This is a genomic window from Stenotrophomonas rhizophila (assembly GCF_020857975.1).
GTDB classification, from domain to species: Bacteria; Pseudomonadota; Gammaproteobacteria; order Xanthomonadales; family Xanthomonadaceae; genus Stenotrophomonas; species Stenotrophomonas rhizophila_C.
The window spans coordinates 1-42,804 of record NZ_JACWUO010000024.1 but is presented as its reverse complement, the minus strand read 5'-3'; the positions used below and the strand labels follow the sequence as shown (position 1 = coordinate 42,804).

General features: G+C 66.4%; 48 protein-coding genes, 3 tRNA genes and 1 pseudogene. 38 read left to right on the top strand and 14 right to left on the bottom strand.

Annotated features, from left to right (window positions below):
* The first annotated feature begins 1 nt into the window (after window position 1).
* The 4 genes from IC535_RS17255 (at window position 2) to IC535_RS17240 (ending at window position 1,369) form a co-directional block, all read left to right on the top strand.
* Window positions 2-77: transfer RNA gene (locus tag IC535_RS17255), tRNA-Gly, on the top strand.
* Between the two features lie 74 nt (window positions 78-151).
* Window positions 152-225 (top strand) — tRNA-Cys (locus tag IC535_RS17250).
* A gap of 153 nt (window positions 226-378) precedes the next feature.
* Window positions 379-828, top strand: a complete 450-nt coding sequence (locus IC535_RS17245) for a BLUF domain-containing protein (RefSeq protein WP_228887214.1) — start codon at window positions 379-381, stop codon at window positions 826-828.
* A 304-nt stretch (window positions 829-1,132) separates the two neighbouring features.
* Complete coding sequence (locus IC535_RS17240; protein WP_228887215.1) at window positions 1,133-1,369, top strand: hypothetical protein; 237 nt, start codon at window positions 1,133-1,135, stop codon at window positions 1,367-1,369.
* A 56-nt stretch (window positions 1,370-1,425) separates the two neighbouring features.
* On the opposite strand, the gene IC535_RS17235 is transcribed toward IC535_RS17240, so the two are convergent.
* Window positions 1,426-2,505, bottom strand: coding sequence for a 4Fe-4S dicluster domain-containing protein (locus IC535_RS17235; protein WP_429000403.1), 1,080 nt, complete (start codon window positions 2,503-2,505; stop codon window positions 1,426-1,428).
* Window positions 2,506-2,507: 2 nt separating this feature from the next.
* On the bottom strand, window positions 2,508-2,804 hold the full coding sequence (locus IC535_RS17230) for a hypothetical protein (RefSeq protein WP_228887216.1): 297 nt from the start codon (window positions 2,802-2,804) through the stop codon (window positions 2,508-2,510).
* 184 nt (window positions 2,805-2,988) lie between these two features.
* Between IC535_RS17230 and IC535_RS17225 the strand changes: the two genes are divergently transcribed.
* From IC535_RS17225 to IC535_RS17200, 6 genes and pseudogenes are all read left to right on the top strand, one after another.
* Window positions 2,989-3,426: a group III truncated hemoglobin gene (locus IC535_RS17225; RefSeq protein ID WP_228887217.1), complete on the top strand. Its 438-nt coding sequence runs from the start codon at window positions 2,989-2,991 to the stop codon at window positions 3,424-3,426.
* A gap of 44 nt (window positions 3,427-3,470) precedes the next feature.
* Window positions 3,471-4,880 (top strand): oxygen-independent coproporphyrinogen III oxidase, encoded by a 1,410-nt coding sequence (gene hemN / locus IC535_RS17220; RefSeq protein WP_228887218.1) that lies wholly within the window; start codon window positions 3,471-3,473, stop codon window positions 4,878-4,880.
* Window positions 4,881-4,940: 60 nt separating this feature from the next.
* Window positions 4,941-5,027 (top strand) — tRNA-Leu (locus tag IC535_RS17215).
* Window positions 5,028-5,913: 886 nt separating this feature from the next.
* Window positions 5,914-6,999 carry an STAS-like domain-containing protein gene (locus tag IC535_RS17210; RefSeq protein WP_228887219.1) on the top strand — a complete coding sequence of 362 codons (1,086 nt, stop codon included), beginning with the start codon at window positions 5,914-5,916 and terminating at the stop codon, window positions 6,997-6,999.
* 186 nt (window positions 7,000-7,185) lie between these two features.
* Entirely contained in the window at window positions 7,186-7,332 is a 147-nt protein-coding gene (locus IC535_RS17205) for a hypothetical protein (protein ID WP_228887220.1), read from the top strand.
* A 177-nt stretch (window positions 7,333-7,509) separates the two neighbouring features.
* Window positions 7,510-7,794: pseudogene (locus IC535_RS17200) on the top strand (lysozyme); the annotation flags it as partial.
* Window positions 7,795-7,913: 119 nt separating this feature from the next.
* On the opposite strand, the gene IC535_RS17195 reads toward IC535_RS17200, so the two are convergent.
* A complete protein-coding gene (locus IC535_RS17195) occupies window positions 7,914-8,951 on the bottom strand; it encodes an N-acetylmuramoyl-L-alanine amidase family protein (RefSeq protein ID WP_228887221.1) in 1,038 nt (345 codons plus the stop codon).
* A gap of 97 nt (window positions 8,952-9,048) precedes the next feature.
* Window positions 9,049-9,555: a hypothetical protein gene (locus IC535_RS17190; protein WP_228887222.1), complete on the bottom strand. Its 507-nt coding sequence runs from the start codon at window positions 9,553-9,555 to the stop codon at window positions 9,049-9,051.
* A gap of 114 nt (window positions 9,556-9,669) precedes the next feature.
* Here IC535_RS17190 and IC535_RS18825 point away from each other — a divergent pair, with 114 nt between their 5' ends.
* Entirely contained in the window at window positions 9,670-10,314 is a 645-nt protein-coding gene (locus tag IC535_RS18825; RefSeq protein ID WP_324250485.1) for a DUF4224 domain-containing protein, read from the top strand.
* 1 nt (window position 10,315) lies between these two features.
* Window positions 10,316-10,537 (top strand): DUF4224 domain-containing protein, encoded by a 222-nt coding sequence (locus tag IC535_RS17180; protein ID WP_228887224.1) that lies wholly within the window; start codon window positions 10,316-10,318, stop codon window positions 10,535-10,537.
* A gap of 109 nt (window positions 10,538-10,646) precedes the next feature.
* On the opposite strand, the gene IC535_RS17175 is transcribed toward IC535_RS17180, so the two are convergent.
* On the bottom strand, window positions 10,647-11,045 hold the full coding sequence (locus IC535_RS17175; protein WP_228887225.1) for a hypothetical protein: 399 nt from the start codon (window positions 11,043-11,045) through the stop codon (window positions 10,647-10,649).
* Window positions 11,046-11,299: 254 nt separating this feature from the next.
* Between IC535_RS17175 and IC535_RS17170 the strand changes: the two genes are divergently transcribed.
* The 3 genes from IC535_RS17170 (at window position 11,300) to IC535_RS17160 (ending at window position 14,031) form a co-directional block, all read left to right on the top strand.
* Window positions 11,300-11,812, top strand: coding sequence for a hypothetical protein (locus IC535_RS17170; RefSeq protein WP_228887226.1), 513 nt, complete (start codon window positions 11,300-11,302; stop codon window positions 11,810-11,812).
* On the top strand, window positions 11,809-13,248 hold the full coding sequence (locus IC535_RS17165) for an XVIPCD domain-containing protein (protein WP_228887227.1): 1,440 nt from the start codon (window positions 11,809-11,811) through the stop codon (window positions 13,246-13,248). The genes IC535_RS17170 and IC535_RS17165 overlap by 4 nt, the downstream gene beginning before the upstream one ends.
* A gap of 90 nt (window positions 13,249-13,338) precedes the next feature.
* Complete coding sequence (locus tag IC535_RS17160) at window positions 13,339-14,031, top strand: glutathione S-transferase family protein (RefSeq protein ID WP_228887228.1); 693 nt, start codon at window positions 13,339-13,341, stop codon at window positions 14,029-14,031.
* A gap of 14 nt (window positions 14,032-14,045) precedes the next feature.
* Here IC535_RS17160 and IC535_RS17155 read toward each other — a convergent pair whose 3' ends face one another.
* Window positions 14,046-14,447 carry an HD domain-containing protein gene (locus tag IC535_RS17155; RefSeq protein ID WP_267473061.1) on the bottom strand — a complete coding sequence of 134 codons (402 nt, stop codon included), beginning with the start codon at window positions 14,445-14,447 and terminating at the stop codon, window positions 14,046-14,048.
* Between the two features lie 195 nt (window positions 14,448-14,642).
* Between IC535_RS17155 and IC535_RS17145 the strand changes: the two genes are divergently transcribed.
* From IC535_RS17145 to IC535_RS17125, 5 genes are all read left to right on the top strand, one after another.
* Window positions 14,643-15,614 (top strand): TraB/GumN family protein, encoded by a 972-nt coding sequence (locus IC535_RS17145; RefSeq protein WP_228887230.1) that lies wholly within the window; start codon window positions 14,643-14,645, stop codon window positions 15,612-15,614.
* A gap of 96 nt (window positions 15,615-15,710) precedes the next feature.
* A complete protein-coding gene (locus IC535_RS17140) occupies window positions 15,711-16,166 on the top strand; it encodes a BLUF domain-containing protein (RefSeq protein WP_228887231.1) in 456 nt (151 codons plus the stop codon).
* Between the two features lie 299 nt (window positions 16,167-16,465).
* Window positions 16,466-17,752, top strand: coding sequence for a nucleotide sugar dehydrogenase (locus IC535_RS17135; protein WP_228887232.1), 1,287 nt, complete (start codon window positions 16,466-16,468; stop codon window positions 17,750-17,752).
* Between the two features lie 31 nt (window positions 17,753-17,783).
* Window positions 17,784-19,406, top strand: a complete 1,623-nt coding sequence (locus IC535_RS17130; protein ID WP_228887233.1) for an FMN-binding glutamate synthase family protein — start codon at window positions 17,784-17,786, stop codon at window positions 19,404-19,406.
* Window positions 19,406-19,915: a GNAT family N-acetyltransferase gene (locus IC535_RS17125; RefSeq protein WP_228887234.1), complete on the top strand. Its 510-nt coding sequence runs from the start codon at window positions 19,406-19,408 to the stop codon at window positions 19,913-19,915. Before IC535_RS17130 ends, IC535_RS17125 begins: the two co-directional genes overlap by 1 nt.
* 111 nt (window positions 19,916-20,026) lie before the next feature.
* Here IC535_RS17125 and IC535_RS17120 read toward each other — a convergent pair whose 3' ends face one another.
* Both IC535_RS17120 and IC535_RS17115 read right to left on the bottom strand, forming a co-directional pair.
* Window positions 20,027-21,286, bottom strand: coding sequence for a TIGR03862 family flavoprotein (locus tag IC535_RS17120; RefSeq protein WP_228887235.1), 1,260 nt, complete (start codon window positions 21,284-21,286; stop codon window positions 20,027-20,029).
* A 9-nt stretch (window positions 21,287-21,295) separates the two neighbouring features.
* Complete coding sequence (locus tag IC535_RS17115) at window positions 21,296-21,736, bottom strand: FKBP-type peptidyl-prolyl cis-trans isomerase (protein ID WP_228887236.1); 441 nt, start codon at window positions 21,734-21,736, stop codon at window positions 21,296-21,298.
* Between the two features lie 65 nt (window positions 21,737-21,801).
* Between IC535_RS17115 and IC535_RS17110 the strand changes: the two genes are divergently transcribed.
* The 4 genes from IC535_RS17110 (at window position 21,802) to IC535_RS17095 (ending at window position 24,825) form a co-directional block, all read left to right on the top strand.
* On the top strand, window positions 21,802-22,167 hold the full coding sequence (locus tag IC535_RS17110; protein WP_228887237.1) for a DUF6164 family protein: 366 nt from the start codon (window positions 21,802-21,804) through the stop codon (window positions 22,165-22,167).
* Between the two features lie 48 nt (window positions 22,168-22,215).
* Window positions 22,216-22,971, top strand: a complete 756-nt coding sequence (locus tag IC535_RS17105; RefSeq protein ID WP_228887238.1) for a sulfurtransferase — start codon at window positions 22,216-22,218, stop codon at window positions 22,969-22,971.
* 153 nt (window positions 22,972-23,124) lie between these two features.
* Complete coding sequence (locus IC535_RS17100) at window positions 23,125-24,111, top strand: LLM class flavin-dependent oxidoreductase (protein WP_228887239.1); 987 nt, start codon at window positions 23,125-23,127, stop codon at window positions 24,109-24,111.
* A gap of 204 nt (window positions 24,112-24,315) precedes the next feature.
* Window positions 24,316-24,825, top strand: a complete 510-nt coding sequence (locus IC535_RS17095; RefSeq protein WP_228887240.1) for a pyridoxamine 5'-phosphate oxidase family protein — start codon at window positions 24,316-24,318, stop codon at window positions 24,823-24,825.
* An 86-nt stretch (window positions 24,826-24,911) separates the two neighbouring features.
* Here IC535_RS17095 and IC535_RS17090 read toward each other — a convergent pair whose 3' ends face one another.
* Both IC535_RS17090 and IC535_RS17085 read right to left on the bottom strand, forming a co-directional pair.
* The gene (locus IC535_RS17090) at window positions 24,912-25,568 is read right to left on the bottom strand and encodes an exopolysaccharide biosynthesis protein (protein ID WP_228887241.1); all 657 of its coding nucleotides are present in this window, start codon (window positions 25,566-25,568) and stop codon (window positions 24,912-24,914) included.
* A complete protein-coding gene (locus tag IC535_RS17085) occupies window positions 25,552-26,862 on the bottom strand; it encodes a hemolysin family protein (RefSeq protein ID WP_228887242.1) in 1,311 nt (436 codons plus the stop codon). The genes IC535_RS17090 and IC535_RS17085 overlap by 17 nt, the downstream gene beginning before the upstream one ends.
* A 282-nt stretch (window positions 26,863-27,144) precedes the next feature.
* Here IC535_RS17085 and IC535_RS17080 point away from each other — a divergent pair, with 282 nt between their 5' ends.
* Together IC535_RS17080 and IC535_RS17075 are read left to right on the top strand one after the other, a co-directional pair.
* A complete protein-coding gene (locus tag IC535_RS17080) occupies window positions 27,145-27,771 on the top strand; it encodes a DUF47 domain-containing protein (RefSeq protein WP_228887243.1) in 627 nt (208 codons plus the stop codon).
* An 11-nt stretch (window positions 27,772-27,782) separates the two neighbouring features.
* Window positions 27,783-28,904 carry an inorganic phosphate transporter gene (locus tag IC535_RS17075; RefSeq protein ID WP_228887244.1) on the top strand — a complete coding sequence of 374 codons (1,122 nt, stop codon included), beginning with the start codon at window positions 27,783-27,785 and terminating at the stop codon, window positions 28,902-28,904.
* Window positions 28,905-29,090: 186 nt separating this feature from the next.
* Here the strand turns inward: IC535_RS17075 and IC535_RS17070 are convergent, their stop codons facing one another.
* From IC535_RS17070 to parE, 3 genes are all read right to left on the bottom strand, one after another.
* Window positions 29,091-29,642: a GNAT family N-acetyltransferase gene (locus IC535_RS17070; protein WP_228887245.1), complete on the bottom strand. Its 552-nt coding sequence runs from the start codon at window positions 29,640-29,642 to the stop codon at window positions 29,091-29,093.
* Between the two features lie 14 nt (window positions 29,643-29,656).
* A complete protein-coding gene (locus tag IC535_RS17065; RefSeq protein ID WP_228887246.1) occupies window positions 29,657-30,115 on the bottom strand; it encodes a GNAT family N-acetyltransferase in 459 nt (152 codons plus the stop codon).
* 129 nt (window positions 30,116-30,244) lie between these two features.
* On the bottom strand, window positions 30,245-32,134 hold the full coding sequence (gene parE / locus IC535_RS17060; protein ID WP_228887247.1) for a DNA topoisomerase IV subunit B: 1,890 nt from the start codon (window positions 32,132-32,134) through the stop codon (window positions 30,245-30,247).
* Window positions 32,135-32,298: 164 nt separating this feature from the next.
* Between parE and IC535_RS17055 the strand changes: the two genes are divergently transcribed.
* From IC535_RS17055 to truD, 8 genes are all read left to right on the top strand, one after another.
* The gene (locus IC535_RS17055) at window positions 32,299-32,538 is read left to right on the top strand and encodes a hypothetical protein (protein WP_228887248.1); all 240 of its coding nucleotides are present in this window, start codon (window positions 32,299-32,301) and stop codon (window positions 32,536-32,538) included.
* A 379-nt stretch (window positions 32,539-32,917) separates the two neighbouring features.
* Window positions 32,918-34,582 (top strand): CTP synthase, encoded by a 1,665-nt coding sequence (locus IC535_RS17050; RefSeq protein WP_228887249.1) that lies wholly within the window; start codon window positions 32,918-32,920, stop codon window positions 34,580-34,582.
* A gap of 44 nt (window positions 34,583-34,626) precedes the next feature.
* Window positions 34,627-34,965, top strand: coding sequence for a hypothetical protein (locus IC535_RS17045; RefSeq protein WP_228887250.1), 339 nt, complete (start codon window positions 34,627-34,629; stop codon window positions 34,963-34,965).
* A 64-nt stretch (window positions 34,966-35,029) separates the two neighbouring features.
* Complete coding sequence (gene eno / locus IC535_RS17040; protein WP_228887251.1) at window positions 35,030-36,316, top strand: phosphopyruvate hydratase; 1,287 nt, start codon at window positions 35,030-35,032, stop codon at window positions 36,314-36,316.
* A gap of 4 nt (window positions 36,317-36,320) precedes the next feature.
* Window positions 36,321-36,671 carry a cell division protein FtsB gene (ftsB, locus tag IC535_RS17035; RefSeq protein WP_228887252.1) on the top strand — a complete coding sequence of 117 codons (351 nt, stop codon included), beginning with the start codon at window positions 36,321-36,323 and terminating at the stop codon, window positions 36,669-36,671.
* Window positions 36,668-37,366: a 2-C-methyl-D-erythritol 4-phosphate cytidylyltransferase gene (ispD, locus tag IC535_RS17030; RefSeq protein WP_228887261.1), complete on the top strand. Its 699-nt coding sequence runs from the start codon at window positions 36,668-36,670 to the stop codon at window positions 37,364-37,366. The genes ftsB and ispD overlap by 4 nt, the downstream gene beginning before the upstream one ends.
* 35 nt (window positions 37,367-37,401) lie before the next feature.
* Window positions 37,402-37,899 carry a 2-C-methyl-D-erythritol 2,4-cyclodiphosphate synthase gene (ispF, locus tag IC535_RS17025; protein WP_228887253.1) on the top strand — a complete coding sequence of 166 codons (498 nt, stop codon included), beginning with the start codon at window positions 37,402-37,404 and terminating at the stop codon, window positions 37,897-37,899.
* Window positions 37,896-38,939: a tRNA pseudouridine(13) synthase TruD gene (gene truD / locus IC535_RS17020; protein ID WP_228887254.1), complete on the top strand. Its 1,044-nt coding sequence runs from the start codon at window positions 37,896-37,898 to the stop codon at window positions 38,937-38,939. Before ispF ends, truD begins: the two co-directional genes overlap by 4 nt.
* 71 nt (window positions 38,940-39,010) lie before the next feature.
* On the opposite strand, the gene IC535_RS17015 is transcribed toward truD, so the two are convergent.
* Window positions 39,011-39,550 (bottom strand): Smr/MutS family protein, encoded by a 540-nt coding sequence (locus IC535_RS17015; RefSeq protein WP_228887255.1) that lies wholly within the window; start codon window positions 39,548-39,550, stop codon window positions 39,011-39,013.
* A gap of 187 nt (window positions 39,551-39,737) precedes the next feature.
* On the opposite strand from IC535_RS17015, the gene surE reads away from it, so the two are divergent.
* From surE to IC535_RS16995, 4 genes are read left to right on the top strand one after another with little or no spacing between them, the layout of a single operon-like run.
* Entirely contained in the window at window positions 39,738-40,517 is a 780-nt protein-coding gene (gene surE, locus IC535_RS17010; protein ID WP_228887256.1) for a 5'/3'-nucleotidase SurE, read from the top strand.
* Window positions 40,514-41,191 carry a protein-L-isoaspartate(D-aspartate) O-methyltransferase gene (locus tag IC535_RS17005; RefSeq protein WP_228887257.1) on the top strand — a complete coding sequence of 226 codons (678 nt, stop codon included), beginning with the start codon at window positions 40,514-40,516 and terminating at the stop codon, window positions 41,189-41,191. The genes surE and IC535_RS17005 overlap by 4 nt, the downstream gene beginning before the upstream one ends.
* 19 nt (window positions 41,192-41,210) lie before the next feature.
* Complete coding sequence (locus IC535_RS17000) at window positions 41,211-41,825, top strand: YqaA family protein (protein WP_228887258.1); 615 nt, start codon at window positions 41,211-41,213, stop codon at window positions 41,823-41,825.
* A complete protein-coding gene (locus IC535_RS16995) occupies window positions 41,822-42,598 on the top strand; it encodes a peptidoglycan DD-metalloendopeptidase family protein (protein WP_228887259.1) in 777 nt (258 codons plus the stop codon). The genes IC535_RS17000 and IC535_RS16995 overlap by 4 nt, the downstream gene beginning before the upstream one ends.
* Window positions 42,599-42,804 lie beyond the last annotated feature (206 nt).

Here is a 42,804-nt window from a genome sequence, read left to right as displayed (position 1 = left end):
TGCGGGAATAGCTCAGTTGGTAGAGCGCAACCTTGCCAAGGTTGAGGTCGCGAGTTCGAGTCTCGTTTCCCGCTCCAAATCCTGACCAGGCCCCGTTCTCGGGGTCTTGTTTTATCGGGTAGCGATTACCTCGATGATCGGTAGGGTCACCGGCCTGGTGGCAGAGTGGTTATGCACCGGACTGCAAATCCGTTTAGATGGGTTCGATTCCCGTCCAGGCCTCCAGATATACGCAAAAAGCCCGCGAAAGCGGGCTTTTTGCGTTTGGTCCAGCAAGACAGGTCGCCGGCGCTTCGCCTTTGTGTGAACGCTTCAGCCGGCATCTTTATTTAGGTATCTGAAAGTGCCAGCATAGGCACTCCCCTGGAGACACCGCCCATGCCCCTTCGCGCCATCGCCTATGTCAGCGATGCATTGGCCGACCTGTCCAATGCCGGTCTGGATGCGCTGGTGGAAGATGCCGTGCGCTTCAATGCGGTGGCCGGCGTCACCGGTGTGCTGCTGTTCGACGGTGGGCGCTTCCTGCAGTACTTCGAGGGCCCCGAGGACGGCGTACACGCAGTGTACGAACGCATCGTGCAGGCGCGCAGCCACCACCAGATCCGTGAGCTCAACCGCGGGCGCGTGCCGCAACGCTTCTTCCCCTACTGGAGCATGCGCTGGCTGGGGGTTGAGCCGGCGCTGACCCAGCGCTTGATCAACGGCGAGTGGGCGGGCTTTGTGCATGCGGTGAACGGTGGGCCGGCGGTGGAAAGCGCCCTGGGCCAGCTGACCGACCTGGTAGTGCACCGGATGGAGCCATTCGGCGAGCTGCCGGCTGCTCGCTGAGGCGTCGCGGGCCGACCTTCTGGCCCGGCGCTGTGCCGACGCATCGAGGGTGGGGGCGGCAAGGGCAAAGCTGCCATGAAGGTGCTACAGGACCGGCGCATGCTGTTCCAAGCGCACGGGCATGCATGAACCGTTCAGCGGTGTGTGAGCCGCTGGGGCGCTGATGGTTGACTTGGGGCGAAGACCGTGCAAGTTTCCGGTGAACCGCAGGTGAATTCTTTGCAGTATGTGATGGTCTTTTGCGTGATGCTCAAAACAGGGTGGTTGCTCGTCTCCGATGCAGGGCAAGTCCAAGGGAGGTCGTATGCATTACGACGTACATGACTTGGCTGATGGCGTACGCACCGAGCTGGAAGCCAGTTACAGCAAACACGGCTGCGGCCCGGAATTCTGGACCACATATCAACAGGTGCTGGAACGGTTGGTGCCCAAGGGGCGCAGCCGTACCCAGGTCACCAACGAGCTGGCGTTGATCATCGAACAGCTGGGCATTGTCCGGCGTGCGCAGATGGTGCCGCCACGCAGTACGCGTACGCGCTGAAAGCGGCCGGGAAGGCAGCGCCCCCGGGGGAGTGGCAGGCGGGATACGCGATGGGGCTACAGCCGATACAGACCAATACCCAGCAGCACCAGCAGGGTGCCCATTGCTGCCAGCGTGCGTGGCCGCAGCCAGCGGGTGGGCTGTTGCTGCATGGCCCGGGGGCTGGCACGGGCGATCAGTCCGGCCGGGAAGTGCCAGCGACGCATCTGCGTATCGCAGGCGTCCACGCAGGCGCCGCAGGCGATGCAGTCCGGGTGCGGGCCGCTGCGGATATCCAGCGCCATCGGGCAGATGTCCACGCAGGCACGGCAGTCCAGGCAATCGCCGAGGCGGTCGGACGCAAAGCGTGGCAGCGGACCGGCCAGGGCCGGGTGCGCGGCGCGGAAGCTGTAGTCGCTGGCACTGACCGCATCGAGCAGGCCGCGGCCGCGGTCGGCCACGCCGCCCTGTCCAGGCGGGCGCGGCCCGCGCGGTTCGCCGCGGCGGGCCAGGTAGTGCATCTGCGGGGTATCGGCGTCGCACAGGCTGGGGCAGACCCGTGCGAACGGGCACAGGTCAAGGCATACCTGCTCGCGCAGGAAGCCGGCATTGCCCCAGGTGGCCAGTGCGTAGAACAGCACCCAGAAGGTTTCCCAGCCGCTCCACGCCGGCCCGCCCTGGCTGCCGACCAGGGCCTGGATCGGGCTGAACAAGCCGACGAAGGTGATCCCGGTCCACAGCGCCACCCCTGCCCACAGCAGGTGCCTGGCCGCCGCTGCCAGGGCCGGCCGGCGCAACCGCCGCGCGGTGGCCCGCTCGATCCAGCCGAACAGGCCGCTCCACAGCGTCTGCGGGCAGGCATGCCCGCACCAGACCCGACCGGCCAGTTGGGTGAGCAGTACCAGCGCCGTGGCCAGCACGGCCAGCAGCCCCAGCAGTACGCCCAGGTCCTGCGGCCACAGGGTCAGGCCGAACAGGTCGAAGCGACGTGCCGGCAGGTCGAACAGCAGCGCCTGGCGCCCATCCCAGCGCAGCCACGGCAGCAGGTAGAACGCGCCCAGTAGCGCGCACGACAGCGCCATGCGCCAGCGCAGCGGCGCCCGCGCGGCGCGGCGCGGCGGTGGTTCCACCAGGCGCAGGTGCGAGGGCGGCGGCATGCTCACCCCAGTGGCAGTTCGTCGTCGTCGCGCGGCAGCGGGCGCAACAGGTACCAGGTGATGCTGCTGGCCGCGGCCGTCACCGCCCAGAACATGAAGAAGCCCAACGTGTAGCCCAGCTCGCGGCTCAGCGCATGCTGCGGGAAGCTGATATCGCGCAGCCGCAGCGGGTCGACAAAGGCGAAGAAGACCATGCTGGCCAGGCCGGCGGCGACGAAGCTGGGCCACAGGATCGCGCCCCATTGCTGGATCAGCAGCCGCCGGCGGTGGGTGTCGGGCGGGAAGTGCGGGTCGGTCATTGCAGCCACGCTCAGGAGGTAAGGGCAGGGCGCGGCTATACTTCGCGCCGACCGTGGGCCGGGTACGCGCATCCTGTCGAGAGTTACAGACTAGGGCGCAGGATCGGCCGCGACATTGATCCTGATCAAGGCAGCGCGGCGTGCCGGCGCCGATGCTGCGCGTCATCGCCGGTAGAGGTAATCCATGTCCGATCCGCTTTCCCCGCCATTGCCGACGCCGTCGCTGGACCTGTGCAGCGAGCAGGAGGTGACCCGGATGGTCCACGATTTCTACGCCCGGGTCCGGCTGGAGCCGCGGCTGGCACCGGTGTTCGCCGCACGCGTGGAAGACTGGGATGCGCACCTGGCCCAGCTGGTCGATTTCTGGTCGGCGATGCTGCGCGGTACGCGCCGTTTCAGCGGGGCGCCGATGCCCAAGCACATGGCCATGGATGAGCTCGACCGCGACCTGTTCGACCGGTGGCTGGCGCTGTTCCGGCAGACCACCGCCGAGTGCGGCAACGCGCCGATGCAGCGCCTGGCCGACGATGTGGCCACGCGCATCGCCGATACCTTCTGGCGCCGTTTCCAGATGCTGCGCTGGCCGGCGTTGCCGATCGTCGGGCCGTCGCGGCTGGATTGATCTGGCGCAATGCAGGCCGGCGCGCCGGCGCGCACGCTGGCGGCATGGATACCCTCCCGTCTGCCGCCGCCAGCCTTGCCTGGCACTTCGACCCGGAGCTGCTGCGTCGCCACGACCGCCCCGGCCCGCGCTACACCTCCTATCCGGCTGCGCCGCACTTCCACGACGGTTTCGGCGAAGCGCAGCTGCGCGCAGCGCTGGCGGCCAGCAACCACCGCGCGCGGCCGCTGTCGCTGTACGTGCACGTGCCCTACTGCAGCAGCCCGTGCTTCTACTGCGGCTGCAACCGGGTGATCACCCGCGACCACAGCAAGGGCGCGGCCTACGTGGCGCGCGTGCTGCGCGAGGCGGACCGGATCGCGCCGCTGCTGGACGTCTCGCGTGAGGTGATCCAGCTGCACCTGGGCGGCGGCACGCCGAACTTCCTGGCCGCCGCGCAGCTGCGCGAGCTGGTCGACGGGCTGGGCCGGCGCTTCAGCTTCAGCAGTGCCGCCAGCCGCGATTTCTCCATCGAGCTGGACCCGCGGTTTGTCGGTCGCGACGATATCGCCGGGCTGGCCGCGCTGGGCTTCAACCGCGCCAGCCTGGGCATCCAGGATTTCGATCCGGTGGTGCAACGTGCGATCAACCGCGAGCAGGGCGTCGAACAGACCCTGGATATCCTGCGCGCGTGCCGCGAGCATGGGCTGCGCTCGGTCAACGTGGACCTGATCTACGGCCTGCCGCACCAGACCCCGGTTGGCTTCGCGCAGACCCTGGAAACGGTGTTGCGCGAGCGTCCCGATCGCCTGGCGATCTATGGCTATGCGCACCTGCCGCACCTGTTCAAGGCGCAGCGGCAGATCCCCGAAGCGGCGCTGCCCGGCCCCGAGCAGAAGCTGGCCCTGCTCGGGCTGGCGGTGCGGCGGCTGTCGCTGGCCGGTTACCAGTACATCGGCATGGATCACTTCGCGCTGCCCGATGAAGACCTGTCCCAGGCCCAGCGTGCCGGCCAGCTGCACCGCAACTTCATGGGCTATACCACCCACGCCGATACCGACCTGATCGGGCTGGGGGCCAGTGCGATCAGCCATGTCGGTGATAGCTACAGCCAGAATCCGCGCGACCTGCCCGGCTGGGAAGCCGCGGTGGATGCCGGCCGCCTGCCGGTGTGGCGGGGCCTGCAGCTGGACGCCGACGACAGCCTGCGCGCCGACCTGATCGGCCAGCTGATGTGCCAGGGCGGGGTGGACGGGCGTACGCTGGCGGCGCGGCATGGCGTGGACTTCGATGTCTATTTCGCCGACGCGCTGCAGGCCTTGCAGGCGCTGCAGGCCGACGGGCTGGCCGAGTACGAACACGGCGTGGTGCGCAGCACCGCGCGCGGCCGCCCGTTGTTGCGCCTGCTGGCGATGTGCTTCGACCGTTACCTGGCCCGCCCTGACCAGCCGGTGCGTTACTCGCGCGCGATCTGAGCGGCGCGGCGCCGGCAGATTCCCAAACCGGGCCCGATCAGGCACCCTATGCGCGGCGTGGCCCGGATGGCGAAATTGGTAGACGCATCGGACTTAAAATCCGCCGGGGGCAACCCCATGCCGGTTCGATTCCGGCTCCGGGCACCAACGACCATTTTTCAACGGATCCGTGTTCGCTCCGGATTCCCACGAAATGCCCGGATTTCAATGGTTTACCGGGTGTTCGCCTGTCGGTGATGCCCGGGTTCACCACGATGCGCCCGAGAGCACTCCCCAAAAATTCCCCATAAGATGCCTCCATGGCGAGCATCCAACGATCGGGAAACAAGTGACGCGTGCAGGTCTTTGTGGCCGGTGTCCGTAACTCCACCACCTTGCCGACAAAGCAAGAGGCAGCGAAGTGGGCACTGGAGCGTGAAGCGGAAATGCGGGGTCCCGCATCTGCTGCATACAGTCCTCCGCCTCTCCCAAAAGCGCGAGCAATCCGAGCCCCAGGCCGTCCACGTCAGCCTGGCCCATCGGCGAGTAGACAAACAGGTCAAGGGAATGGCGTTTATGGAGGCTCGGCGCGCATGAGGAACCTCTCGTTGGCTCAGGCCGCCCGCGATGCGGTGTACCTGTGTGTAGCATGCGGCGCGGACGGCGTAGTGCGTACAACTGTGACACGAGACAGTGTCCGTCGGCGGTCCAACGTGGCTGCCGCGATATGGGCATGGATTGGGAGTGAGTCCAAGGCGAAGCTGGTGGTGCGCCAGCTTCACCGTCAGTGGGGGTCGCGCTTCGTGCGTGGAGAGGGGTACAGGTTCGACTACGGGGCCCAAGGTTCTGCGTTCCGAGACTAGCTGAACGTTGCGTTCATAAGTGCGGTGGGGATTCTGCCTGTCTGGGAGAAGCTCGGACCCCCCTAGGCAGCCGATAAATTCGACATCTAGCCGTCACAAGGCATCCCGGCGGACGGGGGAGGGGGGGGCTTAACTAGCAAATGTGGCGCCTTTTACTAGCAAGTTGATGGCTTTAACTTTACAATCGGCGGATGGCCAGACCTACCCGTGCTCCAGAGATCCAAATTTCCCTTCTTCGGGCGGCTCCGTTGTTCCCGGAGAAGCTCGTTAAGGTCGTGTCCGCGCAGCTAGGGCTTTCTCGTGCCCGAATCTCTGCAGAGGTTCGGGCATTAGTGGAAGAGGGGTACCTCGTTAAGATCGGCACGACTCGACCAACATACGAGCTGGGGCCAAATCGACGCTTCATCCGAACCTACAAAGCAGACGGACTATCGGAGGATCGGGTATGGTCTTTCGAGCTTGCTCCGCTGCTTGACAACTTGCCGCGCAACGTACTGGACATTGCGAACTATGGCGTTACAGAGATGATTAACAACGCCTTGGACCACTCTGAGTCCAAAAGCGTGTTCGTCTACATGAATCTTAGCGAAAGGCTTCTTTCCATAGCGGTCGCAGACGAGGGCATTGGGATCTTCCGAAAGATCTCCACCGCACTGAATCTTCCCGACGAGCGATTAGCGCTTTTGGAGCTGTCGAAGGGAAAACTGACTACGGCGCCATCCCGCCACTCTGGCGAAGGAATTTTCTTTACGTCGCGCGTGTTCGACCGCTTTCACATTCGTTCCAAGGGTCTGGTGTTCGATCATCTCGATGGGAAGGAGCTGGATATGCTTCAGGAAATCGAGGACCTCGACGACGCAGACGCGCGCAACGGAACGTTCGTGTACATGGATATCGAAAGAAACAGCCCTCGGCTGATGAAAGATGTATTCGATGAATTTTCTAGTGGGCCCGACGACTACAACTTCGCTAAGACGATCGTGCCTGTTCGGCTCACAAAGGTTGGTGATGAGAACTTGGTATCTAGGTCACAAGCAAAGCGGCTTATGCAGCGGGTGGACCGATTCCGGAGCGTTGTCTTGGATTTCTCTGGGGTTGGCGGGATTGGTCAGGCTTTTGCAGACGAGATTTTTAGGGTTTTTGCGAACCTGCACCCCGAAGTAGAGATTGCACACGTCAACGCAACACCGGAAGTACAGCAGATGATTCGCCGCGCTGAAGTCTTGAGGGACGAGCAAGGGGGGCAGTTGCCGCTGCTGGGAAGCGTTGAGCGGTAGTCGACCCAGGTCTCAACGCGTGGCGAGTACTTGACCATTGCCAACGCCGTGGTGCAGTTCTAGGCAAGATGGGGAGACTTCCATCCAGACGGCTCGCCAATCGGCGGGCCGTTTTGGTATGGCTCCTACTGTTCGCGGCTAGACTGGGGGGGCGGCAGGATCGCCGCTTAATCACAGGGGTAGAAGATGTCCGCTTCGAACGAAGAGGTTGCACGCGATATCGTCGTGGCAACCATCAATAATCGCAGCATTCCGCTCAACGGTCCCGAACTGGCGGCTTTGTACGCCGTAGTACTCGCGGGCGTTCGCAAGGCTGTGAATACCAAGGCGTAAGACCAAGTATTGGGCACACGCGCTAAGCAAGTGTCTTAACTCCGCTGATGTCTGAGTTTTCCTAGAAGCCCCGGCCGAAAGCCGGGGCTTCTGCGTTGAGGCCCGTGAAACGATCGCAGCAAGGGCAGGCACGGGCCATGCCGGCTGCGCCAACGCGAATGTGCTATGGAGAAAGCTGTGGCACATATCACTCCCCAACAGGCTGGCGGCGTGAACGTCGTGGCCTTCCTCGACATGCTGGCGTGGTCCGAAGGAACCGACAATGACCGGCAGCCGACCAAGGATCGCGGCTATGACGTGATTGTCGGGGGCAGGCTGTTCACCGGCTACGCAGACCATCCGCGCGTGCTGGTGAACCTGCCGAAGCTAGGCATTCAGTCCACGGCCGCCGGCCGCTACCAGTTGCTTCGCCGCTACTACGACGCCTACCGCAAGAGCCTTCGGCTGGCTAGGCTGAGGCCGTGCGCGCTGTGCCGCAGCAACTAGGGACGGAAGGTCTTGGAGGTAGCGAATTCTCTGCGGCAGTAAAGCCGGTCTTGGCATAAGGCTCCAAGACCGGCCGAAGGACCTACGTGGATTGCTTACGGCTGCTTCTGGAATGATACCGTTGCGGTTGCCGATGTCTTCTTATCAGCCGACCTTGAGGCAATAGCACCGCTTGGGGGGCTACAAACGACGGTGTGCGCAACGGGTGCGGCTCTGACGCCGTCATCATCGATGATGACCGTCTCTAGCTGGAACGTTGACACGCCAGGATTCTCTGACCCGCTTACATTGCAGTCCCATGTCAGGTGAAGCGGCGAAGCTGTGTCGCTATAGACGTTCTTCGTAAACTGCGAGCACGTCCACCCAGAAGGGCATGTCTTGAACACACCAACGACCTTCAAGGGGAACTGGGGGTGCCCTTCAAAGTGCACGGTCCAATCCGCCTGCACGTTCTGCGTGACCTGAAGAGGCGGGATACTCGTGATCTTAAGCGGCTCGCAGCCCACGCCTTGGGAGTTCAAGTGCCATCCTTTGGCGATACCGTTGACTGCTGCTTCTCGGAAGTAGTCGTTCTGAAGAGCGAGAGCATCCTCGGCATTAGTGTGGAAGCCGAGTTCCACGATAATCGAGGGGACCTGAGCGTGAGTATTCTCGCCTTTGTTAGTGACGCCGACGGGAGTGCCTGCTACTGACCAGTTGGAATAGTTGCCAACTGATTGAATTGCTTCCTTCATGTAGCAGAGAACATTGCTGGCTAGTTCCTGATCCGCGACTCGGCCGGTGTGATAGTAGACCCGTGTGCCTCGAGTTGTGGGGGATGTGGATGCGTCGGTGTGAAGGTTAATTGCGGCGGCTGCGCCCACATAGTTCGCAAACTTCGGACGACTCCTGATGTCTTCGTCTGCCTCGCGCAATGAATGCGTGGCGCCTGGGAGCGAGTGCCAGATGTCAGGTTCCTGGGGCAGCGTCTGCTGCAGCCAGTATCTTGCAGAGACCTGCCACCACTGCCGTCCGCTGGGAGCGTGGATTGCAACGTCATTGGTTCGTGCCTTTGCGACAGAGGCCCAGCCTTCATCTATGAGCTTCGCCGACAGGTCTCTTGCAAAGTAGGGGGTCACGAAATCCTCAGTCATGCCGTTACTGGGGTCTCGCTGTGCCCGCCAGTCGTTGTACTCATAGTTGAAATAGATGCCGTGTCCGCCTGCTACTGCGACTATAGGAAGCGGTGTATCAAGCGTGGTCCCTATTTTTTTTTTGCTTCGACGGCGAGGGCGGGGGCGCATCCTCGGGGAAATAGGCGCTGATTGGACGCCCATCGTAAAGGTACTCGATGGTTGCAATTTCAAGGGCGGGGTCGATGATCTCGAGCGCCGCACTACTCAACTGGGACTGAAGATCCTCAAGCTCTGAGCCATTGACCTTCGGCACATAGCCGCGGCTCAACGAAATTGTGAGCTGCCGCTTGGCGGGATCCACCTTGGCACGGACGTTGACGAGCTTGCTCTGTCCATCGATCCGGGGCTGTTTGTCCACAATTTGCTGAAGTTCAGCGGTAACAAGGGAGTCAATTTCCACCCATTTCGTCTTTGACTGCGTGGTCGCCTGAGTGGTTTCCGATGCCGGGGACGCTACGGAAACCTGTGAAACTACGGCGGCTGTCAAGATCGTTGCCGCGATGCCTTGCTTGATTATCAGGCCAAATCGGGCCGTTAGCCCAATTGCATGCACATGCTTCATCTGCACATCCTCGTGATTGTGAATTAATCCATTTCAAAGTGACGGGTAGTCCTATCCATTCCGTCATCATCAGAATATAGCGCAAAATAAAGATGTGAAAATGTGAACTTGATCATGCGGTGCTTGCGGGCTCGGTCGCGCTGTGCCAGCTCTTTGACGTTCGCGAGAGGGGTTGGCGCAGGGCCAAAGCACACCGCCGAGAGCTGTTGCTGGACCTGTGGACTGGGCTCACCGGCAACAACCGGCACCAGGCGCCGCGGGCGTGAACTGCAGTTAGGATGGAAGCCCGCGATCTCGCAAGGCCAGACCCTATGCCAACCAGGCCAAGTGCCCGACCAGTGGAAGATCAGAAGCACCTACTGCCCGAGCAACTGCAGATGTGGTGGGCTGAGCTTCTCCTTGCGCGACGCGCCGCCAGAGAATCCAGCAGCGCCGATGTGGCGGGGCAGCTGTTGCAGCGAGGCCTGGGGTTCATCGCCGCCCTCTACCTGTCTGAACGGATTCCCATCACTGCCCGGGATGATCTCCGAGAAGCGCTGCTCGCGTCGTAAGGTTGGGGGGGGGGGGGCGTCGCGTGCTGAGGTTGAGGAAATCAGTAGAACTCCGATTAGGGCGAGACAGCTGGCCTTCTTATGCCGGAATGGGATCCCACATCACGTCGACGAGTACAACAGGGTCATCGTCCTGCGTAAGGCGGTTGGGGCATCAGTGACGCCAGACTCGCCCAGGATGGCATGGCGATCCAATAAGGCGGTATGAAATGTCAGAAAAGCTCTGCCTGACTCGTGACGAGATCAAGGCGTTGGCGCGCACGCCCCTGAAGGCGCGCCAACTGGCCTTCCTGCGCCAGAACGGGATCAGACACTACATCGATGGGCAGGGCTGGCCGGTGGTCCTTCGAGCGGCGGTGGGGCCCGATCCCATCCCTAGCCCAAATATCGCCAAATGGTGGCCGAACAAGGCCGGTCCGCGACCGCGTTGATGTCCGCCCCACATCGACTGAGCAGAATTTCCCCAGGTTTTCTCGAAATCGTTGCGCCACAAGGGGGGGCTGATTCCGGCTCCGGGCACCACCACCGCATGCTGCGCCATCATTGTGGCCAGCTGTCGACGCGGAAGTAGTAAGCGTGGACAGTATCTGCTTCGGTGAATTCGTACCGGTCGCAACGGCCGGCTTTGCGCTCGGGCTCGGGGCTGCATAGGACCAGGTTGCGGCCGACGAACGTGTACCGCTCTGGGACGTTGGCCGACAACCAGTTCTTTTGCAGGTCGACTCTGTACTTGAGGTCCTGGACGGTGAGCGGCCTGCCTTCAACGCTGATGACGATCGGGTCCGTCTCGCTGGCTGCTGCTTCGGAATAGACGAATCGGGGCGCCTGGTCGACACCATCCTCGACGACTGAGAAAGATGCGAACACCTTTCCTTCCTCTGCCATTGCCGGGGCGCCGAGCGCGAAGAGGAAGAACAGGTTGTGCAGGCGACTTGCCATCGAGCGGGCTTCCTTTGCGCTGTTATGGGATGAGGATAGCGTCCTCTTCCCTCGCGTCGGACCGCCTGGCCGATCCCGCCAGGCACTTTTGCACTGCAGCGTGCGACCGTCTAGGCTTTCCACAGTTCACCCGAGGACGCACCATGGACCGGCTTCGCTTCCTGCCAGTAGTGTTGGCTCTTGTCGCAGTGGCGATGCTGCCTACGGCCTGTGCCCGTGCACCTGCTCCCCAGCCTGTTGGGAGTGAGCCTCCCGTGGCATTGATGACGCTGGCCGAGCTGCAAAAGCGTACAGTGGCTTACGCGGACTCGGTCAAATCGATGAAAGACGTGAATCCGGCGACCTTCTCAGCTGCCATCGGCATGCGTCTTGAACCTATCGAAACCGGTGCGGAAAGCCTCAAGTCGGGAGGCCTGCCACTGGCCGCCGGGTACCAGTTCTTCGCGAATTATGTACCCTACGGCGCAAAGAATGAGCTTCCGATCCACAAGGTGGCCTTCCTTCCGGCCAGCGGGATATCGTTTACCGAAGACCCCAAGGCCGAGTGCGTGTGGGACGCGGCCGCTGCCGGTAGCGAGCTTGAGGCCGTCGGATTCCAGCGCGGTGCCGAGCGCCCGTTCCAGCGCGGTAGTCTGCAGCGGTATTGGCGGGATTTGGCCGAGGAGAACATGGTCTTTGACGCCTCCCTCATGACCTATACAACGTCGACCAATGCAGGCGAAAGAACCTGTGTGTACGCCGTCCGATATTCCGGGGGCGAAAAGTGAAGGTCGTCGATGCGCGGATTGAGCCGCTTCTGAATCAGTTGACGCTGGACGCGCAGCTTCCCAAAGGCGCTGAGAGCGACATTCGATCCGCCATCTCTGGGTCTCCGCTGCTTTCCAATCTTCTCGCCCAGGCTGCCACTGACGGCCATATCGGGCGTGTGGCGGTATCGTACGGCCAACACAATGCGGGACATTTCGAGGCCGGCAAGAATGGACGACCTGGGATCCTTTTCGTCAGTGCTTCCAATTTCACGGACTGGCCGTCGGGCGCGCGCATCGACCTGCTGACCGAGGTCATGGGGCATGAGACCATGCATGGCGTGCTGACCAGCAACCGACAGGCAGCTCTTAAGGAGTTCTCTGACTCTTACAAGGCAGCGATGCAGGATGCGTACGACACGCGCGAATCCGCTTTGGACCTTACCGATCACGTGCGCAAGTATCTGGACTATGGCCGTAGGGACGAGGCACTTGCCGAGGTGGCAGGCTTGCGCGCCCTTAACAGTCGCCTGAAGCAGCAGAACCCAGATGCTTCAGATGCCCAGATCGAATCCCTGCTCGCAGAAAGATCAACCTCACGCTGCGCCGTGGTCAAGGATGGCAATACAGTGCTGGCCGACGGCATCTCCTACCAGGACCTCGCCAAAGGGCCCTACCAGGACGGACAGGCGCTTACCGGTGCGGTTGAGAAATGCTACTACGACGGTAAAGGAACGCTGGGGAAACACGGTGACTCGGATTACCGCAACTACTATGGGGTTGATCCGATTGCGCAGATTGCAAGAGACAGCGGCTTCCTGGCCGAAGCACGAAGGCCGCCGGAAGTCCGGATCAGACTCGCCGAGCTTGGCCTGGAGCCGAGGCAACTCGAGCGCAATGGCCTGGACCTGGGTAAGGCGCAGAGCATCCAGATTGTGGATCTCGGCCGGAACGGCTTTGGTGATGTACAACTCAGACACACCGCCCAGGCAACGGACCCTTCCAATCGCTCCCCAAACCGTGCTGCCCCCGATTCCGAATCCACCCAGGCCGTCCAGCTCGGCCAAGCCGATCGCGCGTTGCTGGATCAGATCCGCGGCAAGGTGAGCGAGCTGGACAAGACCAACGGCCGCACCTTCGACGAAACCAGTGAGCGCATATCCGCCAGCCTGCTGGCGATCGCCAAGGACGCCGGTCTGACCCGGGTGGACCACGTCCTTCTCAGCAACAAGACCGCCACCCTGCCAGCCGCGCACAACATATTCGTCGTTCAGGGCGACCCGGCCAATCCGGCGTCCGTTCGGGCCCACCTGCCTACGCTGGAAGCTGCGCAAAGGCCGGTGCAGGAAAGCCTGGATCAGGTCGCGGTCATTGGTCAACGTCAGGCACAGGAGCAGGCGACAGAGCGCCAGCTGGATCAGGAGCGCCAGCAGCGTGGGAGCGGGCCTTCCCTTTAGTCGGCCTTTACATGGATCGAGGATGGACAGCACCGGATGCCGGGCCATTGCCGGTAGCATGGGAACTCCCGTCCTGCCGGCGCCGTCGCCATGCTCACGCTCCATATCGGCAACAAGAACTACTCGTCCTGGTCGATGCGGCCGTGGGTGCTGATGACCCAGGCCGGCATCGCGTTCGAGGAGGTGCTGCTGCGCTTTGACAGCTTCGATCCCGACTCGCAGTTCAAGCGCCAGGCCACCGCGTTGTCGCCGTCGGCCACGGTGCGGGTGCTGGTCGATGGCGAGCTGGTGGTGTGGGATACGCTTGCCATTGCCGAGTACCTGGCCGAGCGTTTCCCGGACAAGGCGCTGTGGCCGCAGGCGGTGGCCGAGCGCGCGCGGGCGCGCAGCGTCTGCGCGCAGATGCACAGCGGCTTCGGTGCGCTGCGCCAGCACTTCCCGATGAACATCGAAGCGAGCCTGGCCGAGGTCGGCGCACGCGTGCTGCGCGAGCAGGCGGCGGTAGCCGAGGATCTGCAGCGGCTGCAGTCGCTGTGGCAGGACCTGCTGGTAAGCCATGACGGCCCGTTGTTGTTCGAGCGTTTCAGCATTGCCGATGCGTTCTTCGCGCCGGTGGTGATGCGGCTGCAGACCTACGCGTTGCCGGTCGCCCCGCGCGTGCGGCAATACATGGACGCGGTGCTGGCCCTGCCGGGCGTGCAGCAGTGGGTGGCCGCTGCGTTGGCCGAGCACGATTTCCGTCCGTTCGAGGAGCCCTACCGGCAGGCACCGACGCCGCGCTGAGCCGGCGCCGGCGCTCAGGCGGGCACCACGCCCAGCGCCTGCAGGGCGTGCGCATACTTGTCGGCCAGCCGCTGCGCCTGGTCGGCCGGCAGGTATTGCAGCCGTGCCGGGTCGCTGTTGTCGGCGATATCGGCCAGCTTGACCTTCAATGCCAGCGGGTTGGCGCGGATGGCGGCGTAGTAGGCGGCCGGTGCGACCTCGGCGCGGCGGGTCAGGCAGGCTACCGCAGTGCGAATATGCGCCGGGAACGTGCTGACCTCGGCGGCGAACTCCGGGCAATCCTCGACCACGTCATGCAGCCAGGCCACCGCCTGCGCGTCGGCGTCGCCCTCTACGCGGGCGGCGACCCGGGCGACGTGGCCGATGTAGGGCCGGCCGGCCTTGTCGCGTTGGCTGGCGTGGGCGCGGCGGGCCAGGGCTTCGGCGTTGTGCAGGGTATCGATGCGTTGTGCTCCCTCATGTCGACGCCGCCATTATGCGCGCGCCGCCCCGTGCCGAGCTGCCAGGCCAACGCAAACTTTACGCGGCCGCGCGCGCGTCCCCGTAGGCTGCGCACCAATCCACGACAGGCAGGCAGCATGGCAGGCGCAGCACGGGCAGGGAGGGCAGTGATGTTGGGGGCGATGCTGTGGGCGGGCAATGCGATGGCGCAGCTGACGCCCCCGCAGGTGGTTGACCTGGCGCCGGTGGTGGTGTCCGGTGTGCAGCCTGGGCCGGGCCTATGGCAGGTCACCGCGGCCGACGGCCATACGCTGTGGATCCTGGGTACGGTTTCGCCGTTGCCGGCCAAGCTGGAGTGGCGTGCCGACGAGGTGCAGGCGGTGATCGCCAGTGCCGGCCAAGTGCTCGGCCCGCCGGGCTGGACGGTGGATGCGGACGTGGGCTTCTTCAAGGGGCTGACCCTGTTGCCCTCGGCGTTGAAGGCTGCCCATGACCCGCAGGGGCGGCGGTTGGAAGAGATCCTGCCGGCGCCGCTGTACGCGCGCTGGCTGCCGCTGAAACAACGCTACCTGGGCCGCGACCGCGGCGTGGAAAAGGACCGCCCGCTGGTGGCGGCCACGCGGCTGTATTCGGCGGCGCTGAAGTCGGTCGGGCTCGGCGGCGGCAGCCCGGTCACGTCGGTATTGAACGCGGCCTACAAGACACGCGGGCTGACCCCGGTGGTGACCCGGGTGGTGGTCAAGGTCGACGACCCGCGCCAAGCCCTCAAGGAGGTGCGCGGCAGCACGCTGCAGGACCAGGAGTGCTTCGAGCAGACCCTGGCGGTAGTTGAGCAGGAGCTGCCGCAGCTGGTCGAACGCGCCAACGCCTGGTCGATGGGCGACGTGGATGCGCTGCAGCGGCTGGCGGTGGAAGGGCAGTACCAGGCCTGCCTGGGGGCGGTGGCGGGCAGCGCGTTCGGGCGGCGCCGCGGGCTGCACGACGTGGACGATCAAGCGGCACGGAAATGGCTGGCGGCCGCGCGTGCGGCGCTGGCCCGCAATGCGGTGACCTTTGCGGTGGTGCCGGTGCATTCGCTGGTCGAACCCGGTGGTTTCCTGAGCCAACTGGAGCAGGCCGGGTACTCCGTGCGGTCGCCCTGAGCGCGGCTGCCGAAGGACGCGTGCGCGGCGTTTCCGGCCTATCTACATCAGTGCGGTTCATGGCATAGTCAGCGTAGTTCACAGGGGACTACCGGCATGCCGTTGCGTGCGATCGCCTATGTCAGCGACGCCATCGAAGGGATTCAAGCATCGGATATCGATCGCATCCTGGTCGCGGCGTCCAGCTTCAACAAGGTGGCCGGCGTTACCGGCGTGCTGATGTTCGACGGCGCACGTTTCCTGCAGTATTTCGAAGGGCCCGAAGACGGCGTCGATTCGGTCTACCAGCGCGTGCTCAATGCACGCAGCCACCGGCACCTGCATGAGCTGGCGCGCGGGCCGGTTGCGACACGGCACTTCCCGCGCTGGACCATGGCCTCGGCGGCAGTGGACGCCGACGTGCTCGATGGGATGACTGCCACGCCGTGGGAGGGCTTCGTTGCCGCCGCGCCGGTCGATGGCCAGCGCCGTATCGGCTTTGCGCGCCTGCTGGAAGTGTGGACGGGCGTGACCGGCGAACTGGAACCGGCGGCAGTAACGCTGGGCTCGTAACGCAAAGGTTGCAACCCCGTAACACAATGCTCACGACGCACTGCCTAGTATGTATCTACCAGCTGTGATCAGTCTTGTGGGGGCTACTCTCCGGACTGGCTGAAAGGGTAGTAACCGCAGCTGGACCACTTTATTGGCCGTCGTCCGTACTCTCCACGGGCGGCGGCTTTGTTCTTTGTGGTGCGGGCACCGCCGTCGCGTTAGGCTTATGCCATCGATATTCCGGCGCCGCCCTACATGATGCCTCCTTCCCCGTTGCGCTCGTCCTGCTGCCCCCGCGTGCCGGGGAGGACGGGCTGATGGCGGCCGCGATCGGCGCCGCCCTCGATGCCCGCATCTGCGTGATCGGCCTGGGCTATGTCGGCCTGCCCCTGACCGTGGCGTTCGGCTGCCGCCAGCCCACCCTGGGCTATGACATCGACCACGCGCGCGTGGCCGAACTGCAGCAGGGCCTGGACCATACCCTTGAGCTGGACGCGGCGGAACTGGCCCAGGCCGTGCACGCGCGCTACAGCGCCGATCCGGCCGAGCTGGCCGGCTGCAACGTCTACATCGTGACCGTGCCGACCCCGATCGATGCGTTCGAGCAGCCCGACTTGGGGCCGCTGCGCAATGCCTCCAGCCTGATTGCCGGCGTGCTCAAGCCCGGCGACCTGGTGATCTACGAATCCACCGTCTACCCGGGCACCACCGAAGAGGTCTGCGTGCCGCTGCTGGAGGCCGGCTCGGGGCTGGCGTTCAACGTCGATTTCTACTGCGGCTACAGCCCCGAGCGGATCAACCCGGGCGACCGCCAGCGGCGCCTGGCCGATATCCGCAAGATCACCTCCGGCTCCACCCCCGAGGTGGCCACGCTGGTCGATGCGCTGTATGCGGCGATCATCACCGCCGGCACCTGGCCGGCGCCGTCGATCCGCGTTGCCGAGGCGGCCAAGGTGATCGAGAACATCCAGCGCGACGTCAACATCGCCCTGGTCAACGAACTGGCGCTGATCTTCGACAAGCTCGGCATCGATACCCAGGACGTGCTCGATGCGGCCGGCAGCAAGTGGAACTTCCTGCCGTTCCGCCCCGGCCTGGTCGGCGGCCACTGCATCGGCGTGGACCCGTACTACCTGCTGCACAAGTCCGAAAGCGTGGGCTACCACCCGGACCTGATCCACACCGCGCGGCAGGTCAACAACCGGGTTGGCGCGCATGTGGCGCAGCGGGTGCTGGCGCTGCTGGAAGGGCGGGGCAAGGCGGCGGGCCAGTCGCGCATCCTGGTGCTGGGGGTGACCTTCAAGGAGAACTGCCCGGACCTGCGCAACAGCCGCGCGCTGGAGCTGGCCCAGGTGCTGCAGGAACAGGGCGCACGGGTGGAGGTGCGCGACCCGTGGGTGGGCCCGGCGGCGCTGGCCGACAGTGGCGTGCACTGGGTCCAGGCCGCCGATGCCGGCGGCTACGATGCGGTGGTGCTGGCGGTGGCGCACGATGAATTCCGCGCGCTGGATGCGCCGGGCATCCGCGCGCTGCTCAAGCCTGGCGGCGTGGTGTACGACGTCAAATCGGTGTGGCCGCGCGACGTGGTGGACGACCGGTTGTAGACTCCAGCGTGTTCCAGGATTTAGGAAAGCCATGCACCGGTATCTGGTCTACCTGCTCGCCATCGCGCTGTTCCCGGTCTGCCTGTGGCTGGCCACGATCTGGCCGGCCTGGTACTGGGGCGTGGGCGTGACCGCCGCGCTGGCGGTGCTGGGCAGCTGGGACCTGCTGCAGAAGCGCAGCACGCTGCGCCGCAACTACCCGGTGATGGCGCATTTCCGCTATGGGCTGGAATCGATCGGCCCGGAGATCCGCCAGTACTTCGTGCAGAGCGACCTGGAGGATGTGCCGTTCTCGCGCCAGCAGCGCGCGTTGATCTACCAGCGTTCCAAGAACGAGATGGACGTGGTGCCGTTCGGCACGCTGCGCAGCACCTACGCGGTGGACTATGAGTGGATCAACCATTCGCTGGCCCCGACCGAGATCGGCCACCACGATTTCCGCATCCTGATCGGGCCCAACTGCGCCAAGCCTTATTCGGCCAGCGTGTTCAATATTTCGGCGATGAGCTTCGGCTCGCTGTCGGCCAACGCGATCCGCGCGCTCAACGAAGGTGCGCGCCGCGGCGGGTTCTACCACGACACCGGCGAAGGCTCGATCTCGCCCTACCACCGCGAAATGGGCGGCGACCTGGTCTGGGAAATCGGTTCGGGCTACTTCGGCTGTCGCGACGACAACGGCGGTTTCAGCGAGGAACGGTTCGTTGCCAATGCCGGCCACGACCAGGTAAAGATGATCGAGATCAAGCTGTCGCAGGGCGCCAAGCCCGGCCACGGCGGGGTGCTGCCGGCGGCCAAGGTCAGCGCGGAAATCTCGGTCACCCGCGGCGTGCCGATGGACGTGGACTGCGTATCGCCCTCCAGGCACTCGGCGTTCAGCACGCCGGTGGAGCTGCTGCAGTTCGTGGCGCGGCTGCGCGAGCTGTCCGGCGGCAAGCCGGTCGGCTTCAAGCTGGCCATCGGCCATCCCTGGGAGTGGTTCGGCATCGCCAAGGCCATGCTGGAAACCGGCCTGCTGCCGGACTTCATCGTGGTCGACGGCGCCGAGGGCGGTACCGGTGCGGCGCCATCGGAGTTCATCGACCATGTCGGGGTGCCGATGCACGAGGCGCTGCTGCTGGTACACAACACCCTGGTCGGGCTGGACCTGCGCGATCGCATCCGCATCGGCGCGGCCGGCAAGGTCAGCAGCGCCTTCGAGATCGCACGCACCATCGCGCTCGGCGCGGACTGGTGCAATGCCGGGCGCGGCTTCATGTTCGCGCTGGGCTGCATCCAGTCGCTGAGCTGCCACAGCGACAAATGCCCGACCGGCATCGCCACCCAGAATCCGCACCGCTGGCGCCACCTGGATGCCGCCGACAAGGCCACCCGGGTGCACAGCTACCACCAGAACACCGTGCGCGCGCTGCGCGACCTGCTGTGCGCAGCCGGCCTGAACGATCCCTCCGAGCTGGGCCCGGAACACATCCTGCGCCGGGTCTCGCCGGTGGAAATCCGCTCGCTGGCCTCGCTGTACCGCTACCTGGCGCCGGGCGAACTGCTGCGCCAGGTGCCCGACCATGCGGTGTTCCATGATTACTGGGCCGATGCGCGCAGCGATTCGTTCCAGCCGCCGGCGCGGATCCAGGCGCTGCGCGCGAGCAAGTCGCGCTGATGGCCGGCGTCGGGGCGCCAGATGCGGACATCATCGGGCAGGGTCCGGTGCTGCGCAGTGGGCGCGCCGATGAGGCCGATACGCTGTGGGCGCTGCGCACCCGTTGCGTGCGCGAGCTGTGCAGCGCGGCCTATCCGCCCGACGTGATCGCGCCCTGGGCGGCCTCGCCAGCGCCGATGCATTACCCGGCGCTGATCGCGCAGGGCGGTTGCCTCATCGCCGAGGACGCGCGCGGTGCGCTGCTCGGCTACGGCGTGATCGACCGGGTCGGCAATGAAATCGATGCATTGTTCGTCGATCCCGATTGCGGTGGGCGCGGCATCGGCAAGCTGCTGATGGACGCGCTGGTGGCGCTGGCCGATCCGGCGCGGCCGCTGGTGTTGTCGGCCTCGCTCAACGCGGTACCGTTCTACCTGCGCTGCGGTTTCGTGGCGTTGCGCGAAGAAACCTACCCGCACCCCAGCGGTGTGGCCCTGGCCTCGGTGCGGATGCAACGCCCGCTACCGTAGTGCCGGCCGCTGGCCGGCTCCATGCACATCCCTGGGCATCACGGGGAGCCGGCCAGCGGCCGGCACTACCTTTCAACCTGGGCGCTGTGAGGAGCCGGCCAGCGGCCGGCACTACCGAGCAGCGGCTGGGGTTTGCAGGTACTCGATTACTCCACGCCCGGCGCGCAGGCCGCTGGCGTAGCAGGCGGTCAGCAGGTAGCCCCCGGTGGGCGCTTCCCAGTCCAGCATTTCGCCGGCGCAGAAGCTGCCGGGCATCTGGCGCAGCATCAGTTGCGCATCCAGCGCTTCCAGGCGTACGCCGCCGGCGGTGCTGATCACCTCGGCGAGCGGACGCGGGCGCAGCGGCGACAGCGGCAGGCGCTTGAGCGTGGCGGCGATCTGCGCCGGCGGCAACTGCCCGGCATCCTTGCCCAGCACTTCGAACAACAGCGCCGACTTGACCCCGCCCAGGCCCAGCTGGCGCCGCAGGTGTTCGCCGAAACTGCGCCCCTGGCGCGGCCGCAGCAGCTTGTCCAGCACCTGGGCTTCGGTCTGGCCGGGCAACAGGTCCAGTTGCAGCAGCACCTGGCCATCGCGGGCGAGGGCATCGCGCAGGTCCGCAGCCAGTGCATAGACCAGGCTGCCTTCGATGCCGTTGGCGGTGATCACGCACTCGCCCTGCTGCGCGCGCGGCTGCCCGTGCAGGTCGGTCCAATGGGCGATCACCGGCTTGAGCGGTGCCCCGGCCTGGCGCTCGCTGAACCAGCTGGTCCAGGCCAGATCGAAACCGCAGTTGGCCGGCTGCAGCGGCGCGATATCCACGCCGTGGGCGGCCATCGGCGCCACCCAGGCGCCATCGGAGCCCAGCTCCGGCCAGCTGCCGCCACCCAGCGCGAACACCACCGCATCGGCCAGCACCGCGACCGGGCCGGCGCTGCTGTCCAGGCGCAGGCTGCCATCGGCATTCCAGCCCGTCCAGCGGTGCTGGACATGGAAGCGCACGCCCTGTTCCTTCAGCCGCCGCACCCAGCCGCGCAGCAGCGGGGCGGCCTTGCGGTCGATCGGGAACACCCGGCCGGAACTGCCAACATAGGTTTCCACGCCAAATCCACGCGCCCAGGCACGCAGCGCCTCGGCGTCGAAATCGGCCAGCCAGGCGCCCACTTGCGCGGCCCGCTCGCGGTAACGGGTGACGAACAGCGCCGGCGGATCGGAGTGGGTCAGGTTCAGCCCGCCCTTGCCGGCGATCAGGAACTTGCGCCCGGGCGAGCCCTTGGCCTCGTACACGTCGACCTGGTGGCCGGCCGCGCGCACGGTTTCGGCGGCCATCAGCCCGGCCGGGCCGCCGCCGATCACCGCTACCCGGCGCGCGCTGCTGCGTTCAATGCTCATGCCCGGCGCTCAGCGCGGGGCGACGTCGAGCAGTTCGACATCGAACACCAGCGAGGAATTGGGGCGGATCGGGCCGGCGCCACGGTCGCCATAGCCGTACTCGGCCGGGATCATCAAGGTGCGCTTGCCGCCCACTTTCATGCCGGCAAAGCCCTCGTCCCAGCCCTTGATGACCCGGCCCTGGCCGAGCTCGAAGCTGAAGGGTTCGCCGCGGTCCAGCGAGCTGTCGAACTTGTCGCCGTGCTTGTCGGCGGCGCGCTCGTCGTAGATCCAGCCGGTGTAATGCACGGTGACCTTGCTGCCCGGGACCGCTTCGGCACCGGTGCCGGGCCGGGTGTCGATCTTCTCGAAGGTGGCGATGCTGCCCCCCGGCGGCGGGCCGGGCGGGGTGCAGCCGGCCAGCGCCAGCGATAGCAGGGAAGCGAGCAGGTAAATCGGCAGACGACGCATGGCGGCTCCGGATCGGAAAAACGGGGACGCAAGGGTAGCGCATCGCCGGGCGCTATCATGGGCGCATGTCGAAACTGCTGCTCAACCTGCGCAACGTCGCAGACGATGAAATCCAGGACGTGACCGCCCTGCTGGACCAGGCGGGCATCGCCCATTACCGCACCGAGCCCAGCCCGTGGGGCATCTCCTGGGGCGGGATCTGGATCCGCGAGGACGACGACCTGGCCCGTGCCAGGGCATTGATGGGCCCCTACCAGCAGGCCCGCGGCGAGCGCATGCGCGCCCAGCGGCAGGCCGCGCTGCGCGACGGCACCGCCGAGACCTTCGCCAGCCTGCTGCAGCGTCGGCCGCTGTTCGTGGTGGCGGTGCTGCTGGGCATGGCCGCTGCCGCCGCGCTGGTGCTGCTGCCGTTCGTGCTGCTGCGCGGCTGATTCAGCGGCGCCCGGGCGGATTGCCGCGGCAGGGGATAAAATGCGCCGATGATAGTCAATACCGCCGCCTACCATTTCACCCCCGTCGCCGACCCGGACGCGCTGTGCGCGACCCTGCTGGAGCGCGCCGGCGCGGCAGCCCTGCGCGGCACGATCCTGGTGGCCGCAGAGGGCATCAACCTGTTCCTGGCCGGCGGCCAGGCCGGCATCGAGGGCTTCTATGCCGCGCTGCATGCCGACCCGCGTTTTGCCGACATGCCGGTCAAGACCAGCCACAGCCGGATGCAGCCGTTCGCCCGGCTCAAGGCCAAGGTCAAGCCGGAAATCATCAGCTTCCGCATCGACGACGCCCAGCCGCTGGACCACCCGCGCGCGCCCACGGTCGACCCGGCCACGCTGCAGCGCTGGCTGCGCCAGGGTCACGACGATGCCGGCAAGCCGGTGGTGATGCTCGATACGCGCAACACCCAGGAAATCGACTACGGCACCTTCCACAATGCGCTGGTGCTGCCGATCACCAAGTTCACCGACCTGCCGCAGGCGCTGGCGCCACACCGCGATGCCCTGCGCGACAGCACCGTGGTCAGCTTCTGCACCGGCGGCATCCGCTGCGAAAAGGCCGCGCTGTGGATGCGCAACGACGGCATGGACAACGTGCTGCAGCTGGACGGCGGCATCCTGGGCTACTTCCAGGCCGTGGGTGGGGAGGGCTATGACGGCCGCTGCTTCGTGTTCGACGAGCGGGTGGCGCTGGATGCCGCGCTCAGGCCGCTGGTGGACCAACCGGGGACCGAGGCACCCTGAGTGCGTCCTGCCGGGCATGGCCCTGCACCACGGTAGGCCGGCCAGCGGCAGCCTCACGAACCCGAACCGCAGGAATCAGCATTCCGCCACCGGCACTGGCGGTGGGCCATGGCCAGCCCCATCTCAGGGGCATGTCTTCTGGATGGAACGTGCATGCAACTGTCGATTCTTGATCTGGCCCCGGTCTGCGAAGGCAGCGATACCACCCAGGCCTTCGCCAACATGCTGGACCTGGCCCAGCACGCCGAGGGCTGGGGCTACCACCGCTACTGGCTGGCCGAGCACCACAACATGCCCGGCATCGCCAGCGCCGCCACCGCGGTGCTGATCGGCCACGTGGCCGGTGGTACCCAGCGCATCCGGGTGGGCGCCGGCGGCATCATGCTGCCCAACCACTCGCCGCTGCAGGTGGCCGAGCAGTTCGGCACGCTGGCCTCGCTGTACCCGGACCGCATCGACCTGGGCCTGGGCCGCGCGCCCGGCACCGACCAGCCGACCGCGCGCGCCCTGCGCCGCTATTTCGACAGTGCCGACCAGTTCCCGCAGGACGTGCGCGAACTGCTGCACTATTTCGAGCCGGCGCAGGCCGGCCAGGCGGTGCGCGCGGTGCCCGGGGCCGGCATTGCGGTACCGGTGTGGCTGCTCGGCTCCAGCCTGTTCAGTGCGCGCCTGGCCGCGGCGATGGGCCTGCCGTTCGCGTTTGCTTCGCATTTCGCCCCCGATGCGATGGACCAGGCGCTGGCGGTGTACCGCCGCGAGTTCCGCGCCTCGGCCTACCTGCAGGCGCCGTATGCGGTGCTGGGCCTGAACGTGGTGGCCGCCGAATCGGAGGCCGAAGCCAAGCGGCTGTTCACCACCCAGCAGCAGAGTTTCGTCAACCTGCGCCGCGGCAAGCCCGGCCTGATTCCACCGCCGATCGAGGACATCGAGGCGTTCTGGCAGCCACATGAAAAGGCCGGCGTGCAGAACGCGCTGGCCTGCGCGGTGGTCGGCGACGTGCGCCAGGTGGGCGAGGGGCTGGCCGCGTTCGTGGCCCGGCACAAGCCGGACGAAGTGCTGGTGACCGCCAACATCTACGACCATGCCGCACGCAAGCGTTCGTTCGGGTTGGCGATGCAGGCGTGGAAGTCCAACGCATAGGCATTCGGGGTAGGTCCGAGCCATGCTCGGACATCCTGCTGCTCGAACATCGTGGTGCCCGGACATCGCGGTGCCGGAACGGAGCGCATCCGACCATGGGTCGGTGCTACCGGGCAGGCGGCGCGAAGGTCGCGTGACCGCGCGGTTCACGCCACCGTGGACGCCGATCGGGTGTGATGGGGGCTCCCGCAACAGGAGTTCCCCATGGCAGAGCAGGACCGCCAGCAGCACATAAAACAACTGGCCGGCATGATCGCCGATGTCGAGATCGCCATGTTCACCACCGTCGGCGTCGACGGCCGGTTGTACAGTCGCCCGCTGGGCACCCAGCAGGTGGAGTTCGACGGCGACCTGTGGTTCGCCACCGCCGCCGACAGCCCCAAGGTGGCCGAGATCGCGCTCAACCCGCAGGTCAACGTGTCCTACTCCTCGCCGTCGGGCAACACCTATGTCTCGGTGGCTGGCACGGCGCGCATCGTCGACGATCGCGCCAGGATCGACGAATTGTGGTCGCCGGCCATGAAGCTGTTCTTCCCCGGCGGCAAGGACGACCCCAACCTGCGCCTGATCCATGTCCGCGCCGAATCGGCCGAGTACTGGGATGGCCCGGGCGGCCTGCTGGGCAGCGCGCTGTCGTTCGTGCTGTCGGCGGTGACCGACAACCCGGGCGCCTTGTCCGACACCGGCACCGTGGACCTCAAGCCTGGCGCGTAGGCACCGACCGTTGGTCGGTAATTCAGCGCCAGGCACCGACCGTTGGTCGATGCGTCAGCGGTAGGTACCGACCGTGGGTCGGTACTTCAGAACCAGCGCTGGAACTGCTCCAGCGTATAGCTCACCAGCTGCCCGGAACTGAGACCGAAGAACAGCACCGCGGCGATCGCCCCGATCCAGTTCAACAGCATCAGCACGCCGTCGCGCTCGAGCAGGGCCAGCGAGAACAACAGCAGCTGGAAGCCGAACAGGTAGTTGGTGAACGGAATCGGCAGCGACAGCAGCAGCGCGGTCAGGATCAGCAGCAGGCCGGTGAAGGCATGCGCCGGCCAGGGCGCCAGCAGGCCCGGCAGGCGCGGCTTGAGCAGGCGGTCCAGGCGCCGCAGCGGGCCGTCGATACGGGCCAGGAAGCGGTGCATGGTGCCGCGCTTGGGCCCGCGCCTGGCAACGAACCCGGGCAGCCACGGCCGGCGCATCCCGAACAGCATCTGCGCGCCGATCAGCAGGATCAGCGGCCCGCTGACCGCGCCGGCCACGCCGGGAAGGGGGATGAAGGCCGGCAGGATCGCCACGAACAGGAACACCCCGAACGCGCTCTGCTGCAGATCGCGCAGGATGTCGCCCAGCAGCAGGCGCGCTTCCGGATCGCCCTGGTCGAACATCGCCAGCAGGGTACGGATGCCTTCGTTGCGGTATTCCGGCGGGCCCGGCTCCGGTGCGGGGCGCTCAGCCGGTGAGTTCATCGGTCTGCTCTTCGGACAGCGTGCGCATCAGCAGCTTGTCCACGCGCGCACCGTCCAGGTCGACGATCTCGATGCGCCAGCCGGCCCAGTCGAAGTACTCGCCGGCGTGCGGGATCCGCCCGAAGTAGTGGATGCACATGCCGGCCAGGGTGTAGTAGTCGCCGTCTTCGCCATCGGGCAGTTCGGCGTTGCCCATCAGCTCGCGCAGGTCGTCGATCGACAGCGAACCATCGACCAGGTAGGAGCCGTCTTCGCGGGTCACCACCAGGGCGTCCTCGTCCACGTTCTCCACCGACTGCAGGCGGCCGACCACCGCGCCCATCAGGTCGCTGATGGTGACCAGGCCCTGGATCTCGCCGTACTCGTCCACCACCAGCGCCATCGACTGCTGTTCCTCGCGGAAGATCTCCAGCAGCTTCATCGCATGGGTGGATTCGGACACATACAGCGGCTCGCGCAGGTTCTGGAACAGCGAGTGGTCGTCGCGCACCAGGCGGGTGACCAGGCTCTTGACCTCCAGCACGCCGACGATGTCCTGGTCGTTGCCGCGGTACACCGGGTACCGCGAGAACTCGTTCTCGCGCATGGTGCCGAGGTTCTTCTCCGGGTCGGCCAGGGTGTCCAGCCAGGCGATCCGGTTGCGCGGTGTCATCAGGCTGTCGGCGGTGCGGTCGCCCAAGCGCATGACCCGGTTCATCATGTCGCGCTCGTGCGCGTCGATCACGCCGGCCTCGTGGCTTTCGGCCACCAGCATGCGGATCTCTTCTTCGGTCACCGATGCCGATTCGTCCTTGCCCAGGCCCAGCAGGCGCAACACCAGCCGGGTGGTGTGGGACAGCAGCCAGACGAACGGGAAGGCGATCCTGGCCAGCCAGCCCATCGGCAGCGCGACCAGGCCGGCGATATCCTCCGAGCGGGTCAGCGCCAGCCGTTTGGGTACCAGTTCGCCGAAGATCAGCGTCAGGAAGGTGATCAGGGCCACCGCCAGCGCCTTGCCCACGCCGTCGGCATAGGTGAAGGCCGGGAACAACCCCTGCAGCCAGGCGGCAATGGCCAGGCCGATCGCCTCGCCGCCGAATACGCCGGTCAGGATGCCGATCAGGGTGATCCCGATCTGCACGGTGGACAGGAAGCTTTCCGGCTTTTCGGCCAGCTCCAGCGCGCGTTCGGCGCGTTTGCTGGTGGAGGCCATCTGCTTGAGCCGGCTCTTGCGCGAGGTCATGACCGACATCTCGGACATGGCGAAGAAGCCGTTGAGCAGGATCAGGGCCAGGACGATGATCAGTTCAAACACGGGCGCGGTCCCCGGTTGGTGGCAGGGAGGGCGTGTTCAAGCAGTTGCGGCTACCGGAGGGCGCGTGAGCGCGGCGGTGCGGCGGAGGGTAGGGGTCGTCTTCCATAGGGTGCACCCGAAGGTGCCTGCGCATCTTAACAAAACGCCGGGGCGAGGAGGCAACCAGAGTCGTTCAGGCGGGGCGGTTGGGGCGTGAAGATCGGGGGGAGTACCCGGATCGGACATCAAACCGTCATAATTCCGCCCGGTGCCGTCCTTCCTCGACGGCGAATAGGTTTCTCAATGTTCTCTCTGCAGACCATTTTCGGCTCCGGCAAACAGTTCTATACCCTGCTGGACGAGGCTGCCCAGGCCGCCCAGGACAGCGCCAAGGCGCTGCACGCGATGCTGCGCGAGGCCGACCGCCAGCCGGCGCTGGACGCCTTCAAGCTGGCCCGCCTGCGCGAACGCGCCGCCTCGGACAAGATCAGCCAGGCGCTGGTGGACAGCTTCATGACCCCGATCGAGCGCGAGGACATCGAAGCGCTGGGTTCGGCGCTGTACAAGATCCCCAAGCAGGTGGAGAAGTTCGCCGACCGCTACTCGCTGGCCACCAAGCACCTGGAGCACATCGATTTCGCGCCGCGCGCGGCGATGCTCGAACAGGCCGCCAGCGTGGTGGTGGACATGGTCGGCGACCTGCGCCACATGAACCTGGACCGGATGACCGCGCTCAACGAGAAGCTGCGCTCGCTGGAGAACGAGGCCGACCGGCTGATGCTCGAGCTGTACCGCGACATCTACTCCGGGCGCCTGGACAACCTGCAGATGTTCCTGCTCAAGGAATTCTTCGAGATCCTGGAAAAGGCCATCGACCGTTGCCGCGAGGCCGGCGTGGTGGCGTACCAGATCGTCCTGAAGAACAGCTGACGGCCGCCCGCATGCTGACCCTTGTCCTGGTGGTGATCCTGGCCGCGCTCGTCTTCGAGTTCATCAACGGTTTCCACGACACCGCCAACTCCATCGCCACCGTGGTGGCGACCAAAGTACTCTCGCCCGGCTGGGCGGTGATGCTCGCTGCCTTCATGAACCTCATCGGCGCCCTGACCGGCACCGCCGTGGCGCTGACCATCGCCTCGGGCCTGCTCAACACCAACGTGGTCGATGTCACCCCGCAGGTGATCCTGTGCGCGCTGCTGGGCGGCATCATCTGGAATCTGATCACCTGGTGGAAGGGCCTGCCGTCCTCGTCCTCGCACGCCCTGATCGGCGGCCTGTGCGGTGCCGGCCTGGCGGCGGCGCACAACAACTGGGATGCACTGATCTGGTCCGAACGGATCGGCACCTGGGCCCAGAACAAGGGCCTGCTGTGGAAAGTGTTCCTGCCGATGATCACCTCGCCGGTGGCCGGTTTCCTGCTCGGCATCGTGGTGATGCTGCTGCTGTGGGCGATCATCGCCGGGATGGCCAAGGCCGGTGGCTGGCTGGGCCGGATGGCCCGCCCGCGCATCGTCAATGCGTTCTTCGGCAAGGCGCAGATCGTGTCGGCGGCCTACATGGGCTTTGCCCACGGCCACAACGACGCGCAGAAGACCATGGGCATCATCGCCATGACCCTGATCGGTGCCGAGGCGACCGGTGCACTGAACGACCTGCCGTCCTGGCTGGCCTTCATGCACCCGCAGGCCAGTGCCGGTGACGGCATCGCGATGTGGATCGTGCTGACCTGCGCGGTGGTGATGGCCGCCGGTACCGCCTCGGGCGGCTGGAAGATCATCAAGACCCTGGGCCACAAGATGGTCAAGCTGCACCCGATCCACGGCTTCGCCGCGGAGACCAGCTCGGCCACCATCCTCACCCTGGCCGCGCACTTCGGCATGCCGGTGTCGACCACGCACAGCATCTCCACCGCGATCATGGGCGTGGGCTACGCCAAGAACCCGCGGTCGCTGCGCTTCGGCGTGATCGAGCGCATCGTCTGGGCCTGGATCCTGACCATCCCGGCCGCCGGCGGCTGCGCCTACCTGATCCTGCGCCTGTTCGAACTGTTCGGCTGGACGTAGATCCGAGCCATGCTCGGATGCAACGCTTGGATGCAAGCAAAAAGCCCGCCGCAAGGCGGGCTTTTCGTAGGCGCTGATATTGCATGCCGGCGGTAGGGTCGCGCCCCTGCCGACTGCCATGAAGCCAGCTGCCGCGATGTCGGCATGGACACGATCGGGGGCGGCTGCAGCCATTGCGATGGGCGCTCAGCCGGTCCGTTCGCGCGCCAGCAGGCCGTACAGCGCCGAATCGGACAGCTCACCGCCCACGCACCAGCGTTCGCGCAGCAGCCCTTCGCGCTGAAAGCCGATCCGCTCCAGCACCCTGGCCGACGGCACATTGCGCGGGTCGATCTCCGCCTCCAGCCGGCGCAGCCCGCGCTGATCGAACAGGTGGTCGGCAAAACACTGCAGAGCCTCGCCCATGTAGCCCTTGCCCTGGGCCTGCGGGGCCAGGTTGTAGCCGATCTCGGCGCGCCCGGAACCGGCATCGATGGCGAACACCACGCAGATGCCCAACAGCGCGGCATCGGCATGCTCGCGGATGCCCAGCTTGAGCTGGGTGCCGTCACGCATCGCGGCCAAGTCGTCGAGGATCTGCGCGTAGGCCTGCTGGGGGTCGGTCCAGGCCGGGTGGTTCCAGTAGCGCATCACTTCCGGATCGGATTGGATGGCGAACAATGCGGGGCCGTCGGCGGCCCGGATCGGGCTGAGCACCAGGCGCGCGCTGCGCAGTTGCAGGGTGGGGTCGAAATACATAGTGGGCGGCTCGATCACGAAGGGGAAGTGGTGGTGCCGGGCAGCGCCATATGCAGCAGCGGATAGGGTTGGCCCTGGCCATCCAGCGGCGAGCGCCCGGTGATCACAAAGCCCTGGTGGCGGTAGAAACCCACGGCTTGCGGGTTCTGTTCGTTGACATCCAGTGCGGTCGCGCCGAGTACGTCGATGGCGTGTCGTAACAGGCGTTTGCCGATGCCGCTGCCGCGCAGGTGCGGATCGACGAACAGCATTTCCACGCGCCGCTCGGCGACGCCGACGAAACCGCCAATGCGCCCGGCGGCGTCGCGGTACACGTGCAGGTCCACGGCAGCCAGATAAACCTCGCGGATCAGCGGTCGCAACGCCTGGATCGCAGGATCCGGCAGAAAGTCGTGGGTGGCCCGGACCGAGGCTTCCCACACCTCGGTGATGCGGTCGTAGTCGCTGGGCAGGGCGGTGTGGATGGCGTTCATCGGGGTGCATGGGCGTGGAATCGGGCTTGATTATCGCCGTTTCCGATGCACGTCCACTCTGACGCCGACGCCGTGCATGAAAAAGCCCGCCGGAAGGCGGGCTTTCCCCGGTGCGGCCTGGTGCTGCAATCAGACTTCCAGCGAAGCCAGGTCGCCCTTGTTTTCCAGCCACTGCTTGCGGTCGCCGGCGCGCTTCTTGGCCAGCAGCATGTCCATCAGCGAATGGGTCTGCTCGCCATCGTCGATGGTCAACTGCACCAGGCGGCGCGTGTCGGGATGGATGGTCGATTCGCGCAGCTGCTGCGGATTCATCTCGCCCAGGCCCTTGAACCGGGTCACGCTGACCTGGCCCTTGATCTTCTCGCGCTCGATCTTGTCCAGCAGCGAACGCTTTTCCTCTTCGTCCAGCGCATAGAACACCTGCTTGCCCACGTCCACGCGGAACAGCGGCGGCATCGCCACGAACACATGGCCGGCATCGACCAGTGCCGGGAAGTGCTTGAGGAACAGCGCGGTCAGCAGGGTGGCGATGTGCAGGCCATCGGAGTCGGCATCGGCCAGGATCACCACCTTGCCGTAGCGCAGGCCGCCGATGTCCTGCTTGCCCGGGTCGCAGCCGATCGCGATGGCCAGGTTGTGCACTTCCTCCGAGGCCAGCACGCTGCCCGAGGACACTTCCCAGGTGTTGAGGATCTTGCCGCGCAGCGGCAGGATCGCCTGGAAATCCTTGTCGCGGGCCTGCTTGGCGCTGCCGCCGGCCGAGTCGCCCTCGACCAGGAACAGCTCGGTGCGCGACAGGTCCTGGCTGATGCAGTCGGCCAGCTTGCCGGGCAGGGCCGGGCCCTGGGTGACCTTCTTGCGGGTCACCAGCTTTTCGGTCTTCAGCCGCGCGCTGGCGCGTTCGATCGCCAGCTGGGCGATCTTTTCGCCCATCTCCACGTTCTGGTTGAGCAGCAGGCTGAACGCATCGTGCGCGGCGCCCTCGACGAAGCCGGCGGCCTGGCGCGAGGACAGCCGCTCCTTGGTCTGGCCGCTGAACTGCGGGTCGGTCATCTTCAGCGACAGCACGAAGGACACCCGGTCCCAGACGTCTTCCGGGGCCAGCTTGACGCCGCGCGGCAGCAGGTTGCGGAAGTCGCAGAACTCGCGCAGCGCCTCGGTCAGGCCGGTACGCAGGCCATTGGCGTGGGTGCCGTGCTGGGCGGTCGGGATCAGGTTGACGTAGCTTTCCTGGACCAGCTCGCCATCGGTCACCCAGGCCAGGGCCCAGTCCACGATCTCGTTTTCCTTCTTCAGGTGGCCCACGAACAGATCGGCCGGCAGCATCTCGCGCTCGCCCAGCTCGGCCTTGAGGTAATCGCTCAGGCCGTCTTCGTAGTACCAGCTGTCCTGCTCGTCGGTGGCCTCATCGCGCAGCTTGACGGTCAGGCCCGGGCACAGCACCGCCTTGGCGCGCAGCAGGTGGCGCAGCGCGCGCAGGTTGTACTTGGGCGTGTCGAAGTACTTCGGGTCGGCCCAGAAGCGCACGCGGGTACCGGTGTTCTTCTTGCCGACGCTGCCGACCACTTCCAGCGGGCTGGCGCGGTCGCCGTTTCGGAAGGTGATGCGGTGCTCGCTGCCGTCGCGCCGGATATGCACTTCGACCAGGGTCGACAGCGCATTGACCACGCTGACGCCGACGCCATGCAGGCCGCCGGAGAAGGTGTAGTTCTTGTTGTTGAACTTGCCGCCGGCATGCAGCCGGGTCAGGATCAGTTCGACGCCGGGGATCTTTTCCTCGGGGTGGATGTCCACCGGCATGCCGCGCCCGTCATCGGTGACCTCGCAGCTGCCATCCTTGTACAGGGTGACCTCGACGGTACGGGCATGCCCGGCCAGGGCTTCGTCGACGGCGTTGTCGATGACTTCCTGGGCCAGATGGTTCGGGCGCGCGGTGTCGGTGTACATGCCTGGGCGGCGCTTGACCGGGTCCAGGCCGGACAGGACTTCAATATCGGCGGCGTTATAACGGGCGTTCATCTGTCTTCATATAGCGCAAAGCGACGGCGAAGTTTGCGGTCTGGGCGGTTTTTTTGCACGCCACACGTTCAGGGGGCGGCCGACCGGGCCGCGATAGACTGTGCAGGGTGGAAAACCGGAAGCCCGGTTACCCCCGTCCCAAGCCGCCATTGCGAGGAGTCCCCATGAAGAAGTTGCTGACCATCGTTGCCATTGCCGCCGCCGTTGTGGCCGTGCCGCTGGCACTGGCGCAGAACGCCGGACAGGGCCAGCCCGCGCCGCAGCAGGGTGAACAGGCCGACAAGGCCCAGTCCGAGGCCGACGCCAAGGCCAAGCGCCGCGCCGCGGCCAACGCCGAAATGAAGGCCGGCGGCCAGCAGGCCCCGCAGAAGGAAGAAGAAGAGGAAGCCAAGAAGAAGCGCTGACCCTTCTGTTGCCGCCAAAGGCGCCCCGGCCCTGCCGGGGCGTCTTTTTTTGTGAAGAGCGCAAACCAGCCCTTGGGCTTGTGGCCTCCAATCTGTAAACTATGGCTTTCCGGGAGCAGTGCGTGTCATCCATCAGCGAATGGACTGGCCTGATCGTGCGCGATCGCCAGCAGGGTAGGCAGCAGGTGACGGTCCCGACGGCGGCCGGCACGGCCACCCCGACCTCGCCGACCGGCTCCCACACCGCTTCCCCCAACCTGGTCCCGGCGCGTGCGTTTCCCGCAGCCAACGGCCCGGTCAGCCCCGATTTCCCCTTCACCTCGCCTGTCGCCCCCCGCGCCGGCGTCGTTTCCCCCTTCCTGACAGGACACCCCCAGCCATGACTCCCTTGATCTTCGTAACCGGTGGCGTAGTGTCCTCGCTCGGCAAAGGCATTGCCGCCGCGTCGCTCGCCGCCATCCTTGAAGCCCGTGGCCTGAAGGTCACGATGATGAAGCTGGACCCGTACATCAACGTCGACCCGGGCACCATGAGCCCGTTCCAGCACGGCGAGGTGTACGTCACCGACGACGGCGCCGAGACCGACCTGGACCTGGGCCACTACGAGCGGTTCGTGCGTACCCGCCTGAGCCGCAAGAATTCGGTCACCACCGGCCGCATCTACGAGAACGTGATCCGCAAGGAGCGCCGCGGCGACTACCTGGGCGCCACCGTGCAGGTCATCCCGCACATCACCGACGAAATCCGCCGCTGCATGGACGAAGCCACCGAAGGCTTCGACGTGGCCCTGGTGGAGATCGGCGGTACCGTGGGCGACATCGAATCGCTGCCGTTCCTGGAAGCGATCCGCCAGGTGCGCACCGAGCGCGGCCCGGAAAAGGCGTTGTTCATGCACCTCACCCTGGTGCCGTACATCGCCGCGGCCGGTGAACTCAAGACCAAGCCGACCCAGCATTCGGTCAAGGAACTGCGCTCGATCGGCATCCAGCCGGACGTGCTGCTGTGCCGTTCCGAGCAGGTGGTGCCCGATTCGGAGCGCCGCAAGATCGCCCAGTTCACCAGCGTTTCCGAGCGCGCGGTGATCAGCGTGCCGGACGTGGACGTGCTCTACCGCATCCCGATGGGCCTGCACGCACAGGGCCTGGACGAGATCGTGATCAATCAGTTCAAGCTCGGCGACAAGGCCGGCCCGGCCGACCTGTCCGAGTGGGAAGCGGCGGTGGATGCCACCCTGCATCCGCTCGATACGGTCACCATCGCCGTGGTCGGCAAGTACGTGGACCACCAGGACGCCTACAAGTCGGTGGGCGAGGCGCTCAAGCACGGCGGCCTGCGCCAGCGCACCAAGGTCACCTTGAAGTGGCTCGAAGCGCAGGACCTGGAAGGCACCGACATGAGCGCGCTGAACGATGTCGACGGCATCCTGGTGCCCGGCGGCTTCGGCGACCGCGGCTTCGAAGGCAAGGTGCTGACCTCGCAGTTCGCCCGCGAGCAGAACGTGCCGTATTTCGGCATCTGCTACGGCATGCAGGCGGCGGTGGTCGATTTCGCCCGCCACGTGGCCGGGCTGGAAGGCGCCAACAGTACCGAGAACGACCGCCAGTCGCCCAATCCGGTGATCGGCCTGATCACCGAATGGCGCACCGCCACCGGCGATGTCGAAAAGCGCGACGACAAGAGCGACCTGGGCGGCACCATGCGCCTGGGCCTGCAGGAACAGCGCCTCAAGCCGGGCACCCTGGCCCGCGAGCTGTACGGCAAGGACGTGGTGTCCGAGCGTCACCGCCACCGTTATGAGTTCAACAACCGCTACCGCACCCAGCTGGAAGACGCCGGCCTGGTGATCGCCGGCAAGTCGATGGACGACACCCTGGTGGAAGTCATCGAGCTGCCGCGCGACCAGCATCCGTGGTTCCTGGCCTGCCAGGCGCACCCGGAATTCCTCTCCACCCCGCGTGATGGCCACCCGCTGTTCATCGGCTTCATCCGCGCCGCGCGCGAGCGCAAGGCCGCTGGCGCGCCGCTGCAGGAGGCGCGCGCCTGAGCCGGCACTGGCGCGCCTGGCCCTGGGGCTGGGCCGCGCTCGGCTTGTCGATCGGTGCCTGGGGCTGCCTGTTCATGCTGGTCATCGTGGTGATGGGCAGCATGGGCATGCCCGGCGACGGCGACCATGGGATGCGGGCGGCCGCGCCCTATCTGTATGCCACCCTGGCCCTGTCGGCGCTGGTGCTGCTGGGCTGCCTGGTCTCCAGCGCGCTGGCCATCGCGCTGCGCCGCCAGCGCGCCGGCGGGGTGGTGGCCGTGGCCCTGCTGGGCGTGCTGGCCGTGGTGGTCCTCCTGCCGATGTGGGCTTCGCGCAGCCACTCCCTGGTGTTTGCTCCCGGCGCCAGCGCGCCGATTTGGCAAGCGGCAGGCGTGCAGGGATAATCACGCGGCATGTTGTTTGGCTTGTCTTTCGCGTTCTCCCCTTCTGACTGGTAACCGGCCCGCTATGACCACGATCCGCAGCATCCACGCCCGTGAAATCCTCGACAGCCGTGGCAATCCCACGCTGGAAGCCGAAGTTGTGCTGGAGGACGGTTCTTTCGGCCGCGCCGCGGTGCCGTCCGGCGCCTCCACCGGCACCAAGGAAGCGGTGGAGCTGCGCGACGGCGACAAGACCCGCTACCTGGGCAAGGGCGTGCGCAATGCCGTGGCCAACGTCAACACCACCATCGCCAATGCGCTCAAGGGCTATGACGCGGCCGACCAGCAAGCCCTGGACCGCCGCCTGATCGACCTGGACGGGACCGAGAACAAGGGCCGGCTGGGCGCCAACGCGTTGCTGGCGGTGTCGATGGCCAACGCCCATGCCGCGGCCGCCGCCAGCAAGCAGGCGTTGTGGCAGTACCTGGCCAAGGGCAATGATGTGACCCTGCCGGTGCCGATGATGAACATCATCAACGGCGGCGCGCATGCCGACAACAACGTCGACTTCCAGGAGTTCATGGTGCTGCCGGTCGGCTTCAGCTCGTTCTCCGAGTCGCTGCGCGCCGGCACCGAGATCTTCCATTCGCTCAAGTCGGTGCTCAAGGGCCACGGCCTGAGCACCGCGGTGGGCGACGAAGGCGGTTTCGCGCCGGACTTCCGCAGCAATGTCGAAGCGCTGGACACCATCCTCGAGGCGATCGGCAAGGCCGGCTACACCGCCGGCGAAGACGTGCTGCTGGGCCTGGACGTGGCGTCCAGCGAGTTCTACGAAAACGGCAAGTACAACCTGGTCGGCGAGAACAAGCGCCTGACCTCCGAGCAGTTCGTCGACTTCCTGGCCGACTGGGCCGCGCAGTACCCGATCATCAGCATCGAAGACGGCCTGGCCGAGAACGACTGGGCCGGCTGGAAGCTGCTCACCGACCGCATCGGCAGCAAGGTGCAGCTGGTCGGCGACGATCTGTTCGTGACCAACCCGAAGATCTTCAAGGAAGGCATCGAGTCCGGCACCGCCAACGCGATCCTGATCAAGGTCAACCAGATCGGCACGCTGACCGAAACCCTGGAGGCGATCGCGATGGCGCACGCCGCCAATTACGCCGCTGTGGTCTCGCACCGTTCGGGCGAAACCGAAGACACCACCATCGCCGACATCGCCGTGGCCACCACCGCCACCCAGATCAAGACCGGCTCGCTGTGCCGCAGCGACCGGGTGGCCAAGTACAACCAGCTGCTGCGTATCGAGGAAGCGCTCGGTGCCGGTGCGCGTTACGCCGGCCGTGACGCGTTCGTGTCGTTGAAGCGCTGACCCGATGCGCAACTGGCGCTGGGTACTGCTGGTGCTGGCAATGCTGCTGGTCTGGCTGCAGTACCGTTTCTGGTTCGGCCCGGGCAATTCGGGAGAGGTGATGACGCTCGAAGCCCAGGTCGCCAACCAGCGGCGCGACAACGCCGGCCTGCAGCAGCGCAATGATGCGCTGGCGGCCGAGGTCAAGGACCTCAAGGAAGGCCAGGCGGCGATCGAAGAACGCGCGCGCAGCGAGCTGGGCATGATCAAGCCCGGCGAGAAGTTCTACCGCGTGGTCGAAGACGCCCCGGTCGCGCCCGCGCGGCCACCGGCAGCGGCGGTCGATCCGGACGCACCGCCGCAGGACGTGCCCTGATGGGCAGCGTCTGGGCGGTGGTGCCGGCGGCCGGCCGTGGCAGCCGCTTCGGCGGAGCCACGCCCAAACAGTACCTGGTCGCCGGCGACCGGGTGCTGCTGGCCCACACCCTGCAGGCCCTGCTGTCGCACCCGGTGGTTGCCGGGGTGATGGTGGTGATCGCCGAGCAGGATGCCGACTGGCCGGGCTGGTGCTCGCTGGCCGACAAACCGATCCTGACCTGCATCGGCGGTGCGACCCGCGCCGATTCGGTGCTGGCCGGGCTGCAGGCCCTGCCCGAGCAGGTGCGTGCCGACGATTTCGTGCTGGTGCATGACGCCGCGCGGCCGAACCTGGCCGCGGCCGACCTGGGGCGGTTGCTGGAAGTGGGCCGCAACGACCCGGTCGGGGCGATCCTGGCCGCGCCGGTGCGCGACACCCTCAAACGTGCCGGCGACGATGGCGGCATCGACGCGACCGAGCCGCGGGCGCGGCTGTGGCGGGCGCTGACCCCGCAGCTGTTCCGCCGCCACCAGCTGGCGCGCGCGCTGCAGGACGCCGCCGCGGCGGGCGTGGAGGTCACCGACGAGGCCATGGCGATGGAGCGGCAGGGATTGCGCCCGTTGCTGGTGGAAGGCAGCGAGGACAACTTCAAGGTCACCACCCCGGCCGATCTGTCCCGCTTCGAATTCGAGCTGTCGCGCCGCGGACAGTGATCCGCACGCGTCGCCCTCAACTGCAGGTTCTTGCCATGACTACGCCCCGCATTCCTCCTGTCCGCATCGGACAGGGCTACGACGTCCATGCCTTCGGCGCGGGCGACCACATCATGTTGGGCGGAGTGCGCGTGCCGCACAGCCGCGGCGTGCTCGCGCACAGCGATGGCGATGTGATCCTGCATGCCCTGTGCGATGCGATGCTCGGCGCGCTGGCGCTGGGCGACATCGGCCAGCACTTCCCGCCGTCGGACATGCGCTGGAAGGATGCCGACAGCAGCGATTTCGTCCGCCATTGTGATGGTCTGCTGCGCGAGCGTGGCTGGCAGGTCGGCAACACCGACGTCACCGTGATCTGCGAACGTCCCAAGGTGGGGCCGCATGCCTTGGCCATGCGCGAGCGCATCGCCGCGCTGCTGCAGCTGCCGTTGGATGCGGTCAGCATCAAGGCCACCACCTCCGAAACGCTTGGCTTCACCGGCCGCGGCGAAGGCATCGCCGCCCAGGCCGTGGTGCTGTTGGTGGCGCTGTGATCCCGCTGCCGCTGGCGTTCGGCGCGCCGCTGCTGACCGCCAGGATCCGCAGTACCCCGGAAGATTTCCAGGTGGACGAACTGCCCGCGTTCGAGCCGAGTGGGGAGGGCGAGCACCTGCTGCTGACCATCCGCAAGCGCGGCGCCAACACCGCGCACGTGGCCAAGCAACTGGCGCGCTGGGCCGGCCTGCCGGACATGGCGGTCAGTTACGCGGGCATGAAGGACCGCCACGCGGTCACCACCCAGCGCTTTAGCGTGCACCTGCCCAAGCGGGTGGCGCCCGATCCGGCGCTGCTGGCGTCCGATGAGATCGAGGTGGTCGAGTCGACCTGGCACAACCGCAAGCTGCAGCGTGGCGCGCTGGCCGGCAATCGTTTCAAGCTGGTGTTGCGCGCCGTGCAGGGCGATGCGGCGGCGATCGATGAGCGGCTGTCGCATATCGCCGCCCGCGGCCTGCCGAACTGGTTCGGCGAGCAGCGTTTCGGCCGCGACGGCGGCAATGTGCCGGCCGCGCTGGCGATGTTCGGCGGCCGCCGGCTGCGCCCGGACCAGCGTTCGCTGCTGCTGTCGGCGGCGCGTTCGGCGTTGTTCAACCAGGTGCTGGCCGAGCGCGTCGCGCAGGGCAACTGGGACACCCCGCTGGACGGGGAGGTGTGGATGCTCGACGGCAGCCGCAGCGTATTCGGCCCGGAGCCGTGGACCGACCTGCTGGCCGACCGCCTGGGACGCTTCGACATCCATCCCAGTGGGCCGTTGTGGGGCGAGGGCGAACTGCGCAGCAGCGGCGCGGCGGCCGCGCTGGAGCTGGCCGCGATCGGTGACGAACAGTCGCTGGCATTGCGTGCCGGCCTGGAAGGCGCGCGCCTGAAGCAGGAGCGCCGCGCACTGCGCCTGCGCCCGGCCATGTTGCAGCACCAGTGGCTGGCCGCCGATGTGCTGGAGCTGCGTTTCACCCTGCCGCCGGGCTGCTATGCCACCGCCGTGCTGCACGAACTGGGCCCGGTGGAAGACGCCAGCCAGGCAACACCCGAGGCCTGATACAAAACGGGGACGGGTGTAGTTAATTCATCGAATTAACTACACCCGTCCCCGTTTTTTTCGCGTTTTTCTCAGCGATTGGCCAGCAACACCAGCACCGCGCCGGTGCCGCCTTGCCCGGCCGGTGCCGAATGGAAGGCCAGCACATCGTTGCGCTGGCGCAGCAGGCGGTCCACCAGGTTCTTCAATACCGGGGCGCCGCCATCGGACTGCAGGCCCTTGCCGTGGATGATGCGCACGCAGCCATGCTCGTGCGCGTGCGCTTCCAGCAGGAACTGGCGCAGCAGGGTCTCGGCCTGGGCGACCGTGGCGCCGTGCAGGTCCAGCTCGTCCTGCACCGAATACTGGCCGCGCTTGAGCCGCTGGAACATCCGCGCCGGCAGGTTGTCGCGCCGGTAGCTGGCGGTGTCGCCGGCTTCCAGCGGGCTGCTGTCGCGCAGCAGCCGTGCGAATTCGCCGCGCGCCTCGGCATCGTCGCGTTCGGCCATCCGCGCGCGCGGCTTCGGCCGCGGCGTGGCCGGCGGGGCGCTGGCTGGCTTGCGCAGCCGCTTGACCTCGCCGATCGCCGCGCGGAACAGGGCGGCCGGGTCTTCGTCTTCAGGATGTGACATGGATACAGCCTAATGCGGGAGCGGGCGGCTGCCTACCGCCGGCCGGGGTAGGACGATCTGCCCGCTTGCGGCACAATAGCGGACGCACTTGCGCGGTCGGTGTTCCCCGCACCGGGGATGGCCGGCCCCGCCAACGCTGGAAAGTGATGGAAACGAAGTCTTGAAAAATCAAGCGGTTAAATCGCAGATGCGGATCCTGGTCAGCAACGACGATGGCGTCGATGCACCGGGCATCCGGATGCTTGCCTCGGTATTGCGTGACGCCGGTCATGAGGTGATGGTGGTTGCGCCGGATCGCGACCGCTCCGGCGCCAGCAATTCGCTGACCCTGGACCTGCCGATCCGCATCAAGCGCATCGACCACTACACCTGCTCGGTGGCCGGTACGCCGACCGACTGCGTGCACCTGGCCCTGACCGGCATGCTCGAGTACGAGCCGGACATCGTGGTGTCGGGCATCAACAACGCGGCCAACCTGGGCGATGACGTCATCTATTCGGGCACCGTATCGGCGGCGATGGAAGGCCGTTTCCTCGGCCTGCCGGCGGTGGCGGTGTCGCTGGTGACGCAGAACCACGAGGCGCACCATTTCCAGACCGCCGCACGCGCGGCGGTGGAGATCGTGGCCCGGCTCAAGGCCGATCCGCTGCCGGCCGACACCATCCTCAACGTCAACGTGCCGGACCTGCCCTGGGACCAGATCCGCGGCTTCGAAGTCACCCGCCTGGGCAACCGCCACCGCGCCGAGGGTTGCATCGCCCAGCGCGATCCGCGCGGCAACCAGGTGTACTGGATCGGCCCGGCCGGGCGCGAGCAGGATTCCGGCCCGGGCACCGATTTCCACGCGGTGCGCAATGGATTCATCTCGATCACCCCGATCCAGGTCGACCTCACCCGCTACCAGGCGCTGGAGAAGGTGGCCAGCTGGGTTGGCGGGCTGACGGCCGCGCTGGATCGCCCGGCATGAGCCCGCGCCTGCGCCTGCAGCCCGAAGCGGTCGGTATCGGCATGACCTCCCAGCGCGTGCGCGACCGCCTGGTCGAACGCCTGCGCGAAGCCGGCATCGTTGACGAAGACACCCTCAACGCCATCCGGGTGGTGCCGCGGCATTTGTTCATCGACGAGGCGCTGGCTTCGCGCGCATACGAGGACACCGCATTGCCGATCGGCCACGGCCAGACCATTTCCCAGCCATGGGTGGTGGCGCGCATGACCGAGGCGGTGCTGCAGTGCGCGCCGAAGAAGGTGCTGGAAGTGGGCACCGGCTCGGGCTACCAGGCCGCGATCCTGGGCGCGCTGGGGCTGGAGGTGTATACCGTCGAGCGCATCGGCGACCTGCTGCGCCAGGCGCGCAAACGCTTCCGCGCGCTGGGCATGAACATCCGCACCAAGCACGACGACGGCCGTGCCGGCTGGGCCGAGCACGGCCCGTTCGATGCGATCGTGGTGACCGCGGCGGCCCCGGCGCTGGTCGAGGCGCTGGTGGAGCAGCTGGCGGTGGGCGGGCGCCTGGTGGCGCCGGTCGGCGGCCCGGGCGCGCAGTCGCTGGTGCAGCTGACCCGCCGCGAAGACGGCAGCATTGAACAGCAGGTACTGGCACCGGTCACGTTCGTGCCGCTGCTGTCTGGCATGCTGGATTGATTCCCAGGAGCGTTGCGTCATGAAGATCTTTGGTCCGCTGTACGAGCGGGCGATGAAATGGGCGGCGCACGAGCGCGCGCCGACCTACCTCACCGTGCTGAGCTTCATCGAGGCGATCATCTTCCCGGTCATGCCCGAAGTGATGCTGGCGCCGATGTGCGTGGCCCAGCCCAAGCGCGGCTGGTGGTTCGCCAGCTTGAGCCTGGCCGGTTCGATGGCCGGTGCGCTGGTCGGCTATGCGCTGGGGCACTACGCCTTTGAAGCCCTCAAGCCGATGTTCGCCGCGCTGGGCATGTTGCCCGGCATCGAAAGCGGCATCGCCGTGGTGCAGGCCAAGATGGCCGAATCGCCGTGGGCGGTGTTCACCTTCCTGGTGCTGGGCGGCTTCATGCCGATCCCGATGAAGGTCTTCACGTGGGCATCGGGTATCGTCGGCGTGCCGTTGCCGCAGTACCTGCTGAGCATGTTGATCGGCCGTGGCAAGCGCGTGTTCGTGCTGGCCGCGGTCATCCGTATTGGTGGACCGCGCGCGGAAGCGGCGCTGCGGCGTTGGATTGAACCGCTGGGCTGGATTGCGACCGCGTTGCTGGTCGTGCTGGTGGCCTGGCTAGTCTGGAGGTCGAAGTTCGCATGAGTGCTGATCGTATGAGCAAGGGGTTGCGTGCCACCGCGCTGCTGCTGGTGGTATCCACGCTGGGCGCCTGTGGCACCGCCACGGTGGTCAAGCCGGGCCCCGGCCGTGGCGGCAGCAGTCACAGTACGCCGCAGGCCTCGGTCGCCAAGCCCGGGCAGACCGCCGTGGTGCGCCGAGGCGACACCCTGTATGCCCTGGCCCGCATCCACAACATCACCCCGCGCGATCTGGCGGCCTGGAACGGGCTGGCCGAGCCGTACACGATCTACCCCGGCCAGGCCCTGCGCCTGTATCCGGGTGGCAGCGGTGCCGGCCGCGCCCCGACCACGGTGGTGACCGCGCCGCGCCCGGGCACCGCCACGCCGGCCCCGACGCCGGCGCCGACCACCGCGATCAAGAGCAGCATCAGCTGGCGCTGGCCGGCCGATGGCGCGCTGGTGGGCAAGTTCGTCGGTGCCGACGTGACCAAGCAGGGCGTGGACATCGCCGGCACCAGCGGCCAGCCGGTGCGGGCCAGTGCGGCGGGCGTGGTGGTCTATTCCGGCGCCGGCCTGGTTGGCTTCGGCGAGCTGATCATCGTCAAGCACAGCGACCAGTGGCTGTCGGCCTATGGCCACAACCGCAAGCGCCTGGTCAACGAAGGCCAGAGCGTCAAGGCGGGCGAGCAGATCGCCGAAATGGGCCGTACCGGCACCAGCCGCGACATGCTGCACTTCGAGATTCGCTACAACGGCAAGCCGGTCGATCCGCTGCTGTATCTGCCGCCGAAGTAACGGACGGGTCGGGTGCCGGGCGGATCCCCGGCGCCGCGCGGTAGGTCCGACCCATGGTCGGACGCTCTCCGTTCGGGATTGCGGTGTCCGAGCGTGGCTCGGACCTACGGGCCAACCGCCCACAAAATAGGTTCTTCACCGATTTGCGGGGAGTAAGTTGTGTACTAAAGCCTCAGATCAAAGGCAATGACCGACATATGCGCTGA

What these genes read in the sequence shown, in the direction of transcription:
- parE (WP_228887247.1), bottom strand. Translation starts at nt 32,134, where the DNA reads ATGAACGCCCGTTATAACGCCGCCGATATTGAAGTCCTGTCCGGCCTG.
- ftsB (WP_228887252.1), top strand. Translation starts at nt 36,321, where the DNA reads ATGCGCAACTGGCGCTGGGTACTGCTGGTGCTGGCAATGCTGCTGGTC.
- IC535_RS17235 (WP_429000403.1), bottom strand. Translation starts at nt 2,505, where the DNA reads ATGCCGCCGCCCTCGCACCTGCGCCTGGTGGAACCACCGCCGCGCCGC.
- IC535_RS17050 (WP_228887249.1), top strand. Translation starts at nt 32,918, where the DNA reads ATGACTCCCTTGATCTTCGTAACCGGTGGCGTAGTGTCCTCGCTCGGC.
- IC535_RS17090 (WP_228887241.1), bottom strand. Translation starts at nt 25,568, where the DNA reads ATGAACTCACCGGCTGAGCGCCCCGCACCGGAGCCGGGCCCGCCGGAA.
- IC535_RS17205 (WP_228887220.1), top strand. Translation starts at nt 7,186, where the DNA reads ATGTCCGCTTCGAACGAAGAGGTTGCACGCGATATCGTCGTGGCAACC.
- IC535_RS17070 (WP_228887245.1), bottom strand. Translation starts at nt 29,642, where the DNA reads ATGTATTTCGACCCCACCCTGCAACTGCGCAGCGCGCGCCTGGTGCTC.
- eno (WP_228887251.1), top strand. Translation starts at nt 35,030, where the DNA reads ATGACCACGATCCGCAGCATCCACGCCCGTGAAATCCTCGACAGCCGT.
- IC535_RS16995 (WP_228887259.1), top strand. Translation starts at nt 41,822, where the DNA reads ATGAGTGCTGATCGTATGAGCAAGGGGTTGCGTGCCACCGCGCTGCTG.
- IC535_RS17095 (WP_228887240.1), top strand. Translation starts at nt 24,316, where the DNA reads ATGGCAGAGCAGGACCGCCAGCAGCACATAAAACAACTGGCCGGCATG.
- IC535_RS17230 (WP_228887216.1), bottom strand. Translation starts at nt 2,804, where the DNA reads ATGACCGACCCGCACTTCCCGCCCGACACCCACCGCCGGCGGCTGCTG.
- IC535_RS17210 (WP_228887219.1), top strand. Translation starts at nt 5,914, where the DNA reads ATGGCCAGACCTACCCGTGCTCCAGAGATCCAAATTTCCCTTCTTCGG.
- IC535_RS17140 (WP_228887231.1), top strand. Translation starts at nt 15,711, where the DNA reads ATGCCGTTGCGTGCGATCGCCTATGTCAGCGACGCCATCGAAGGGATT.
- IC535_RS18825 (WP_324250485.1), top strand. Translation starts at nt 9,670, where the DNA reads ATGCGGTGCTTGCGGGCTCGGTCGCGCTGTGCCAGCTCTTTGACGTTC.
- IC535_RS17005 (WP_228887257.1), top strand. Translation starts at nt 40,514, where the DNA reads ATGAGCCCGCGCCTGCGCCTGCAGCCCGAAGCGGTCGGTATCGGCATG.
- IC535_RS17065 (WP_228887246.1), bottom strand. Translation starts at nt 30,115, where the DNA reads ATGAACGCCATCCACACCGCCCTGCCCAGCGACTACGACCGCATCACC.
- IC535_RS17120 (WP_228887235.1), bottom strand. Translation starts at nt 21,286, where the DNA reads ATGAGCATTGAACGCAGCAGCGCGCGCCGGGTAGCGGTGATCGGCGGC.
- IC535_RS17190 (WP_228887222.1), bottom strand. Translation starts at nt 9,555, where the DNA reads ATGAAGCATGTGCATGCAATTGGGCTAACGGCCCGATTTGGCCTGATA.
- ispF (WP_228887253.1), top strand. Translation starts at nt 37,402, where the DNA reads ATGACTACGCCCCGCATTCCTCCTGTCCGCATCGGACAGGGCTACGAC.
- IC535_RS17145 (WP_228887230.1), top strand. Translation starts at nt 14,643, where the DNA reads ATGTTGGGGGCGATGCTGTGGGCGGGCAATGCGATGGCGCAGCTGACG.
- IC535_RS17180 (WP_228887224.1), top strand. Translation starts at nt 10,316, where the DNA reads ATGTCAGAAAAGCTCTGCCTGACTCGTGACGAGATCAAGGCGTTGGCG.
- IC535_RS17100 (WP_228887239.1), top strand. Translation starts at nt 23,125, where the DNA reads ATGCAACTGTCGATTCTTGATCTGGCCCCGGTCTGCGAAGGCAGCGAT.
- IC535_RS17105 (WP_228887238.1), top strand. Translation starts at nt 22,216, where the DNA reads ATGATAGTCAATACCGCCGCCTACCATTTCACCCCCGTCGCCGACCCG.
- IC535_RS17160 (WP_228887228.1), top strand. Translation starts at nt 13,339, where the DNA reads ATGCTCACGCTCCATATCGGCAACAAGAACTACTCGTCCTGGTCGATG.
- IC535_RS17055 (WP_228887248.1), top strand. Translation starts at nt 32,299, where the DNA reads ATGAAGAAGTTGCTGACCATCGTTGCCATTGCCGCCGCCGTTGTGGCC.
- IC535_RS17225 (WP_228887217.1), top strand. Translation starts at nt 2,989, where the DNA reads ATGTCCGATCCGCTTTCCCCGCCATTGCCGACGCCGTCGCTGGACCTG.
- IC535_RS17245 (WP_228887214.1), top strand. Translation starts at nt 379, where the DNA reads ATGCCCCTTCGCGCCATCGCCTATGTCAGCGATGCATTGGCCGACCTG.
- IC535_RS17115 (WP_228887236.1), bottom strand. Translation starts at nt 21,736, where the DNA reads ATGCGTCGTCTGCCGATTTACCTGCTCGCTTCCCTGCTATCGCTGGCG.
- IC535_RS17075 (WP_228887244.1), top strand. Translation starts at nt 27,783, where the DNA reads ATGCTGACCCTTGTCCTGGTGGTGATCCTGGCCGCGCTCGTCTTCGAG.
- IC535_RS17015 (WP_228887255.1), bottom strand. Translation starts at nt 39,550, where the DNA reads ATGTCACATCCTGAAGACGAAGACCCGGCCGCCCTGTTCCGCGCGGCG.
- hemN (WP_228887218.1), top strand. Translation starts at nt 3,471, where the DNA reads ATGGATACCCTCCCGTCTGCCGCCGCCAGCCTTGCCTGGCACTTCGAC.
- IC535_RS17135 (WP_228887232.1), top strand. Translation starts at nt 16,466, where the DNA reads ATGGCGGCCGCGATCGGCGCCGCCCTCGATGCCCGCATCTGCGTGATC.
- IC535_RS17000 (WP_228887258.1), top strand. Translation starts at nt 41,211, where the DNA reads ATGAAGATCTTTGGTCCGCTGTACGAGCGGGCGATGAAATGGGCGGCG.
- IC535_RS17130 (WP_228887233.1), top strand. Translation starts at nt 17,784, where the DNA reads ATGCACCGGTATCTGGTCTACCTGCTCGCCATCGCGCTGTTCCCGGTC.
- IC535_RS17125 (WP_228887234.1), top strand. Translation starts at nt 19,406, where the DNA reads ATGGCCGGCGTCGGGGCGCCAGATGCGGACATCATCGGGCAGGGTCCG.
- IC535_RS17175 (WP_228887225.1), bottom strand. Translation starts at nt 11,045, where the DNA reads ATGGCAAGTCGCCTGCACAACCTGTTCTTCCTCTTCGCGCTCGGCGCC.
- surE (WP_228887256.1), top strand. Translation starts at nt 39,738, where the DNA reads ATGCGGATCCTGGTCAGCAACGACGATGGCGTCGATGCACCGGGCATC.
- IC535_RS17080 (WP_228887243.1), top strand. Translation starts at nt 27,145, where the DNA reads ATGTTCTCTCTGCAGACCATTTTCGGCTCCGGCAAACAGTTCTATACC.
- IC535_RS17195 (WP_228887221.1), bottom strand. Translation starts at nt 8,951, where the DNA reads ATGACTGAGGATTTCGTGACCCCCTACTTTGCAAGAGACCTGTCGGCG.
- IC535_RS17110 (WP_228887237.1), top strand. Translation starts at nt 21,802, where the DNA reads ATGTCGAAACTGCTGCTCAACCTGCGCAACGTCGCAGACGATGAAATC.
- IC535_RS17240 (WP_228887215.1), top strand. Translation starts at nt 1,133, where the DNA reads ATGCATTACGACGTACATGACTTGGCTGATGGCGTACGCACCGAGCTG.